Below are 49,454 nucleotides of genomic sequence, written 5' to 3' on the forward strand. Positions count from 1 at the left end.
CAGCGCGTCGCGTACCGCGCCGAGACGGCGGATCGTGCGATCGAGCTCGTCGGCCTTGCCGTCGAGCTTCGCGCGGTCGATCGCGGGCCGCCCCTCCGCGCCGACCATCGCGAGGATGTCGTCGAGCGAGAACCCGGCCTCCCGCCCGAGCGCGATCAGCGCCAGGCGCTCCAGCACCGACTCGTCGTATTGCCGCCGCAGCCCGTGCCGGCCGATCGGAACGATCAGTCCCTTTTCCTCGTAGTAGCGCAGCGTCGACGCGGGCAATCCCGTGCGCCGCGCGACGTCCGCAATGTCCAGTCGGCTCATGCTTGACCTCAAGTGAACTTGAAGTTGCAAGATAGTCGTCCGACTCCACGAAGACAAGCCCCAACCGTCATGAAACCGTTGAAACCGCGTCGTATTCCGCTGTACCGCATCGCCATCACCGCCCGCTGTAGAGGGGCGCGATGAGCACGCCCGATGCCCTCCTCAAACTGCTGTTGATCGGCGCGGGCGCCACGCTCGTGATGGATCTGTGGACGCTGTTCCGGCGGCGTGCGTTCGGCATTCCGTCGCTCGACTACGCGCTGGTCGGCCGTTGGCTCGGCCACATGACGCACGGCCGGTTCCGGCATGCGTCGATCGTCGCCGCCGCGCCCGTGCCCGGCGAACGCGTGCTCGGATGGGTCGCGCATTACGCGATCGGCATCGCGTTCGCGGCACTGCCCGTGCTGATCGCCGGCCCGGCGTGGATCGACGCGCCGACGCTGCTCCCCGCCCTCGTGGCAGGGCTCGCGAGCGTGGCCGCGCCGTTCTTCGTGATGCATCCGGCGTTCGGTTTCGGCATGGCGGCGTCGCGCACGCCGCGGCCGGGCGTCGCGCGCCGGCACAGCCTCGTCACGCATCTGTCGTACGGCGTGGGGCTCTACGTTGCGGCGTACACGCTCGCGGCGCTGGCCGGTTGACCCGCGCACCGGCGTACCGTCAGCCGCACCAGCGTATCGCGCTCGTCGGGCGTGAAGCCGCGCAGCCCGTCATCGGCGGCGGTATCGCCCACCTCCAGCATCTGCGGAAAGATCTCGCGCGTCGCGACGCTGCTGATGATCCCGCTGTTGCTGCTGATCCGCCCGCCGCAGAAAGTGGCGAGCGTCGACGTCGCGCATGCGGCGATGGATTGACGGGCCCGCCTGCGCCCGTCCCAGGCCCCGTCAGGCCTTCATCGACCCGGTGCGCACGTAGCGCTCGTGCCACGACAGCGCTTCGGCGAGCAGATGCGGCGTGTGCTTGCCGAAGCTCTCGCGCGACGCGCGCTCGAAGTAGTCCTCGAGCATCGGCCGGTAGTCCGGGTGCGCGCAGGTCGCGATGATCTTGCGCGCGCGCTGCTTCGGCGACAGGCCGCGCAGGTCGGCCAGCCCCTGTTCGGTGACGACGACCGCGACGTCGTGCTCGGTATGGTCGACGTGGCTCGCCATCGGCACGATCCGCGAGATCGCGCCGCCCTTCGCGGTACTCGCCGACATGAAGCACGACAGGTAGCCGTTGCGCGCGAAGTCGCCCGAGCCGCCGATGCCGTTCTGGATCTTCGTGCCCATCACGTGCGTGGAATTCACGTTGCCGTAGATGTCGGCCTCGATCATCCCGTTCATCGCGATGCAGCCGAGCCGGCGCACGAGTTCCGGATGGTTGCTGATCTCCTGCGGGCGCAGCACGATCTTCTCGCGGAACGTCGCGATTTCGTCGGCGAAACGCTGCACGGCGGCGGGGCTCAGCGACAGCGCGGTGGCCGACGCGAAGCTCAGCGTGCCGTCGTCGAGCAGGTCGAGCATGCCGTCCTGGATCACCTCGGTGTAGGCGGTCAGGTTCGAGAAGCCGGCCGAGCTGAGTTCCGCGAGCACCGCGTTCGTGATGTTGCCGACGCCCGACTGCAGCGGCAGCAGGTTTTCCGGCAGGCGGCCGCGCTTCACTTCGTGACGCAGGAAGTCGATCAGCTGCAGCGCGATCTGCTTGGACGTCGCATCCGGCGCGGAGAATGCATTGCTGCGATCGGGCGCGTCGGTCTCGACGATCGCGACGATCTTGTCGGCCGGGCAGCGCAGGTACGGCTCGCCGATCCGGTCGTCGCTCTTCGTCAGCGGAATCGGCTTGCGGTGCGGCGGCAGCGCGGTGCCGTAATAGATGTCGTGCATCCCGTCGAGGCCGAGCGGCTGCCGCGTATTCACTTCGAGGATCACGTGCTTCGCGCGCTCGAGCCAGGTCTTGTTGTTGCCGATCGACGCGGACGGAATCAGCAACCCGTCCTCGCGGATGCCCGCGACTTCGACGATCGCGACGTCGAGATCGCCGTACAGCCCGAACCATGCGTATTGCGCGACGTGGCTCAGGTGGACGTCCTGGTAATCGACTTCGCCGCCGTTGATCTTGTCGCGCAGCGTGGGGTCGGACTGGTACGGCAGCCGCATCGAGATGCCGTTCGTGCGGGCGAGCGCGCCGTCGAGTTCCGGTGCGGTCGATGCGCCCGTCAGCACGTTGATCCGGAAGTCCTCGCCGCGCGCGTGCGCCGCGTCGATGTGGGCGGCCAGCGCGGCCGGCACGGCCTTCGGATAGCCCGACCCGGTGAAGCCGCTCATGGCGACGGTCATGCCGGGGCGGATCAGCGCGGCGGCTTCGTCGGCGGTGCGGACGAGCGAACGCAGGGCGGGAGCGAGGATGCGTGAAGAAGACATGGCTGGTTATCTGACGCTTGGGTCTGTCGTTGACGTCGCGGGGGGTGTCTCCTGAGCGACGCGAAGCCCTTGGGGCCGCGAGGGGCGGCCCGGCACCACAGGCACGGTCGGAGTATCGCAGAGGCGATCGCCGCGAAATGTCCGCTGGATGCAAAAGATCCTTGCCGGATTTGCCGGGTATCGAACGACCGTTCTGTGACAGGCGATCCGCCCGCCCCGGACACCCACGAAAGGTGCACGAAAGCATCGGGCGAATCGCCGGTTCGCGATCGCCGGCCGTCGCGCGTCGATCGACCGGTCTGCATCGACATCGGCGACGTTCGGCTCGGTCATCGCCGCGACCCGTCCGGCGCGGCCGATTGTCGCCCGATGCGGTTTTTCCGGCGCTGACGGGGATCAAGGTCGCATGGGCTGCGCGACACCGGCCGGGCGGCGCGAAAAACACCGCCTCGCCGGCCTGCGAGGCCCGTCCGGCCTTGACAGTCGCGCGACGCGAACCACACTGGAAGACGGGTCCGGCCGCCCGGTCGGCCGCGTCGTTCGCGGGTGCGTTTTTGAACCGGCCGATGCCTGCAAGACGCGGTAACACTCCCGCATGTCAGGACATTGATCGAATAAAAAGCAACAAATTACAATTCCGTATATATTTCGCCGATGGACCAAAGAAAAACCGTCAAACGCCCCGAGCCGCCCCCGCCACGCACCTGGGATGCGCGGCTCGCGCGCTCGCTTGTCCGGCCGCTCGTCGATACGCCGGTCACGCCGAATCACCTCACCACCCTTCGTCTGCTGATCGGCCTCGCCGGCGCCTGGTGCCTCGCGCACGGCGGCTTCGTCTGGGGCAATGCAGGCGCGTTCCTGATCGTGCTGTCGAACTTCGTCGACCACACCGACGGCGAACTCGCGCGCATCAGCGGCAAGTCCAGCAAAATCGGTCATTTTTACGACCTCGCGGCCGATGCGCTCGTCACGGTCGCGCTGTTCGTCAGCATGGGCGTCGGCATCGTCGCCCAGGGCGGCCAGATGGCCGCGTCGCCGGTGCTGCTCGGCGCGGTCGCCGGCGCGGCCGTCGCGCTGATCTTCTTCCTGCGCATGCGGATCGAATCGATCGCCGGCAAGGCCGGCACCAAGCAGGCGTTCGCCGGCGGCTTCGAGACCGAAGACGTGCTGTACCTGCTGCCGATCGTGACGCTCGTCGACGGCGTCGAGCCGTTCCTGCTCGCGGCGTCGATCGGCGCCCCGCTGTTCGCCGCCTGGGTCGTGATCGACTGGTGGCGCATCGTGCGGCGCGGCAACCTCCCGCAGCCCCCGGCCGCGCAGAACCCAACCGAAATCCAGGCTTCCAAATGACTCCTAGCACGCGCGACGATTCCGTGCTGAGCCCGGCACGCCCCGCGCCCGTGCGCGCGGCCGCGGCCGATCCCGATCGCACCGTGGCCGACCGCGTCGGCCAGCTCGACCTCGACCGCCTGCGCGGCGACTACACGCGCCAGGGCTCGTTCCTCTACCTCGACACCTTCCTGCCGGCCGACGCGCACGCGAAGCTCGCGAACGCGGCCCGTGCGATGCAGGCCGGCCTGAACCGCAATTACCTGCCCGGCCACAAGCAGGGCGGCAGCGTGAGCCGCCATACGATCGACGAGCAGGCGCCGTACATCGCCGAGCTGTATCGCTCGAAGGCACTCCTCTCCTTCCTCGAGAAGATCACCGGCGACAAGCTGATGCTGTCGCCGGACGACGATCCGCACGCGTACGCGCTGTATTACTACACGAAGCCCGGCGACCACATCGGCTGGCACTACGACACGTCGTACTACGATGGCCGCCGCTACACGATGCTGATCGGCGTGATCGACGAATCGTCGTGCCGGCTCGACTACGAGCTGCATACGCGCAACCCGGACGTGCCTGATCAACCGGGCTCCGTGCAGATCGCCGACGGCGGCATCGTGCTGTTCGACGGCGACAAGCTGCGCCACCGCATCACGCCGCTCGGCCAGAACGAGATGCGCGTGTCGCTCACGTTCGAATACGTGACGAACCCCGGCATGCGGCCGTGGAAGCGCTTCATCTCGAACATGAAGGACGCGATCGCGTATTTCGGTTTCCGCCAGGTGTTCAAGCAACTGGCCACGCGACGCACGAGCGGGTCATGACACGTGCGGGCCTCATCCTGCTGTCCCTCGGGACCGCACTCTTCATCGCACTGCTGGCCTGGCAGGGCGTCGGCGCGGTAGCGTCCACGCTCCTCGCGGCCGGCTGGGGCCTCGCGCTCGTCGCGGCGTTCCACGTCGTGCCGCTCGCGATCGACGCGGTCGCGATCTCCGTGATGTTCCGCCGCGGGCAGCCCGGCGCCGAACTCGGCAACGCGCTGCGCGCGCGCTGGGTCGGCGAATCGGTAAACAGCCTGCTGCCCGCCGGGCAGATCGGCGGCCCCGTGCTGATGGTGCGCTACCTCGCGCAGCGCGGCACGCGGATGGCCGACGCGGCTGCCGCCATGACCGTCGGCACGACGATGCAGGCGCTCGCGCAGATGGCGTTCGCGCTGATCGGCATCGCCGCGTTCAGCCTGTATGCGACGCACGAGTCGGTCGCGTATCTGCGCACGCCCGCGCTGATCGCCACCGGCGTGCTCGGCGCCCTCGCCGTCGCGTTCTACGCGGCGCAGCGGCGCGGGCTGTTCGGCCGCGGCCTGCGCCTCGCGTCGAAGCTGCTCGGTCCGCGCGACTGGTCGTCGCTGGCCACGCGCGCCGACGCGATCGACGACGCGGTCGGCGCGCTGTACCGCGATCGCGCGAAAGTCGCGAAGACCTTCGCATTGAGCCTCGTCGGCTGGATCGTCGGCACCGCGGAAGTGTGGCTCGCGCTGCACTTCCTCGGGCACCCGGTCAGCTGGCTCGACGCGCTGCTGCTGGAAAGCGTCGGCCAGGCGATTCGCGGGGCGGCCTTCGCGATCCCCGGCTCGCTCGGTGCGCAGGAAGGCGGCTACCTGCTGCTCGCGCCGCTGGTCGGCTTGCCGCCCGACGCAGCGCTCGCGCTGTCTCTCGCGAAGCGCGCGCGCGAACTCGCGCTCGGCCTGCCCGGCCTGCTCTATCTGCATTTCAGTGAAAGAAACTGGCAGCGGCGTCGTGCGCCGCAGCCGCTCGCCGACTGATCGTTCAGATCGCCGGCTTTTTGGTTGGAGAACCCATGCGAGCCATCATTCTTGCGGCAGGCCTCGGCTTGCGCCTGCAACAACCGCCCGAGGCGCAGTTCCCGAAGTGCCTGCTGCGCTTCGACGACGTGTCGCTGCTCGAGCGCCATCTGCGCGTGCTCGACGCCGCGGGCGTCGATGACATCGTGCTCGGGCTCGGCTTCCAGCACGAGAAGGTCGAACAGGAGCTCAAGCGCCTCGGCCGCACCGCCGAGATCGTGATCAACGACCGCTACGACCTCGGCAGCGTGCTGACCGTGCATACCGTCGCCGATGCGATGACGCGCGGCGGCGACGTGCTGCTGATGGACGCGGACGTGCTGTACGACGAGAACATCCTGCACGCGCTGGTGGCCGATGCCGACAAGACCGTCGACCGCCTGCTGATCGACCGCGACTTCGAGGCCGGCGACGAACCCGTCAAGCTGTGCCTGAAGAACGGCGTGCCGGTCGAGCTGCGCAAGCAGCTCGCGGTCGACCTCGACTACGACACGATCGGCGAATCGGTCGGCTTCTTCCGCTTCACCGAAGGCACCGCACGCCGCCTCGCGACGATCGTCGCGGGCTACGTCGACAGCGGCCGCGCGAACATGCCGCACGAGGAAGCCGTGCGCGACCTGCTGCTCGAAGGCGGCCATTCGTTCGACGTCGCCGACGTCACCGGCTCGCCGTGGATCGAGATCGACTTCCCGAACGACGTCGCACGCGCGACACAAGACATTCTTCCCCTGATTCAACGCACCACCGCCGGAGCCGCACGATGAACGCACGCGAACCCAACTTCACCGAATCGCGCAGCGCGCGCCTGCGCCGCATGCTCGTGAGCAGCGATCTCGAATTCCTGATGGAAGCGCACAACGGCCTGTCCGCGCGGATCGTCCGCGAAGCCGGCTTCAAGGGCATCTGGGCGTCGGGCCTCGCGATCTCCGCGCAGTTCGGCGTGCGCGACAACAACGAAGCGAGCTGGACCCAGGTCGTCGACGTGCTCGAGTTCATGGCCGATGCGAGCGACCTGCCGATCCTGCTCGACGGCGACACCGGCTACGGCAACTTCAACAACGTGCGCCGCCTCGTGAAGAAGCTCGAACAGCGCGGTATCGCGGGCGTCTGCATCGAGGACAAGCAGTTCCCGAAGACCAACAGCTTCATCGGCGGCGAGCGCCAGCCGCTCGCGGAAATCGACGAATTCTGCGGCAAGATCAAGGCCGGCAAGGATTCGCAGACCGATCCCGACTTCTCGATCGTCGCGCGCGTCGAGGCGCTGATCGCAGGCTGGGGGATGGACGAGGCGCTGCGCCGCGCGAACGCGTACGCGGAAGCCGGCGCCGACGCGATCCTGATCCACAGCAAGCTGTCGCGCCCGGACGAGATCCTGCAGTTCGCGCGCGAATGGAGCGGCAAGGCGCCGCTCGTGATCGTGCCGACCAAGTACTACAGCACGCCGACCGACGTGTTCCGCCAGGCCGGCATCAGCACCGTGATCTGGGCGAATCATCTGATCCGCGCGTCGGCATCGGCGATGCAGGCGACCGCGCGCGAGATCCACGAAAGCGAAACGCTGATCAACGTCGAGGACCGGGTTGCGTCGGTCAACGAGATCTTCCGCCTGCAGGACGCCGACGAGTACTCGGCCGCCGAGCGTATCTACCTGTCGTCGTCGTCGCGCGCGTCGAACGCCGCGATCGTGCTCGCCGCGAGCCGCGGCAAGGGCCTCGAAGCCGTGACCGAAGACAAGCCGAAGGTCATGCTGCCGGTCGCCGGCAAGCCGCTGCTGCGCTGGCTCGTCGACGGCTTCAAGACGCACGGCGTGAACGACATCACCGTGGTTGGCGGCTATCGCGCCGATGCGATCGATACGTCGGGCATCAAGCTCGTCGTCAACGAGCGCCACGCGCAGACCGGCGAGCTCGCGTCGCTCGCATGCGCGGCCGAACGCCTGACCGGCGACACCGTGATCTCGTACGGCGACCTGCTGTTCCGCAGCTACATCGTGCGCGACCTCGCGGAGAGCGAGGCCGAGTTCAGCGTGGTGGTCGATTCGTCGCTCACCGAGACCAATCAGAGCGTGCGCGACTTCGCCCTCTGCTCGGCGGCCGACGATCGCGGCCTGTTCGGCCAGAAGACCTATCTGCAACGCGTGTCGAGCGACGTCGCCGCGGGCACGCCGCACGGCCGCTGGATCGGTCTGCTGAACGTGCGCGGCGCCGGCGTCGACCGCCTGAAGGCGATGCTCGCGACGCTGCAGGCACGTCCTGATTTCGACACGCTCGACATCCCGTCGCTGCTGAACGAGCTGATCGCCGCCGGCGAGAAGATCGAGGTGCAGTACGTGCACGGCCACTGGCGCGGCGTCAACGATCTGGAAGACTTCCGTCGCGCGGGCGACTTCGCGCACGGCCAGACGCCGCTGTCCGAACCGGGTACCGGCAACGGGGGCGCGCAATGATCGAAGCGGCCCAGTTCGTCGAGGCCGCGCGCGAACGCGGCTTCGACTGGTACGCGGGCGTGCCCTGCTCGTACCTGACGCCGTTCATCAATTACGTGCTGCAGGACCCGACGCTGCACTACGTGTCGGCCGCGAACGAAGGCGACGCGGTCGCGCTGATCGCGGGCGCGACGCTCGGCGGCAAGCGCGGGATCGCGATGATGCAGAACTCCGGGCTCGGCAACGCGGTGAGCCCGCTCACGTCGCTGACCTGGACGTTCCGCCTGCCGCAGTTGCTGATCGTCACGTGGCGCGGCCAGCCGGGCGTAGCCGACGAGCCGCAGCATGCGCTGATGGGCCCGATCACGCCGGCGATGCTCGACACGATGGAGATCCCGTGGGAGACGTTCCCGACCGACCCCGAACAGGTCGGCCCGGCACTCGACCGCGCGATCGCGCACATGGACGCGACGGGCCGCCCGTACGCGCTCGTGATGCAGAAAGGCAGCGTCGCGCCGTATGAACTGAAGGCGAACCCAGCCGCGAAGCCGCGCGCGCACGTCGCCGCGCAATCGTCGTCGCGCGCCGCGTCGGCCGACGCGTGGCCGACCCGTCACGACGCGCTGCAGCGCGTGATCGCGCATACGCCGGTCGATTCGACCGTCGTGCTCGCATCGACCGGTTTCTGCGGGCGCGAACTCTACGCGCTCGACGATCGCCCGAACCAGCTGTACATGGTCGGCTCGATGGGCTGCGTGACGCCGCTCGCGCTCGGCCTCGCGCTCGCGCGCCCCGACCTGCGCGTGGTGGCCGTCGACGGCGACGGCGCCGCGCTGATGCGCATGGGCGTGTTCGCGACGCTCGGCACCTACGGCCCGGCCAACCTCACGCACGTGCTGCTCGACAATGGCGCGCACGAATCGACGGGCGGCCAGGCGACGGTGTCGCAGCATGTGTCGTTCGCGGGCGTCGCGGCCGCTTGCGGTTACGCGTCGGCGGTCGAAGGCGATACGCTCGACGTGCTCGATGCGACGCTCGCCTCAACCAGCGAGGGGGGCCGGCCATCCGGTGCGCAGTTCGTTCGCGTGGCGATCCGCACGGGCGTGCCCGACGGCCTGCCCCGCCCGACCGTCACGCCGGTCGAGGTCAAGACCCGTCTGATGCGGCACATCGGCGCCGAGCAGACCGAAGCCCACGTTGAAGGAGCCCATTGATGCTGCTGCTGAACCCCGGCCCGGTCACGCTCACCGAACGCGTGCGCCGCAGCCTGCTGCAACCCGATCTGTGCCATCGCGAAGGCGAATTCTTCGACCTGCAGGATGAAGCGCGCGCGCGCCTCGTCGCCGCGTACGAACTCGATCCGGCCGAATGGGCTGCCGTGCTGATGACGGGTTCGGGCACGGCCGCCGTCGAGAGCATGATCGCGGCGCTCGTGCCGCAGGACGGCAAGCTGCTCGTGATCGAGAACGGCGTGTACGGCGAGCGGATCACGCAGATCGCCACGCAGTACGGCATCGCGCATGACGTGCTCAAGCATGAGTGGATGCAGGCGCCGGATCTCGCGCAGATCGGTGCGCGTCTTGACGCCGGCGGTTATTCGCACGTCGCGGTGATTCATCATGAAACGACGACGGGCCGGCTGAATGATCTCGATGCGATCGCCGAAGTCTGTCGTGCCCGTGGCGTGAAGATGCTTGTCGATGGCGTCAGCAGCTTCGGCGCGGAAGCAATCGATTTCGGCGGTGGCGTGATCGACGCCGTTGCCGCTACCGCGAACAAGTGCCTGCACGGCGTGCCGGGCGCGGCGTTCGTGATCGTGCGCCGCAGCGCGCTCGTGAAAGCCGCGAGCCGAACTTACTACCTCGATCTCGGGCGGCTTGCGAAGCTGCAGGATCAGCGGAATACGCCGTTTACGCCTTCCGTGCATGCGTATTACGCGCTCGTCGAGGCGCTGCGCGAGTTTGACGAGGCTGGCGGCTGGCGCGCGCGGCATGCGCATTACAAGGCGCTTGCCGACCAGGCGCAGGCCGGGCTTGCGGCGCGCGGGATGCCGCTGGTGCTGCCGGAAGGCGCGTCGTCGGTCGTGCTGCGTGCGTATCGGCTGCCGCAAGGTGTAACGTACGAAGCGCTGCACGACGGGCTGAAGGCACGCGGCTTCGTGATTTATGCCGGGCAAGGCGGGCTGTCGAAGGAACTGTTCCGGATCTCGACGATGGGCGCGATTCAGGCGGCCGATGTCGAGCGGTTGCTGGAGGGGTTTACGGCGTTGACGCGGTAAGCGGTCTCGCACCTTCGTCGTCAAGAGGCCCGCAAGGGCCTTTTTTATTCTTCGAAAATCTTTGAACGTAAAGCGCTTTGATCGATGTCTCAGTTCATCCATCCCATCACGCAACTTGTGCATAGCACGGTGCGCATTGAATGCACGGATTCACAGAATAGAATTTCGTCGGGTTCTGGCTACATCTTTATGTTCTGCGAGGCAGAGGGGACAGTACTTCCCTGCGTAGTGACGAACAAGCATGTTGTCGAGGGTGCGATCCGAGGAGTCTTTCATTTAACGTTGAAGAATAAAGACGGTACTCCAGAGCTTGGGAAGCATGAGGCCGTAGTCCTTAACGATTTGGGTAAATATTGCATACCCCACCCTACAGCCACGATAGATCTAGTTGCCTTTCCTATAGGCCCAATCTTAAATAGTGCAAGCAAGGACGGGCGGGCCTATCATTTTGTACCTCTTGGTAAAGGGGCGCTCGCAAGCAACGATCTTCTGGAGTCTTTGCCTCCGATGGAGGAGATCGTGATGATTGGTTACCCCAACGGTCTATGGGATCAGCTTCACAATCTACCAATCATCAGAAAGGGAATTACGGCAACACATCCCAAGCTGAAATTGAACGGGAAGCCTGAGTTCCTCATTGATGCGGCTTGCTTCCCTGGCTCGTCAGGATCCCCCGTATTCTTGGCGAATATTGGAAGCTATGTCAGCCCGAACGGTTCGCTTTGTGCAGGAAGTCGAGTGGCATTGCTTGGAACCCTGTACGCCGGCCCTCAACACACTACAACCGGCGAGATCGTCGTAGTTGACGTTCCAACGGATACGAAGTCGATAGCAGTTGGAAGTATCCCGAACAACCTTGGATACGTGATTCAGGCAAGTGAGCTTTTGGTGCTCGAAGAGGCCGTAAAGAAAGCTTTGCAGTCAGCGCCGGCGGTGTCCCGAAACGCGCGGTGCCCCTGCGGAAGCGGAAAGCGATACAAGGAGTGCTGTGGTGCACTTAACTAGGTTCTTGCGGTTGCCGCCTAACATCTCATTGAACAACAGCTTTCGTCAAAGCTCAACGGCAACAACGGGCCGGTAAACGACACCCACGAAAATCCATGAAGAGACATTTCCGATCGCGACAATGAGAGTCCTGCGCTTCGCCCCAATACTGGCGCTCGCCGCCTTCCCCGTCGCTCACGCCGCCGATAATCAGCCTTGCAGCGACGAAACCGTCACAGCCATCGCCCGCTGGGCCGGTATCGCGAGCGCACGCATCGCCACGCGCGACGCGGACCGGCTCGTCGTCGCGTCGTCATGCAAGGCCATGCCGAACGCGCCGCAAACGACGATCGCGGCCGTCGCGTTCGATTCGCTGCCCAAAAGCAAGAACCCGGACGAGAGCAAAAAGCTGCAGGTCGTCGCGCTCGTCGAGGGCGGCAAGGTCGTGGCGGCCGATCGGTCGGTGGTTCAGGAAGATGCAGTAACGGAGATCAACGAGAACAGCTACCGCATCGACACGGCACCCTACAGGCTGTCGCCTGATGTGCGCGCGTTCGGCGTCGTGTTTACCAGCAGCGCGCGCGGGCAAAGTTGCGTGGACGCATACCCCGAGAACGACCTGACGCTGTGGATTCGCGACGGCGCCCGCCTCCGGCCGGTGTTCGGTACAAATCTCCATGGCTGGGTAGCCACCACGGGCACCGCTTGCGGCCCCGACACGAGCGACTTGCGTAGTGAATCTGCGCACATGACGATTGCTGTCGAGAAAACGTCTCACAACGGTTTCGCGGATCTATCGATTACGGCGCACGTCACCGATATGGAAAGCGACGACGACAATGGCTCGGCCACCGGGAAACGTACCGTGCGCACGATCGTCAAATACGACGGCAAGTCGTATGGAATCGATATGTTCCGCGACTTCTGGTATTCACCCGCCTCGAAGAAGCGCTTCAAGTAAGGCCACGCGAATCACCACCCCGCCCACCTATTCCACCACCTTCGGCCCGATCGCATCGGTCGGCGCCGGCCTCCGCAACGCGTCGTCCCGCACGCGTCGCGCCTCGCGCGCCGAATAGCGATCCTTCAGCCGCAGGAACGGCTTTTCGACGAGGAAATAGCTGGCGGTCGCGGCAATCAGCGCCCATACGATGCCCAGCGGAAACCCATGCGGCACCGGCAGATCCGGATTCGCAAAAGGCTGCTGCCACAGATAAAGACTGAACGAGATCGTGCCGACGAACACCACCGGCCCGGCGCGCAACCACCGCGCGCACCAGAACTCGCTGCGGAAATTCAGCACGACGATCACGATCGCGATCAGCGCGGCTTCGAGCGTCACGCCGTACGTCGCATTCCAGAAGCCGCCGAGCCGGTGTTCGGCGAGCGGCATGCCGAGCAGCACGACGAACACGAGCGCCGTCACGATGCGCGCCTCGCCGCGCCACGAGCCGATCCACGCTTCGAGCCGTTCGCGGTTGAGCGACGCATAGCAGCCGATCAGGATCGGATCGACACCCGTGTGCAGCATCATCCCGAGCTGGCCGCGCAGCGCGGGCGCGAGGAAATACGTGGTCGCACGGACCAGCGGCACGATCAGGATCAGCGCGGCCAGCCAGCGCGTGCCGGTGCGGCGGATGCCGAACACGAACAGCAGCGGCCAGAACCAGTAGAACTGCTCCTCGAGCGCGAGCGACCAGAAATGGCCGAGGTACCACGCGCCGTCCGGATGCAGCGCGTTGTCCCCGGTCAGCCCGAACCACGCCGAGTAATTCCACAGGTGCAGCGCCGCATAAAGCCACTGCCGGCGGTCGACATCGAACCCGCCGGCGAACGCGACGATCGCCACCGCCGCGAGATACACGTAGCAAGCCGGCCAGATCCGCAGCGCCCGGCGCACGTAGAACGACGTCAGCGCGATGCCGCCCGTGCGCGCGAACTCGGCGCGCAGCACGTTGGTGATCAGGAAACCGCTCAGCACGAAGAAGATCAGCACGCCGAGCCGCCCGTCGGCGATCAGCCGCAACGGCGCGTACCAGCCGGTATAGCCGCCGGGTAGCACATGCTCGGCATGACCGACGACGACCATCGCGACCGCGACGGCGCGCAACCCGGTCAACTGCGTGACGCGATGGTTCATCGGCTGGTTTCCGTTGGCACGGTGAAGGAGCGGGAATGGGCCGGCGTCCGATCAGCCCGCCGACCTGTCGCCGGATTTTGTATGAAAAATATCGGAATGAAATTGCTTCAAAAATCCGCGTGACTCACACCGCCGGCGACGCCGCTTCCCGGCGGGTCAACGTCCGGCGCGACGAATGGGCATAATGACAAACCGTGTCCGGCGGCGGCCGGTCCGATGCCCACGCAACGACTTTTGCGGCGCAGCAATCCACGCAGTCCCGTACCCCGCCCGCACACCGGTCCGCGCCTCGTCCGCCTCCTGTCGACCCTCACCCGGAGCCTGCCTGTGTACCCACCGATCGAACCCTACGCCCACGGCCACCTCGACACCGGCGACGGCCATCGCATCTACTGGGAGCGCTGCGGCAATCCGGCCGGCAAGCCCGCCGTATTCCTGCACGGCGGCCCGGGCGCCGGCTGCGGCCCCGACCATCGCCGCCTGTTCGATCCCGAGCGCTACGACATCCTGCTGTTCGACCAGCGCGGCTGCGGGCGCTCGACGCCGCATGCGAGCCTCGAGAACAACACGACGTGGCATCTGGTCGCCGATATCGAGCGCCTGCGCGAGATGGTCGGCGCCGAGCAATGGCTGGTGTTCGGCGGCTCGTGGGGCAGCGCACTGGCGATCGCGTATGCGGAAACCCATCCGGAACGCGTGAGCGCGCTGATCGTGCGCGGCATCTTCACGATGCGTCGCGCGGAATTGCTGTGGTACTACCAGGACGGCGCGTCGTGGCTGTTCCCCGATCACTGGGAAGACTTCCTCGCGCCGATTCCGGAAGCCGAGCGCGGCGACCTGATGGCCGCCTACCATCGTCGGCTGACCGGCGACGACGAAGCCGCGAAACTCGAAGCCGCGCGCGCATGGAGCATCTGGGAGGGCCGCACGATCACGCTGCTGCCCGATCCCGCGCTCGCCGCGCACTTCGCGGACGGCCACTATGCGCTCGCGTTCGCGCGGATCGAAAACCACTACTTCGTGAACAAGGGCTTCGTCGAGGAAGGCCAGTTGCTGCGCGACGCGCATCGTCTCGCCGGCATCCCTGGCGTGATCGTGCAGGGCCGCTACGACATCGCGACGCCAGCGCGCACCGCGTGGGAGTTGTCGAAGGCGTGGCCGGACGCCACGTTCGAAATCGTGCCCGGCGCCGGGCACGCGTACAACGAGCCGGGGATTCTGGAGGCGCTGGTTGCGGCGACGGACCGGTTCGCCGCCTGAGCGACGTCACGCGACGCGGCGCGTGTTGCCGTGCCTGCCGGCACGCTCACGCGCCGCCCGATCACAGTGCGGCTTCGACGATCGTCCGGCCGCGGATCGCCCGCTCGACGAGCTGTTCGTCACCGACCTTGCGGATCGCGTCGTCGAGCAGCCCTTCCGGTTCTTCGGTCGCCACCTTCAGCAGGCCCGACAGCCCGCGTGCGTCGAGCACCACCAGTGTTTCCATCGAATCCGCACGGCTCACGAGCACACGGCGGAATGCCGGACCCGCGCCGAAGCTCGCACAAAGCTCGATCTTCTCGTTGCCGAGCGTATAGTCGAAATTCTTGATCATGTCCGCCGCCGTTGCAGGGAAATGGCGACGCGCGACGGCGCGGCGCCGTGACGTCGACGCACCCGCGCGTGCCGCCGGCGCGCCGGATGGGTCCGGACCGTTCGCCGACATCACCATGCTAGGCGTGCAGAATTAACGAAGACTTAAAGCGCGCGAGCCCCGCCTGACAGTACCCTCAGGCCGCATCGAGCGGCTCGACCGTCACGCCAACCTTCAGCTCCTGATCCGCGCCGCCGCCGCGGATCACGCCGCGCAGCGGCGTCACGTCGGCATAATCGCGGCCGACCGACAGCATCACGTAGTCGTCGCCCGGCGCTCGATCGTTGGTGGGATCGAGTTGCAGCCATCCGTTGTCCTCGGGCCACGCGGGGTCGTAAACCTCGACCCACGCATGCGAAGCGTCGGCGCCGATCAGCCGCGGCTGGCCCGGCGGCGGCTGCGTGAGCAGGTAGCCGCTGACGTAACGCGCGGCCAGCCCGAGCGAGCGCAGCGCGCCGATCATCACGTGCGCGAAATCCTGGCACACGCCCTTGCGCAACCGCAGCGCGTCGAGCGCCGACGTCGTGATGTCGGTGCTGTTCGGCGTGTACGCGAAATCGGCATGCACGCGCCGCATCAGGTCCCATGCCGCCTGCACGAGCGGCCGTTGCGGCGTGAAGCTCGCGGCCGCGTATGCGGCGAGTTCCGGGTCGCACGCCACGTGCGGCGACGCGAACACGAATTCGCTCGCCGGGTCGTAAGGCTGCCCCGCGCGGAACCGCAGGCGGTCTCGCACGGCCTCCCATGCGGTGGCATGCGCGGCGTCCGGGTTCGCGATCGCAGGCGGCGGCGCGCCGCGCGCGCCGAGCGACCACACGGGCGGCGTCACGCGCACGGTGCTGCGGCTGCGCACCAGCAACGTGTCGTGCGGCAGGTTCAGCGCGAACGACGCACGTGCATTGCCGAACGCGTCGACTTCGGTACAAACCGATTCCGGTGCAGGTTCGATGTCGAGCGAGAACGACAGCACCTGCTGGCGCGGCGTCGCGAGCGGTTGCAGGCGTGCCTGGTGCTGCGCGGATTCGACGCGCGCCGCGTAACGGTATTCGGTGTCGTGCGTGACACGCAGCAACCGGCCCGGTGCGACGGCGGCCGGCGCACCCGTCGCGGCCGGAGCCGAGGGCGGCGCCTGCCGTGCGTTGCCGGAACCGGCCGGTGTTTTCGGTGCGCCTTTCGTCGTCACCATAGCGTCCTGCCCGCCTCGCGCACGTGGCTGAAATAGCGTTCGCCGATCCGGTTCGACAGCTCCCACACCGCCTTCACCGTCGTGTCGAGCGCGGCGAGCAGCTTGTCGTGTCGGCCGTCTTCGGCGGTCTCGCACAGCTCGTGCAGCGACCACGCGGGGATGTCCGGAACCGTCTCGGCCAGTTCCGACAGCGCGTAGCCTTCGCCGCGTTCGACCTTCGTCAGCCGGCCGCGCAGCGCCTGCACGACCCAGCCGAGCGAGCGCGGGTTGTCGGTATCGAGCACGACGAGCGACAGCAGCGGCGCGACGTCGAAGCCGCGCTGGAAGCGCGAGCGGAACGTGATCGTGCTGTCGAACAGCTCGAGCACGAGCTCGAAGCCGTCCTGCCGATGCACTGCGCCTTCGTCGAACGCGAACTTCAGTACGCTGCACAGGAAGTCGAGCCGGTCGATCTGCCGGCCGATCGACAGCAATCGCCAGCCGTCGTCGCGCGTCATGTTATCGGTCTGCGCGCCGGTGATCGCGCCGAGCAGCAGGCCGAGGCGCTCGAGCAACTGCAGCGCGTCGTTGCCGACCTGCTCCTCCGCTTCCTGCTGTCCTGCGCTGTCGGCGAACAGTTGGGTCGCGTCGTCGATCAGCCGCCACTGATCGCTCGACAGCCGCTCGCGGATCGCGGCAGCCGCGCCGCGCATGCCGAACAGGCACGACGCGATCCCGGACGTGCGATCGGCGCCGCGCGTCAGCGACGTCGCCAGCTCATGCTGGAACGCGCGCGGCGCATCGACGGCGTGCGGCGCGTCGGCCGCGATCAGCCCGGTGTCCCGGCACAACGTGTCGATCAGTTCCAGATGCGCGGGACTGTCGACGTCGTCTTCGCCGCGCAGCCGTTCGAGCGCGGCGCGCGCGAGGCGCATCAGGTTGGTCGCGCGCTCGGTGTAGCGGCCGAGCCAGAACAGGTTCTCGGCCGCCCGGCTCGCGATCGCGCGCGGCCGTTCGATGAGGTCGTCGGGGCCGAGATGCGTCTGCAGCAGCGTCGTCGAATCGACGATGCCCTCGGTCATCACCCACGTGTCGACGGTGCTGCCGCCGCGCGGCATCGGCGCGTTGAACAGCGCGTCGCGCGTGCCGACCCGCGACAGCCCGCCCGGCAGAAGCCGCCAGCGCTGCGCGCCGTCGGCGAGCGCGAACACGCGCAGCAGCAGCGGCTTCGGCACGATGCGCGCGCTGTCGTTGCCGTCGGGCGCGTCGGGCCGCGGCCAGGTCGGCGCCTGCGACAGCGGCAGGTCGGCCTGCACCGTGTAGTGTTCGGGCTGCGCGAGAATCCGCGCGCGCCATTCCGCCAGTTGCGCCTGCGTGAGCCGCGCGCCGATCACCGGTTCGAATGCACCGCCTTCCTGCACGTCGGGTGGATAGGATGCCTTCACGATGCCGCGCGCGAGCTGCGGCAGCGCGTCGTCGCACGCGGCCGCCTCGCCGCACCACCACGAATGCACGGCCGGCAGCGTCAGCGTTTCGCCGAGCAGCGCTTCCGCGAGACGCGGCATGAAGCCGAGCATCGCCGGCGACTCGAGGAAGCCCGAGCCCGGCGCGTTCGCGAGCAGCACGTTGCCCGCGCGCACGGCCTGCAACAGCCCCGGCACGCCGAGCATCGAATCGGGCCGCAGTTCGAGCGGATCGAGCCACGCATCGTCGACGCGCCGCAGGATGCCGTGCACCGGTTCGAGCCCGCTCAGCGTCTTCAGGAACACGCGGTTGTCGCGCGCGGTCAGGTCGCCGCCTTCGACGAGCGTGAGGCCGAGATAGCGCGCGAGATACGCATGCTCGAAATAGGTCGCGCTGTGCGGCCCCGGCGTCAGCAGCACGATCCGCGAACTCTTCGCGGCAGGGCTGAGCGACTGCATGCTCTGCAGCAGCGCGCGGTACGCGGACGCAAGCCGCTGCACGCGCAGCCCGCGAAACCCGCGCGGAAAGAGCCGCGACACGATCAGCCGGTTCTCGAGCAGGTAGCCGAGCCCGGCCGGGCCCTGCGTGTGCTGCGCGACGATCCGCCATTGGCCGTCCGGGCCGCGCGCGAGATCGAACGCGACGACGTGCAGCCACGTATCGCCCGGCACGCGCGCGCCGCGCATCGCACGCAGATACCCGGGGTGGCCGGTCACGAGCGCGGGCGGCAGCAGCCCGCGCTGCAGGATCGTCTGCGGCCCGTACAGGTCGGCCAGCGTCGCATTGAGCAGCCGCACGCGCTGCAGCACGCCACGCTCGATCCCGACCCAGTCCTCGGGCGTGACGATCAGCGGCAGCAGGTCGAGCGACCACGGGCCGACCGCGCCGTCGCCGGCGCGCTGCTCGTGCAACTGGTAGAACAGGCCGTTCTCGCGCATGCGCCGGTGCAGCGCGTCGGCGCGGCGGTCGAGGTCGGCCACGCCGTCGCTGCCGATCGACGTGAAGAAGCTGCGCCACGCGGGCGCCAGCGCAGGCGCGTGCAGGCCGGCCGCGCTGCCGCGCAGTTCGTCGTAGCGGCCGGCGGCGGCCGGCGCCGCGAGCGCGGCGGCCAGTTCGGCGGCGTCCGGCTGCGCGCCGGTATCGAAAAGCGTGGGCATCGCGTCGAGGGCGGCGAGATGATCGAGGTCAATGGGCGGCACGATGTCGTTCCGTCGTCAGGGTGCGGCCGCGCATGCGCGCCGCCATTCAGGCGGCAAGCCGCAGTGCGGAACCGCATTCTGCCCGCATCCTAGCATTCCGGCGGGGCCGCGACCGGCCGGTGCGCCGGGCGGTCGCGAACCGCGCATCGTCGTCCGCCCTGTCATCGATCGATCACGGCCGCCGCAAGTCGAGCGTGAACGGGAATTCGCGGCTCGGCGCGGCGGCCGCGACCTCCATCCGGCCCGGCGTGTGCCCGATCTCGACGAAGCGTGCGAGCCGGCGGCTCTCCGCTTCGTACGCATTGACCGGGAACGTCGCGTAGTTGCGCCCGCCCGGATGCGCGACGTGATACCGGCAGCCGCCAAGCGAGCGTTGCAGCCACGTATCGACGATGTCGAACGTGAGCGGCGCGTGCACGCCGATGGTCGGATGCAGCGCCGACGGCGGCGACCACGCCTTGTAGCGCACGCCCGCGACGTATTCGCCGACGGTGCCGGTCGGCTGCAGCGGCAGCGCGCGGCCGTTGACGGTCACGACGTGCCGGTTGTCGTTCAGCCCCGTCACGCGCACTTCGAGCCGTTCGACCGACGAATCGACGTAGCGCACCGTGCCGCCGGGCGCGCCTTCCTCGCCCATCACGTGCCACGGTTCCAGCGCGCCGCGCAGCGACAGTTCCATCCCGTTCACCGCGATCTGCCCGAACAGCGGAAACCGGAATTCGAAGTGCGGGGCGAACCACGCCGGATCGAACGCGAAACCGGCGTCGCGCAGCTCGGCCAGCACGTCGTCGAAATCCATCTGAAGAAATTCCGGCAGCATGAACCGGTCGTGCAGCGCGGTGCCCCAGCGCGTGAGCGGCGTCGTGTACGGCGCGGCCCAGAAGCGCGCGACCAGCGCGCGCAGCAGCAGTTGCTGCACGATGCTCATCCGCGCATGCGGCGGCATCTCGAACGCGCGCAGTTCGAGCAGGCCGAGCCGGCCGGTGGACGAATCGGGCGAATACAGCTTGTCGATGCAGAACTCGCTGCGGTGCGTGTTGCCCGTCACGTCGATCAGCAGGTTGCGCAGCACGCGGTCGACGAGCCACGGCGGCATGTCCTGCCCGAACAGCAGCTTGTTGCGCTGGATCTCCGCGAACGCGATGTCGAGCTCGTAAAGCTGGTCGTTGCGCGCCTCGTCGACACGCGGCGCCTGGCTCGTCGGCCCGATGAACAGCCCCGAGAACAGGTACGACAGCGACGGATGGTTGTGCCAGTACGCGATCAGGCTCGCGAGCAGATCGGGGCGGCGCAGGAACGGGCTGTCGGCCGGCGTCGCGCCGCCGAGCACGAAGTGGTTGCCGCCGCCCGTGCCGACGTGCCGCCCGTCGACCATGAACTTCTCGCTGCACAGCCGCGATTGCCACGCGGCGTCGTACAGGAATTCGGTGTGGTCGACGAGCTCGTCGAAGCTCGCGGCCGGGTGGATGTTCACCTCGATCACGCCGGGATCCGGTGTCACCTGCAGCAGCTTCAGCCGTGCGTCGCGCGGCGGCGGATAGCCTTCGAGCACGAGCTTCACGCCGAGTGCGTGGGCGGTCAGCTCGATCGCGCCGAGCAGGTCGAGATAATCCTCGAGCGCGGCGAGCGGCGGCATGAACAGGTACAAGATGCCGTTGCGCACTTCGACGCACAGCGCGGTGCGCGTGATCCACGCGGCCGATTCGAAGCGCTCGGGCCGGCGATGCGGATCCGCGGCGTCCGGTCGGCCGCTCGCGGCCGTGCCGTCGTCGCGCCACTGCATCACGGTCTGCGCGGACGCTTCGCGATGCACGCCGGCCAGATAGCGCGGCGCGTCGGCCGGGCCGGCGTAACGGGCGCGAATGGCGGCGGCGTCCGGCAGCACGTCGCGCGGCGCGAACGGATCGCGCTCGACAAGGTACGGATAGTCGGCGCGCGCCGCCCACGGCAGCGAATCGAGCGGCAGCCGATAGCCCATCGGCGAATCGCCCGGCACGAGATACATCCGCTCGTCGCGGAAGAACCACGGGCCCGTCTGCCAGCGCGGCCCGTCGAGGCCCGGCGCGTCGTCCGTGCGCTTGACCGGCAGCACGTAGCCGACCACGCTGTCGAGCTGCTGCTCGAAAACCTTGCGCAGCCGCGCGCGTTCGAGCTCGTCGTCGAGGCGCGCATCGAACGGATCGACGTTGACGGGCAGCCGGCGCTCGCGCCACAAGTAATACCAGACGTCCTCGTAGCCAGGCTGGATGAATTCGCCGCTCAGGCTCAGCCGCGCGGCGAGTGCATCGATGAAGCGCTTCGCGTCGTCGGTGGTGTACGACGACGGTTCGCGCTCGTCGGCAAAGAGCGACGGATCGTGCCACACGGGCTGACCGTCTGCGCGCCAGAAGATCGACAGCGCCCAGCGCGGCAGTTGCTCGCCCGGGTACCACTTGCCCTGCCCGAAATGCAGGAAGCCGCCGTCGCCGTATTCGGCGCGCAGCCGCTGCACGAGTTCGGTCGCGTAGCCGCGCTTGGTCGGGCCGAGCGCGTCGGTGTTCCACTCGGCGCCGTCGCGATCGTCGATCGACACGAAGGTCGGCTCGCCGCCCTGCGTGAGCCGCACGTCGCCGGCGGCCAGCGCGCCGTCGACCTGCGTGCCGAGCGCGAGCACGGCCTCCCACTGCGATTCGGTGTACGGCTTCGTCACGCGCGGCGATTCGTACACGCGCGTCACGCTCATCTCGTGCTCGAACGACACCTCGCACTCGTCGATCAGCCCTTCGACCGGCGCGGCGCTCGTCGGCTGCGGCGTGCACGCGAGGGGAATATGCCCTTCCCCGGCGAGCAGGCCCGACGTCGGATCGAAGCCGATCCAGCCGGCGCCCGGCAGATAGACCTCGCACCATGCATGCAGGTCGGTGAAATCGACCGACGTGCCGCTCGGGCCGTCGAGCGATTTCACGTCGGGGGTCAGCTGGATCAGGTAGCCGGACACGAAGCGCGCGGCGATGCCGAGATGACGGCACAGCTGCACGAGCAGCCACGCGCTGTCGCGGCACGAGCCCGACGCGAGTTCGAGCGTCTGCACGGGCGTCTGCACGCCCGGCTCCATCCGCACCAGATAACCGATGTCGCGCTGAAGCTGCTGGTTCAGCGCGACGAGGAAGTTCACGGTGCCGGCCGGCGTGCGGTCGACGCCGTCGAGATACGCGCGAAACAGCGGCGCGGCGCTCGTCTGCGGGTCGCACGCGAGATACGGCGCGAGTTCGGTCTTCAGCGCGTCGTCATAGCTGAACGGGTATTGCTCCGCGCTCGCTTCGAGAAAGAAGTCGAACGGGTTGTACACCGACATCTCGGCGACGAGATCGATCGTGATCTCGAAGTGCTCGGTGCGCTCCGGAAACACGAGCCGCGCGAGATAGTTCGAGAACGGATCCTGCTGCCAGTTGATGAAGTGCTGCGCGGGCTCGACCGTCATCGAATACGCGAGGATCGGGGTCCGGCAATGCGGCGCGGGCCGCAGTCGCACGACCTGCGGGCCGAGGTTGACGAGCCGGTCGTAGCGATAGCGGGTGGTGTGATGCAGCGCGACGTGGATGGACATGGGAGCTCGAGTCGGGTTGGGCCGGCCGCGCACGCCGCGTCGTTTGCAACGCGGCGGCCCGGCATGGCGGATGCGGCGAAGGCGCGCCGCGGGTCAGACGAGTTCCGGCGTCTGCACGACGCTGATCTCGACGCCGACGGCCGTCGCGCCGAGCCCCGTCACCGGCTGCGCGTCGCGATGGTCGAGGCCGACCGCGATGCGCACGTAGCGTTCGTCCGGGCAACGGTTCATGAACGGGTCGAAACCGACCCAGCCGAGCCCTTCGACATAGGCCTCCGCCCACGCATGGCCGGCCGGCTGCTGCATCAGCGCCGTGGCTTGCGGCTGCGCGCCGAGCGCCGCGTGCGGCTGCCCCTGGGATTGCGACTGCGATTGCCCTTGCGATTGCGATTGCGCGGCATGCGATGCACCGAGCACCTGCTGCATCCCGTCGCCGCTCTGCAGCGCGAGCGCTTCCTCGTCCTCGACGTCGGTCCCATTCTGCTTCGCATCGGCGATGCGCTGCATCGCGCTGTCGGCCAGCACGTAGCCCGAGATGTAGCGCGCGGGGATCTTCAGCACGCGGGCGGCCGCGATGAACGCGTGCGCATGGTCGCGGCTCGTGCCCTCGCCGCTTTGCAGCGCGGTTTCCGCATCGACGGGCGCGTCGGCGGCCAGGTTCGGCGCGTACGCGATGCGGCCGTGCACTTCCGTCATCAGCCAGTGCAAAGCGTCGAGGCCGTGCGGCTCGATCGGCAGCGCGTCGGTCAGCGCGCGCACGGTGTCGCCGGCCTTCGTGAGCGCTGTTTCGCGCTCGAAGATCCACGGCGGCGCATAGCCTTCAGGATTCCCGATAATGCCCGAGCGGTCCTGCGTCTCGACGACGCCGGCCGCCACGACGACGATCTCGGCCTTCGCGCCGCGATCGTGGCGCACGAGGTCGATCCGGTTGCCGAGCCCGTCGGCGTAAGACAGCGTCGGCTCGACGCCGTCGATCGTGACCTGCCACGCGCGCACCGTCTGCCCGGGGCCCGACTGCGGGCGCAGCCGCAACCGTTGCAGCGCGTGGGTGGCCTGATCGTCGAACTGATAACGCGAAATGTGTCGGATGGCGAGTCGCATGGCAAGTCTCAGTCGAAGTTGTAAGCCTGGGCGATTTCGAGCCCGAGGCTGTTGTTGCGGCCGATGAAGTCGGTCAGGAACTCGTGCAGGCCGCTCTTGAAGATTCGCTCGACCGACGTATCGGACAGCATTTGCAGGATCTTCGTGGCCGTGTCGTGACACGGGTGTGTCACGCCGTAATCTTTCGCGAGCAGGTTCAGGCTCGATACGACGCGCCCGTAGCAATAGCGCAGCGAACGCGGCATGCGGCCGTTCAGGATCAGGTAGTCGGCAATGTTCAGGGGCTTGTACTGCACGTCGTACACCCAGCGGTACGAACGATGCGCGGCCACGCAGCGCAGGATCGTCTCCCATTGGTAGTTGTCGAGGATCGTGCCGACGTGCGATACCGACGGCAGCAGCAGGTGGTATTTCACGTCGATGATCCGCGCGGTGTTGTCCGCGCGTTCGATGAATGCGCCGATCTGCGCGAAATCGAAGATCTCGTTGCGCAGCATCGTGCTGTAGAAGCTGCCGAGAATCAGTGCGGTTTCGCGTTTCACCTGGTCGAGCACGGCCGGCAGCTCGCTTTCCGGCACCGGCTGCGCGAACGCGCGGCGCAGCGCGAGCCACGCGCCGTTCACGCTTTCCCACGCCTCGCGCGTGAGCGCCGTGCGCACCATCCGCGCATTCGAGCGCGCGGCCTCGATGCACGACAGCACGCTCGACGGGTTGTCGCGGTCGCGCAGCAGGTAGTCGGTCACGGTATCGGCCGCATACGCGTCGTATTTCTCCCGATAGCCGTCGTCCGCGCCCGAGCTGACGAGCACCGACGACCATTCGGCCGGCGCGTCGGCCGTGCGCGTGAGCGCCATCCGCAGCCCGGCATCGACGATGCGCGCGATATTCTCCGCGCGCTCGATATAGCGGTACATCCAGTAGAGACCGCTTGCAGTACGTCCCAGAAGCATCTCGTGTCCACTCCGTCTTCGTTCGGTTCGCGCGCCGGCTCCGGCGCGCGCGGTCGTGCCCGGCTCAGTCGGCCAGCACCCAGGTGTCCTTGGTGCCGCCGCCCTGGCTCGAGTTGACGACCAGAGATCCTTCCTGCAGCGCGACGCGCGTGAGCCCGCCGGGCGTGATGCGGATCCGGTCCGACACCAGCACGAACGGTCGCAGGTCGACGTGGCGCGGCGCGAGGCCGGCGTCGGTCAGGATCGGCGTCGTGGACAGCGCGAGCGTCGGTTGCGCGATGTAGTTCGCGGGACGCGCGCGCAGCTTCGCGGAAAATGCCTCGAGTTCGGCCTTCGACGCGCACGGCCCGACCAGCATCCCGTAGCCGCCCGAGCCGTGCACCTCCTTCACGACCAGTTCGTCGAGATGCGCGAGCACGTACTTCAGGCTGTCGGCCTCGCCGCAGCGCCAGGTCGGCACGTTCTCCAGCAGCGCCTTGCGGCCCGTGTAGAACTCGACGATTTCCGGCATGTACGAGTAGATCGCCTTGTCGTCGGCGATGCCGGTGCCGGGCGCATTCGCGATCGTGATGTTGCCCGCGCGGTACACGTCCATGATGCCGGCCACGCCGAGCACCGAGTCGGGGCGGAACGTCAGCGGATCGAGGAACGCGTCGTCGACGCGGCGGTACAGCACGTCGATCGGCTGGAAGCCTTCGGTCGTGCGCATCGCGACGCGGCCGTCGATCACCTGCAGGTCGCTGCCCTCGACGAGGTGCACGCCCATCTGGTCGGCGAGGAACGAATGCTCGTAGTACGCGGAATTGTGGATGCCGGGCGTGAGCACCGCGATGGTCGGGTTGTCGGCGTTGCCGCCCGGCGGGCACACGGCCGCGAGCGACTGGCGCAACATCTGCGGATAGGTTTCGACCGGGCGCACCTTCACCTGCTGGAACAGCTCGGGGAAAAGCTGCATCATCGTTTCGCGATTTTCCAGCATGTACGACACGCCGGACGGCGTGCGCGCGTTGTCTTCCAGCACGTAGAACGCGTTCTCGCCGGTGCGCACGATGTCGACGCCGATGATGTGCGTGTAAACGTTGCCGGGCGGCCGGAAGTCGATCATCTCCGGGATGAACGCCTCGTTGTGCGCGATCAGGTGCTTCGGCACGATGCCCGCGCGCACGATTTCCTGGCGGTGGTAGATGTCGTCGAGGAACGCGTTCAGCGCCATCACGCGCTGCTCGATGCCGAGCGACAGCCGGCTCCATTCCGAACCCGAGATGATGCGCGGGACGATATCGAACGGAATCAGCCGCTCGGCGGCTTCCGCGTCGCCGTAGACGGCGAACGTGATGCCTGTCTTGCGGAACACGCCTTCCGCGTCGTGGGCCTTCTGGGCGAGGCTCGCAGGATCCTGCGTGTCGAGCCATTGTTTCAGGCGCGCGTAAGGCGCCCTCACCATGTCGCCGGATTGCAGCATTTCATCGAATGGCTTCATCGATCTTCTCTCCATCGATCGTTTTCCCCGGCATTGCGCATGCCGGACCGGCGTACTGATTGCTTTGCAAGGAACGTGCCTTGCTCGATCCCTTCGATATCCCCCTGTTTTGCGCCGTGCAGGCACGCCTGCGCGGCATTGCGCACCATAACGGTGCAACGTCGGGCGCGACGGGCGCTGGCGGTGCGCCGCGAGCGCACACGGCCGATGCTGCGCCGCGTCCAACGAACATAGTTCCCCCGCGTGTCACGAATGTGCAATCTGCACTGCACCAAAAACGGCGAGCCGGGCCCCCGGAACGACCGTGAACGGGGCGGGCCGGCACGCACACGGCGCAGCCGGCCCTGGGGAAGTGCCGTCCGGGCGGCCGGGACAGTCTAACGCGGTGAACTGTCCGGTTAACCGGTCCGGCCCCTCAACGCTATGCAGCCGTAATCCCGCCGACAACGCCCATGCATATTTCGACTGACACCGATCGAAAAAAAACATCGGCCCGACCGGCGCGATGCGCGGTACGCTAGAACGTTGGTGCAGCAGACGGCGCCGCCTTTCAGGCGCCCGACTATAAAAAGCGAAGATCGAAATGGAAGCAAAGTGGCTGGAAGATTTCCTGAGCCTGGCGGATACCAAGAGTTTTTCCCGGGCCGCGCGTCACCGGCACCTGACGCAGTCGGCGTTCAGCAGACGAATCGCCGCCCTCGAAACCTGGATGGACGCGAAGCTGGTCGACCGGAGCATCAACCCGGTCGCGCTGACGCCCGCCGGCCAGATGTTCCGCGGGCTCGCCGCGGACATCCTGCGCAGCATGTATGCGGCGCGCAATCTCGTAAACGGCTACGACCAGTTCGCGGCGAGCGACCAGGTCGTGCGCTTCGCCGTCGCGCACACGCTCGTGTTCACGCTGTTTCCCGAATGGCTCAAGCAGCTCAATAGCGAGGTCGGCCACGTCACGGCCCGCGTCAATGCGGTGAACGTGCCGGAGGGCGTGCAGCAACTGGTCGAAGGCGAATGCGACCTGCTGCTCGGCTATCACCACCCGCAGTTGCCGATCGTGCTCGATCCGAACCACTTCCCGTTCGTCAGCCTCGGCGTCGAGCGGATCCTGCCGGTGTCGTCGCCCGACGCGCGCGGCAAGCCGGTGTTCCAGCTGCCCGGCACGCCCGACGCGCCGCTGCCGCTGCTCGCGTATTCGTCGGGCGCGTTTCTCGGCAACATCGTCGAGATGCTGCTGCTGAATGCGACCGAGCCGTACGTGCTGCACCGGTGTTTCGAGACGCACATGTCCGAGGCGCTGAAAGGCATGGTCGTGGCCGGGCATGGCATCGGCTGGCTGCCGGAAAGCTGTGTCGCGAAGGAGCTCGTGGACGGCACGCTCGTGTGCGCGGGCGCCGGCGACTGGATCACCGAACTCGAAATCCGCCTGTATCGATCGGCGCGCAAGCGCGGGCTCGCGGCCGAACAGCTGTGGGCCTACATCATGAACCGGCCGCGCACGGCGCTCGACGGCGCGATCGGCACCGAAGAGGCGGCCGCGCCGGCGATGCGCAGCGCGCGGCGAAGCGCGGGCGGCAGCCGCTGATCGCGCATTCGCGCCGTGAGCGCCCACGGCGCGAATGCGCGTGGTTTCAATAGCAATCGATAATCCCGTCCGACACCATAAAATCCCTTGCAGACCTGTAATCGATCTGCGGAAAACGCAAACGTTTGCGAATTCACATCGTATTTTTTACTGTTTTCGGTATTAAGTAAGAATATTCAGCCAGATTTTCCAGGCAGAAATACCTTGTTACACAAGTTTCCATTTACCTGTAACTGCCGGGATGATCAAAAACGTCGCACCCTTATTTCACAATCCGCCACCTGTACTCGGACCTTCATCGATTCGCCTTGAATACAGGTGCAATAGTTTCTTTTATCAGTCGTTATTTTTCGGCACGAAAATCGATACCTCCGACGTGATTCAAAGCGTGCTCGATCATCGCTACCGACGAGCAATTTCCATGTTCGGAATTCTCGACTTTATTCAGAATTAAGAAATCCTCACCAATCCGTCCTTATCCTGTTTAGATAGGATCTTTCCCTTCGTCCCATTCGGGCCACACGCAGTTGTTGGTTCAAAAACCATCGTGTATCAATAGCTTGTCGCAAAAAGAACGTTGGCAAATTCGACTCGGCGTCGATGCGCGTCATCGCGTCTGGACGGGAGATTGCAATGTCACCCTCGCTTCGACAACATGCTCGCCCTTTCCTGAGCGCCGTGCTTTCCACGCTCTGCATGAACGTCATGGCCCAGACACCGGCGGCTTCGTCGCCGGCGTCCGGGCCGGGGGCGAACCGGTACGTGATTTCGTATATCTGCGGTGACGCGCGGATCGACGGTACCGCGCCGCTTCCGCCTGACGGACGCCCGTACAACCTGGGCGTGTCTTTCCTGTCGGAGAGCACCGGACAGCCGCTCTCCAACGTGCAGGTGCGCCTGCGCCGGCATGGGCGCGTGCTCGTCGAATTCAATGCATCGGGATCGCGCTGCCTGTTCAGCGTGCCGGATGCGAGCTACCGGGTCGAAGGGACCTATCAGGGAGCAACCCAGTTCGCGATCGTCGAGACGGGCACGCTCACGACGCAGTTGCGATGGTGAGCGTCGCGCCGATCGCGTCATTCGTCGAACGTATCGAATCAAGGAGCCTTGAATGCCTCGTGCAGAACGACCGGACGACTCGCCCGCCCGTGAGCCGAAACCCTCGTGGGGTCCGGGAAAGAATGCGGCGCTCAGCGTCGCCGCATTTGCCGCGATCTTCGGTGCCTTCGCGTATGTCGAGCGAGACGCGAGGATCGGCCATGCGAGCGTGACGCACGATATCGCCGGCGTGATCGAAAACGCCGCCGGCAAGTACCGCGAGTTCATCGTGGCGGCAACGGGCGGCGCGTCCGGCACCGCGGCGCCCGCGGGCTCGACGGCGACGGTCGCGCGGGCCGGGCCGATTCCGCCGTCTGCCTCGGCGACGCCGGCCATGTCGGCCGCGGCCGAGCCGCCCGTACCGCCGCAAACGACGGCCCGTTCCGACGTGAAACCCATGCGCCCCGCGCATGTGCCGGCGACGAAGCTCGCGGCCGAGCCGCACGCCGCGTCGGCCGCCAGGCGCACGGCGCGCGCCGGCGACGCGCACCGGACATCCCGTTCACAGGCGCTGGCGCGCACGAGAAAACACCCCGACCCCGTGCCGAAACAGCAACCGCAATCGTATCTCGCCGGCGCGTCGCACATGGAAGCGACCAGCGTCACACACGATGAGCTGGAAGGCGCCCGCGCGCTGGCCAAGGCGCGCTGGTGCGCACAGATCGACGAATGGAGCTGTGTGGAGCAAAACGCGAGCCGTGCACTCGCCATCGATCCGAAGAACAGCGAATCGCGCGCGCTGCTTGGACAAGCGATCCGCAACCGCTTGTGAGCGGGCCGGATGTCGTCGGGCCTTGCCGCCCGGCGGCATGACGGCCGGCATCACGGCCGGCGACGCGCGCCGTCGGGCGTGCAACCGATGTGATCGTTTCAAAGTGAGGAGACACCGTGGCTAACAATCGTCAACAACAATGCACCACCGTCGTTCCGCCGACCCGGCGGATCCTCCTGCATGCGCCGCTGCTGTGCCTGCTCGTCGCGTCCGGCCCGTGCCTTGCCGGCGAAGGCGACGCGCAGCCGCAGGTCGCCCAGGGTTCCGGTACGCAGCCCCCTCAAGCGCCGACGCCGATCGCGCAGGCGTCGGATACGTCGATGCAGATCGCGCAGGGATCGAACCCGGCGATGCCGACCACGGTCGTGGTGGACCCCGATGCGGCGCAGCCGAGCGGGCCATCGTCGAATGCGCCGATGCTGCTTGCGCAGGCATTCGTCGACACCGCGCCGCCGGATACGTCGGCGCCACGCGCGCAGACGTCGGATGCACCGCAGCCGCCCGCCCAAACCGCGACCGCCGCACCGCCCGCACCGCCCGCACCACCGACTACGCCGACGCTCACCGCGCAGGCGTCCGGCACGCCGATGCCGAATTCGCCCACGCCCATGACCCAGCCCGCCGGCGCCGAGCCGCCGTCGTCCCGGCAACCGACTTCACAGTCACCCGGCGCGCAGCTCCCCGGCGAGCCGATCCAGCGATCGCAAGGACCCGACGTAGAGGCGCCCAATGCGCAGGCGCCGAATCTGCGCACCGCCGACGTCGCGACGGTCCGCAACGACGTGTTCGGCCTCGCGACGAGCGGCGGCGCGGTCAAGGCGCTCGACGAAGCGAAGGCCCGCCCCGATGCGTTCTCCGCCGTCGACATCGCACAACTCGAAGAACTGTCGATTCGCCAGCAGGTGCGCGGCGGACGCGACAAGTCGCGCTCGATGACGAGTTCGGACCGCTTCGACGGGCTCGACAACGCGCTGCGCGCGGCCGACGACCTCGACAAGCGGATGCCGGCCACACCCGAGTACACGCCGGTCCGCACGGCGCTCGCGGGCGATCGGGTCGTCGCCCTTGCGGCACGCGGCGACATGAAGCCGGCCGTCGCGACGTTCGAGACGATTCCGTCGAATGCGGAGATCTCGATCGACGCGCTGGCGGCCGTCGGCGACGCCTACCTGTACCTGAGCGAGCCGGCCAAGGCGAACGCCGTCTACGCGCGTGCGCTGCAGCAGGCGACCGCGTCGCCGACGGATCGCGCGACCCGCGGCTTCCAGTACGGCGCCCGCACGCAGCCGATCGAGCTGCGCGAAGGGCTGTTCTGGTCGTACGTCGACCAGGCGCGTGCGCCCGAAGCGAAGCAGGTGCTCGACGACATGGAGAAGTCGCTGCCGCCGGTCAAGCAGGTGACCAACGTCGGTCCCGGAGAAAGCGACTATCTGCGCTACTACCGGCTGCGCGCGCAGTACCTGATCTTCACCGGACACGTCGACCAGGGGATTGCCGCGCTCGAAGAACTCGAGAAGCAGGTGCCGTTCAACGCGGAGATCCGAGCCGCGCACGCCGACGCCGTATCGGGCCAGTCGCATCCGCGCCAGGCGATCTCGATGTATCGCGCGTCGCTGACCGATCACCCGGACAGCGTCGAGATGCTCGCGGGCCTCGGCCGCGCGTCGCTCGTGGCGGACGACTACGCGACCGCGAAGACCGTCGACCAGACGCTCGGCAACACGTTCCCGGACAGCGGCGCCGTGCGCGGCTTCAAGCGCGACTACAAAGCGTACCGCAGCCCGGTGTTCACGACCGACCTGAGCTTCGAGCACGGCAACAGCGCACTGGCCAACAACAGCTTCACGTCGGACAGCTATGTGTATTCGCAACCATTCGGCGACAACTGGCGCGTGTTTTCGCACACGTTCTACGGTTTCGCGCAGACCGACGACGGCAACCTCAGCCGCACGCGCACGGGCATCGGCGGCGACTACCGGCATGGGCCGCTCACGGTGCTGGGCGAAGTCACGCGCTCGATGGGCGGGGACGGTCGAACCGGCGGCCGCGGGACGATCGCGTACGCGCTGAACGACTACTGGACGGTCAGCGCCGGGCTCGACACCAACGACAACTCGCTGCCGTGGAAGGCGTATGCCGCGCACATCTGGGGCCGCTCCGCGAACGTCGAGGTCGTGTATCGCCAGAACGACCGACGCCAGGTCAGGCTGAGCTACGGCGTGAGCCGCTACAGCGATTCGAACTTCCACCAGGAGATCGCGGCGACCGCCACGCAGCGCGTGTACACGGCTGCGAACCAGCTCGTCAACGTCTCGCTGAACCTCGGTACCGACAGCAACACGCGCCGGGACGCGCCCTACTTCAGCCCCGGTCGCGACTACGCGGCCGCCGCGACCGTGATGCATCAGTTGACGCTGTTCAAGAAGGGGGACGTGGGGCTGCAACAGCGCGTGTCGGTGTCGGGCGGCGTGTACAACGAGCGCGGCTTCGGCACCAGCCCGCTGTGGAGCGCGCGCCTCGAGCACGCGTGGACGTTCAAGCACGACATCACGCTGAGCTACGGCGTCGAGGTCAGCAGTCACGCATACGACGGCCAGCGCGAGCGCTCCGAAACCGGCTTCCTGTCGCTCAACCTGCCGTTCTAGCAAGGAGATCGGGCAATGCTGCAATCCAGACGGACCTTCATGTGCGGATGCCTCGGCACGTTTGCCGCCTGTTCGCTGTTTCCGGGCGTGACCGGCGCCAAGATGATCGACCTGCTGCCGCCGTCCGATCCGGCCGACGGCAAGACGTTCCGCGTGATCTGCATGCACGACGTGCGCGACAACCTGATGGCGTCGTTTTCGTCGCAGACGGCCATCATCGATCCGTTCGCGGTCGACACCGGCACGCTGACCGCGATCTTCTCGTGGCTGCAGACCAACAACTACCACACGATCACGGTCAAGCAGATCGAGGCGTCGCGGCACGGCGGCAAGCCGCTGCCGCCGCGCTCGGTGTTGCTCACGTTCGACGACGGCTTCCGCAGCCACTATACGAAAGTGCTGCCGCTGCTCGAGCGCTTCAAGTATCCGGCCGTGATGGGCCTCGTCACCGCATGGATCGACACGCCGCCGGATACGCCGATCCGCATCAGCGACAAGGTTCAGGTGCCGCGCGACTACTTCCTGTCGTGGGACGAGGTGAAGAAGCTCGGGCAGTCGGAATTCGTCGAGCTCGGCTGCCACACGCACAATCTCCATCACGGCGCGATCGCCAATCCGCAAGGCAACGAGTTGCCGGCGACCACGTCGCACCTCTATCTGCAAGACCAGAAGCGCTATGAGACCGACGCCGAGTTCCACGCACGCGTGCACGACGACCTGCAGACGAGCGTGCGGCAGATCCGCGAACGCACCGGCATCGTCGCACGCTCGATGGTGTGGCCGTACGGCGCGGAAAACCAGCCCGTGCGCCAGATCTCGACGTCGCTCGGCATGGACATCCAGTTCAGCCTCGACGCCGGCCCGAATACGCCGGACGTGCCGCTCGATCGGCTGAGACGGATCCTGATGATGTACGACGTCGACATCGGCGGGTTCGAGCGCTCGATGCGCGAACCGGCGTCGAACCGCGGCGACGTCGACGTGCCCGAGCGCACCGTGCAGGTCGACCTCGACCAGGTCTACGATCCCGATCCCGCGCGACAGGAAGCGAATCTCGGCAAGCTGATCGAGCGCATCTACCGGATGCAGCCGAAATCGGTGTACCTGCAGGCGTATGCGGACCCGAAGGGCACCGGCGTGGCCGAAGCAGTGTATTTCCCGAACCGGCACCTGCCGATGCGTTCCGACCTGTTCTCGCGTGCCGCGTGGCAACTCAATACGCGCGCCAACGTGCAGGTGTATGCATGGATGCCGGTGCTCGCGTTCCGGCCGCCTGCCGACAAGCAGCGCAGCCTCGAGGCCGTCACGGCATTCGGCGGCGCGCCGGCCCGCGAGAACGGCACGCGCGTGTTCCGGCTGAGCCCGTTCGATCCTGATGCGCGGCTGATGATCCAGCAGATCTACGAGGATCTCAGCAAGCATGCGTCGTTCAGCGGCATCCTGTTCGGCGACGACGCGGCGCTCGACGATTACGAGGACGCGGGCCGGCATGCGCTGCGCATCTATTCCCAATGGGGGCTGCCGGCCGACGTCGGCAAGATCCGCGAGAACCCCGACCTGATGAAGCGCTGGACGCGCCAGAAGACGCGCCACCTGATCGACATGACCCGGCAGCTCGAGCAGATCGTGCTGGCTCACCAGAACGTCGGCGACGTGCTGACCGCGCGCAACATCTTCGCGATGCCGGTGCTCAAGCCCGAATCGGAAGCATGGTATGCGCAGAACTACGACGATTTCCTCGCCGCCTACGACTACGTCGCGCTGATGGCGATGCCGTACATGGAGCAGGCGAAGGACCCGGAAGGCTGGCTGGACGAACTCGTGAAGGCGGTGCGCACGAAGCAGCGCGGGCTGCAGCGCACCGTGTTCGAACTGCAGTCGTACGACTGGCACGCGCAGAAGGCCGTGCCCGCCAGCACGCTGCTCGCGCAGATGCGGCGGCTGCGCAGCGAGGGCGCCGTGAATTTCGGCTACTACCCCGACAACTTCCTGAACGGCCAGCCGGAGCTCGACGCGATGCGCGACGTGATGTCGCTGAAGTCGCGCCTCGACCCGACCTCGATCAACGCGCTGATGCAGATGCAGCACGCGCAGGGAACCAAGACGCCATGACCTCCCATAGCCTCATCCAGCGCCTGCAGGATTTCGTCTTCTACTATCCGTTCTTCATGTCGTATCTGTGGATGATCGGCGGCGTCGTGCACTACTTCCTGCTCGAGGAGGGCCGCGAGCTGTCGACGCGCACGATCGCGTCGAGCGGCATCCCGAAGGTCTCGATCGTCGTGCCCTGCTTCAACGAAGCCGCGAACGCGCGCAGCGTGATCGCGCATCTGAACGGGATGCAGTATCCGAACTACGACATCATCGCGGTCAACGACGGCAGCAAGGATCGCACCGGCGAGATCCTCAACGAGCTGGCCGTCGAGATTCCGCGGCTGCTCGTGATCCATCACGCGCGCAACGAAGGCAAGGCGGTCGGGCTCACGACCGCGGCGGCCGTGTCGAACGCGGAGTACCTGCTGTGCATCGACGGCGACGCGCTGCTCGCGCACGACGCGATCGGCTGGATGCTCGAGCACTTCCTGACCGACCCGGGCGTCGGCGCGGTGACCGGCAACCCGCGCATCCGCACGCGCACGTCGCTGCTCGGCCGCATGCAGGTCGGCGAGTTCTCGTCGATCGTCGGGCTGATCAAGCGCACGCAGCAGGTGTACGGCCGCATCTTCACGGTGTCGGGCGTGATCACGATGTTCCGCAAGACCGCGCTCGCCGACGTCGGCTACTGGAGCTCGGACATGCTGACCGAGGACATCGACATCAGCTGGAAGCTGCAGTGCCGCGACTGGCGCGTCGTGTACGAGCCGCACGCGCTCAGCTGGATCCTGATGCCCGAGACGATCAAGGGGCTCTACCGGCAGCGGCTGCGCTGGTCGAAGGGCGGCATCCAGGTGCTGCTCAAGTACGCGGGCACGCTGATGCGGCCGACGCAAATGATGATGTGGCCGCTGTTCGTCGAGTACCTGATCGGCATCGCATGGGCGTACTCGATGTCGTTCATCCTGCTGCTCGCGCTGATCGACGTCGTCTACCCGCTTCCGCCGAACTGGCATGTGTCCGTGGTGCCGCACTGGCACGGGATGCTGCTGGTCGCGACCTGCATCCTGCAGCTGATCATCGGCAGCATGATCGATCGTCGTTACGACGAAAAACTCCTGATGTACTTCCTTGACACCATCTGGTACCCCGTCGCGTTCTGGCTGATCAGCATGATCACCACTGTCGTCGCCCTGCCCGCCGTCGTACTGCGGGGCCGCGGCAAGCGCGCCGTTTGGGTCAGTCCCGACCGAGGCATTCAACATGAAGAACGCGCCGATTATTGACCTTTCCCTGCGCGCACCGCGCGACATGATCGCCGAACGCGGCAGCATCGTCGGGCCCGTGCTCGTCGCGTGGTTCCGCCTCGTGCGGCCCGCGCTGGTCGGGGGCGTATGGGCATCGATCTGCATCTACACGTATCGCTACCTGTTGCCGTTCAACGAGGCCGAGATGCCGATCGAACAGATCGTGTTCTACGTGACGAGCATCGCGCTGATCGCCGGCACGATCGTCATGTGGCTGATCGCGGGACGCGTCGTGCATCCATTCGCCTATCGGTTACGCGTATCGAAGATGATGCGGCGCTCGGCCAGCGTGAAGGTGCGCTCCGTGCCGCCGACCGCGTTCGCGAGCGAGCGCCGGCGCGGCGCGCGGCGCACGACGCGCATTCTCGTCGCGTCGCACGATGCGAACGGGTCGATTTCGGGCATCGAATGGGTCGCCCATGCCGGGCCGCAGCCCCGCGAATAGCCCGCCGGAGACGTGCCGCGCCGGGCGCGACGCCTGCCGCGCGACGCGGCGCCGCTTCTGACATCGCGCCGGCGCGCGTCGCGCGCCAGCCGGAAAACTTCATGGAGACGAGGTGAATCATGTGCGGAATCGTCGGAGCAAGCGGCCTGAACAATCAGGTGCCGCAACTGGTCAATGCGCTGAGCCGGCTCGAATATCGCGGCTACGATTCGTGCGGCATCGCCGTGCAGGGCGACGGCCGCCTGCGCAGCGAACGCACGCTGCGACGCGTGACGGATCTGCAGGATCGCGTGCTGACGCTCGGTCTCGAAGCACAGACCTGCATCGCGCATACGCGCTGGGCGACGCACGGCGCGCCGTCTGAAATGAACGCACACCCGATCATGTCGGGCGACACGATCGCCGTCGTGCACAACGGAATCATCGAGAACCACGACACGCTACGCGCCGAACTGAAGCAACGCGGCTACACGTTTCGCGGACAGACCGACACCGAGGTCATCGCGCACCTGATCCACAGTTTCTATCGCGACGACCTGTTCGACGCGGTGGTGCGCGCCGTCAAACGGCTGCACGGCGCGTACGCGATCGCAGTGCTCGGCGCGCGCGAGCCGCAGCGCCTCGTCGCCGCGCGCGCCGGCTCGCCGCTCGTGATCGGCATCGGCGCCGAGCAGAACTACCTCGCGTCCGACTGCGCGGCGCTCGGCGACCTGACCGACCGCTTCGTGTACCTGGAGGACGGCGACGTCGCGCTGATCACGCCGGAGCGCATCGCCGTGGTCGACGCGGGCGGGCAGGACGCGCGGCGCCCGCTGTGCGAAGTGAAGGCGCGCGCGGACGACGCCGCGCTCGGCCCGTACCAGCATTTCATGCAGAAGGAAATCTTCGAGCAGCCGAAGGCGATCGACAGCACGCTCGACGGCATCGACACGATCTCGCCGGCGCTGTTCGACGCGACGGAAGGCACGCGCGCGCTGCTGTCGCGGGTCAGAAGCGTGCTGCTGCTCGGCTGCGGCACCAGCTACTACGCGGGCCTGACCGCGAAATACTGGCTCGAAAGCATCGCGGGCGTGCCCGCCCAGGTCGAGATCGCCAGCGAATTCCGCTACCGCGATACGGTGGCCGATCCGCGCACGCTCGTCGTCGGCATCTCGCAGTCGGGCGAAACGGCCGACACCATCGGCGCGATCGAGCAGGCGCGCGCGATGGGCCAGGCACTGTCGTTGGCGATCTGCAACGTCGCGACCAGCACGATCGCGCGCAACGCGCCGCTGCGGTTCCTGACGCGGGCCGGCATCGAACTCGGCGTCGCGTCGACCAAGGCGTTCACCACGCAACTCGTCGCGCTGTTCGTGCTGACGCTGACGCTCGCGCAACTGCGCGGCCGGCTCGATGCCGCGCAAGTCGCGGCGCATCTGAAGCAGTTGCGCGCGCTACCGGACCGCATCGGCCACGCGCTCGCGCTGGAAACGCAGATCATGGGCTGGGCCGCGAAATTCGCGCGCACCGAGAATGCGCTGTTCCTCGGCCGCGGCATCCATTTCCCGATCGCGCTGGAAGGCGCGCTGAAGCTCAAGGAAGTGTCGTACATCCACGCGGAAGGCTATGCGGCCGGCGAGCTGAAGCACGGGCCGCTCGCGCTCGTCACGAGCGCGATGCCGGTCGTCACGATCGCGCCGGACGACCGCCTGTTCCAGAAGCTGAAGTCCAACATGGCCGAGGTGCGCGCGCGCGGCGGCCGGCTCTACGTGCTGGCCGGCAATCAGCTCGAGATCGACGCCGACCGCGACACGCACCTGATCCGCGTGCGCGAATCGGGCGACCTGCTGTCGCCGATCGTCAACGTGATCCCGCTGCAACTGCTCGCGTATCACGTCGGCTGCGCGCGCGGCGCCGACGTCGACAAGCCGCGCAACCTCGCGAAATCGGTGACCGTCGAATGACGCGGCGAACGCGCGCGGGACAGGCGGTCATGCGGCTGGCCGCGACCGTGCTCTGCGGCGCGGGCGGCGTCGGCGCAGGCTTGCCGGCCCTCGCCGGCGCGCCGGCCGTGCATACGGTCACCGTGTCGAGCGCCCCGTCGCCGCAGGACACCGGCGACCCGCGGCGCTTCATGCACGGCATCGGCGTGGCGGATGCGGGCGACGGCAAACGCTGGGTATTCTTCAGCAGCTCGGGCATCGTGCCGCGCGGTGCGCTGCGCAGCGGCAACTGGCCGCATGACGTGTACGTCGGCGAATGGCTGCCCGACAAGCGGCGCGCGCTGCGCGTCCGCACGTTCATCAGCCGCCCCGAGGCGCAGGAACCCGTGTCGATCGCGCAGAACGCGCGCGGCGACATCTTCGTCACGTTCGAGGACGGCTGGAACACGTCGCAGGAAGTCAGCCAGCGCTACGGCGTCTACCGCCGCGACCTGAAGCCGATCAAGCCCTATCCGAACGACGTCGAATCGGGCGGCCATTCGGGGCACGTCGCGACGGTCGGCGACCGCTTCGTCGTGTTCTATTCGGCCGACTGGGTCAACGGCGGCGGGGTCGACAACCTCGGCAGCGGCAACGGCGTCTACCTGAAAACCTACGACGCGGCCGGGCACGTGCTGAACCATGTCGCGGTCGCGCCGCACCGCCGCGAGTGGTGGCCCGTGATCGCGGGCTCGCCGCGCAACGCGCTGCTGGTGTGGCAGAAGTTCATCGAAGGCAGCACGGACGCGACGCTCGAATACGCGATGTTCGACCCGGTCGCCGCGAAGCTGGAAACGTTCGGATCGCTGAACGGCGCGATCCAGTACTACGTGTATTCGGCCGCCTATGTGCCGGACATCGACCGTTTCATCGTCGTCACGACGGCGGCGGACGATCGCGGCGTCGCGATGCTGATCGCACCGGACGGCCGCCGCACGGCGACGCTCGACTGCCTGCCCGCGTCGGTGCGCGAATCGGACATCGGCGTTTCCGGCACGCACGCGTACGTGCCAACCCGCGACGGCCGGCTGCTGACCCTCGCGCTCGCGCCGGCGGACATCGCGGTGAGCGGCGTGCAGCGCTCACCGATTCCGTGGGGCTCGACCGGCGTCGCCGGCTTCCCGGCGCGCGGCACGGTGATGCATTTCGTGTCGCTGACGCCGTCGGGAATGCGCGAAGCCGATTTCGAACCGAAGCAAGACACGCCGATGCCGAGAAACGAAGCGACGTGTTCGAATCATTGATGGCGGTCCGGTAACGCAATGTCGTCGTGAACGCGGGCAGGCCGCGTGTCGCCAGCGAGCCCTTCGTCTTCCCTCCGTCCGGACCGCGCTATGACACCACCCCGCCAACCCGGTAGTCGGGCGCGCTGTCGCGGGCCTGTCCGACCGCGACCGCCGCGCCTTTCCTCTGCCGAATTCGCCAGCGCCGCGCGTACCGGATAGACTGTCGCCCGATTCCTTCCATCGGCCGCGGCGCCCCGCCTCCTGCCGCCGCCGGAACGCCCCTTCCCGGAGAACGAATGCTGAAGCGCCAGTGGTTTTCGCTTGTGCTGCTGACGGTTTGCCTGCTCGGGCAACATGCGTCGGCCCAGTCCACGCTCGAACTCGACACCGACGGCACGGCCCGCGCCGTCACCCGCCAGACGCTGCTCGCACGCGCCGACGCGGCCGACATCCACGTGCCGCGCGACATCGCATACGGCCGCCCGATGACGTTCCGCGCGGTGCCGTTCGCCGCGCTGCTCGGCGACACGCCGCTGCCGGACGACGGTGTGCTCGAAACGCGCGCGGCCGACGGCTTCGCCGCGCAACTGCCGCTCGATCTCGTGCGCCGCCGCGCGCCGGCCGGCGCGACCCCGTGGCTCGCGATCGAGGATCCGGCCCGTCCGTGGCCGAAACTACCCGGCAAGCAGGTCAGCGCGGGGCCGTTCTATCTCGTCTGGCTCGGCCCGGACGCGTCGTCGGTGCGCGGCGAGCAGTGGCCGTACCAGATCGTGCGCATCACGATCGAATCGTCGCCGCTCGCGCGCTGGCCGTCGCTCGCGGTCGACACCGCATTGCCCGCGAACGATCCGGCCCGTGCGGGCCAGCGTCTGTTCGTCACGCAATGTCTCGCGTGCCACCGCATCGACGGCGCGGGCAGCAGCCACGCCGGCCCCGATCTGAACACGCCGATGAACCCGGTCGACTACTTCCAGCCCGCCGCGCTGCGCCGCTACATCCGCAATCCGGCGTCGGTGCGCGACTGGCCGGGCCGCAGCATGCCGGCGTTTCCGCCCGATCAGTTGAGCGACCGCGAACTCGACCAGATCGTCGCGTATCTCGCGTATAGGGCGCGGCGCAAGGCAGCGAAGTAACGCGGGCGCGCCGCTGCTCGGCCGCGCGCGTCGCGCTTATGCTTCCTGCGCGCTCTGCAACACCGCGCGCAACAGCACGTCGGCGCCGGCCGTCGCCCATTCCGGCGTAATCGCTTCGGCCTCGTTGTGGCTCAGCCCGTCGACGCACGGCACGAAGATCATCCCGGTCGGCGCGACACGCGCGACATAGCACGCGTCGTGGCCCGCGCCGGACACGATATCCATGTGCGACAGCCCGAGCGCCCGGGCCGCGTCACGCACCGCATCGATGCAGCGCAGCGCGAACGGTATCGGCGCATACGTGAAAATCTGCTCGATCTGCGCGCCGAGGCCGGTTTCCTCCGCCACGCGCGCAAGCTCCGCGCGCAGCGCCGCGTCCAGTTCGTCGAGTACCGCATCGTCGGGGTGACGGAATTCCACCGTGAAGAAGCAGCCGCCCGGCACCGTGTTGCGCGAATTCGGCCGGGCCTCGATCATCCCGACCGTTGCGCGCGCATCCGGTGCGTAACGGCGGCCGAGCACGTCGATGAACGAGATCATCCGCGCCGCGCCGACCAGCGCGTCGCGACGGAACGCCATCGGCGTCGTACCGGCGTGCGCGTCGACCCCGGTGAGCGTCACCTCGTACCAGCGCTGTCCCTGCCCGGCCGTCACGACGCCGATCGTCTTGCCGGCCCGCTCGAGAATCGCGCCCTGCTCGATGTGCAGTTCGTACGCCGCGTGCACCGGATAGCCGCCGACCGGCTCCGCGCCCGCGTAGCCGATCCGTTCGAGCTCCTCGCCGATCGTCCGGCCCGCGCCGTCGGTGCGCGACAGCCCGTAGTCGAGCGTATAGACGCCCGAGAACACGCCGGCCGACACCATCGCCGGCGCGAAGCGCGAGCCTTCCTCGTTGGTCCAGATCACGACGTCGATCGGGCGTTCGGTCTCGATCCCCGCATCGTTCAGCGCGCGCACGACTTCGAGCCCGCCGAGCACGCCGTAGATGCCGTCGTAGCGGCCGCCGGTCGGCTGCGAATCGGCGTGCGAACCCGTCATCACCGGTGCGGCGTCCGGATTGCGGCCCGCACGGCGCGCGAACACGTTGCCCATCCGATCGACGCGCACCGCGCACCCGGCATCGCGCGCCCACTGCACGAACAGGTCGCGCGACTCGCGATCGAGATCGGTCAGCGCGAGACGGCAGACGCCGCCCTTCGGCGTCGCGCCGATCTGCGCCATCCGTTCGAGCGACGCCCACAGGCGTTCGCCGTCGACGCGCGGCACGCTCGCCATATCGGTATCGTCACGCATCGCCGTTCTCCGGCGCGCGTTGCAGCGCATAGCGGAAATCGCAGCGCTTGCCGCCCTGCATGATCGTGCTCGTACGCGTGAGCGCAATGTCCGGCGCATAGCCCTGGATGAAATGGCTGTCGCGCGCGCAGCTCAGCAGGTGGCCGATCTCGCCGAGCCCCATCGCGTGATACATCTGAGCGTAACTGCAGCGATGCACGTCGTAGTCGTAGTGCGCGTCGTCCGCGCGCCGCACCTCGACGTCGAGCGCATCGTCCTTCTCCCACAGCACCTGCAGCGCGATGAACGACTTCACGCTCGTGCCGTCCGGCTCCTGCGCGGCGAACGTACGGCCCGCGTCGATGGCCGCGCCGCGCACGGCTTCCGCGATTACGGCCTGCGCGCGCTCGGTGCCGAATTCGCGCTTCATGATCTCGTAGATCGGCTTGATGATTTCCGCTTCGATGCGGCGCCGCGCGAGGATCCCGAGGCGCGTGTCCTCGGGAGCGGCGGCGGATGTCGGGTTCGCTTCTGTCATGGGAATCGTCCTGGTTATTGTCGTTTTGTCGTTACCTGGCCGCGGTGCGCGAGCCGCCGAGCACGTCGACGACGGCCCACTTGCCGCCTCGCACCTGGTAGATCGTGAAAGCCGGGTCCTTCAGGTTGCCTTCGGCGTCGAACGCGATGCGCCCGGTCACGCCCGGTCGATCTGCCGCACGAACGGCCGCGACCAGCTTCGCCGGCTGCGTCGTACCGGCCTTCTGCGCGGCCGCGATCAGCGTGGCGGCCGCGTCGTACGCGAACGGCGCATGCAATTCGATCGGCGCATGAAAGCGTGCCTGGTATTGCGTGTCGAACGCCTTGCCGCCCGGCATCCGGTCGAGTGGCAGGCCCGGTTCGAGCGCCGTCACGCCGTCGCCGTCCTTGCCCGCGAGCGACAGGAAGGTCTGACTCACGAAACCACCCGCGCCGAGCAGCGGCGCGTTCACGCCGAGCTGGCGCATCCGGCGCGCGATCGGCGCGGCCTGCGCGTCGAGGCCGCCGAAGAACACGAGATCCGCGCGCTTGCCCTTGATCGCGGTCAGCACGCCGCTGAAGTCGGTCGTCTTGTCGTTCACGTACTGGCGATCGACGATCGTGCCGCCGTTCGCCTGCACGCCCTTGATGAACTGATCGGCCAGCCCCGCGCCGAACGACGTGCGATCGTCGATCACCGCGATGCGCTTCGCCTTCAGCGTCTTCACCGCGTACGCACCGGTGAAATGGCCGCCGGCATCGTCGTGACCCATGATGCGGAACGCCGTCGCGTAGCCCTGCTGCGTGTATTGATGGCCGGTGGACGCCGGCGCGATCTGCGGGATGCCCGCATCGCGGTACACGCGCGACGCCGGCACGCTGCAGCCCGTGTTCCAGTGACCGACGACGCCGATCACGTGCTGGTCGACGAGTTGCTGCGCGACCGCGACGGCCGTGCGCGGGTCGGACTGGTCGTCGGCCGCGACGAGCTTGTAGACGACCGGCTTGCCGCCGATGGTCGGATGCTTCGCGTTCGCGTCGTCGATCGCGAGTTGCGCGCCGTTCTGCAGATCCTTGCCGATCCGCGCGGACGGGCCGGTGAGCGGCGCGGCGAGACCGATCAGGACCGTCTGCGGCGCGGACTGCGCGGACGCGGGAACGGTAGCGACCAGGGCGGCCGCCGAGAAGGCGAGGCTGACGGAGAGGAAAGCGATTTTCATGTGCGGGGATCGGTCGGTTGGATCTGAAACATGAAAAATATTAAATATTCGACATCCAAACCCCAAATACCCAATTGTTGGATGCTTATGCCATTCCCGACACATTAACGTATCACCCTGTAAATACGGGATATTTTTGTGTTGTCGCTTACCCTGATTTTTCGATAAAATTCGATACATGAAAAATATCGAACAATTGCCGCACGATCCACCGCTGCGTGCGGTGCGTGCGTTCGAAGCGTTTGCGCGTCTCGGGTCGGTCACCGCGGCGGCCAGCGAGCTCGACATCACGCCGTCGGCGGTCAGCCATCAGCTGCAACTGCTCGACGCGTTCATCCAGACGCCGCTGACGGTACGCGAAGGCCGTCTGCTCGCGCTCACCGACGAGGGACGCGACTACTACCGGTCGATCAGCGCGGCGTTCTCGGTGCTGCGCAGCGCGACGCGCTTCGTGCGCGACCGTTCGTCGCTGCGCCAGATCACCGTCAGCCTGATTCCGCTGCTCGGCATCGGCTGGTTCATCCCGCGGCTGCACGCGTTCCTGGCCGACAACACCGATGTCGACGTCACGGTGCTGTACGCGCATCACCGCAATTACCGAAGCGATGCGTCGGACCTGTCGATCCGTTTCGGCACCGGCGACTGGCCCGGCTATCGCTGCGAGCGGCTGCTGCCGGGCGCGATGGTGCCGATGTGCAGCCCGTCGTTCCTGAAGCGTCACGGGCCGTTCCGCACGCCGGCCGATCTCGCGCGCGCGCCGCTCGTGCACGACGAGGATCGCAGCACGTGGGTCAACTGGCTGCAGGGCGCCGGCGTGCGGCACGTGTCGCACGCGGTGGGGCCGATGTTCGAGGATGGGCAGCTCACGCTGAGCGCCGCCCGCGCGGATCTCGGCGCGGCGTTGCTGCGCGCGCCGCTGGTCCAGCGCGAACTGGCGAGCGGCGAACTCGTGCAACTGTTCGATCACGCGCTCGACGACGGGCGCGACTACTACCTGTGCACGCGCGAGGACGCGGACATGCCGGACGGCGCGCGGCGGCTGGCGGCGTGGTTGCGGAAGATGGCGGGGATTTGAGCGGCGCGTGTCCCGCCGACCGAACCGCGAAGCGGTATTCGCTTCGGATCGGCGGCGACCTTGCATTTGCGCAACCGCATATCGATGATGGATGCATCAAGTCATGGAGATTGCAATGCGCACGATCCCGATCGATCTGTCGGATGACCAGCATGCCGCGTTGAGCCTCATCGCAGCGGCCAGGAACCGCTCCCGCGCCGAGATCATCGGCGACGCCATCGACGCCTATATCGCGCGACACGAACACACACTTGTCAACAATGTGTTCGGTCTATGGAAGGGGCGCGAGATCGCCAGTCAGGAGGACCTGCGCTCGGAATGGTGACGACATGTACAGCCGCCCCTGCCCACCCAATGCATCCCCCGCCCGCCCCCGCCAATCAAGGGCCGGAAGCAGATAGAAAATCCCGATGCCCCGGATTGAAACAAGCAATTTCACAAGTTCAGGGTGAACCCGGATACTGGCAACACTCCACTCACCCCTGACGAAAAGGAATTGTCCAGATGCCGATCATCAACACCCAAATCAAGCCGTTCAAGGCAACCGCTTACCACAACGGCGAATTCGTGCCCGTCTCGGAAGAGAACTTCAAGGGCAAGTGGTCCGTCGTCGTGTTCTACCCGGCCGACTTCACGTTCGTCTGCCCGACCGAACTGGGCGACCTCGCCGACCGTTATGCGGAATTCCAGAAGCTGGGTGTCGAAATCTACGGCGTGTCGACCGACACGCACTTCACGCACAAGGCCTGGCACGACACGTCGGACACGATCGGCAAGATCAAATACCCGATGATCGGCGACCCGACGCTCACGCTGTCGCGCAACTTCGACGTGCTGATCGAGGAAGAAGGGATGGCGCTGCGCGGCACGTTCGTGATCAACCCGGAAGGCGAGATCAAGCTGTGCGAAATCCATGACAACGGCATTGGCCGCGACGCAGGCGAACTGCTGCGCAAGGTCCAGGCCGCGCAATACATCGCCGCTCACCCGGGTGAGGTGTGCCCGGCCAAGTGGACGCCGGGCGCGGAAACGCTGACCCCGTCGCTCGACCTGATCGGCAAGATCTAAGGGTCGCAGCGCGCCTCGCACGAGGCGCGCGACACGCGTCACCACGGGCGGCCTCGCGCGGCCCGCGCCCTCCTCCGGCACGACGTGCCCGACCAGCATCATCAATACGGAATCCGAAACGCCATGCTCGACGCCAATCTCAAGAACCAACTCAAAGCGTACCTCGAAAAGATCACGCGCCCGATCGAACTCGCCGCCTCGCTCGACGACAGCGCGAAATCGCAGGAACTGCTGGCGCTGCTGAACGAGATTGCGTCGCTGACGGATCGCGTGACCGTGGCCGAACGCCGCGACGACGCCGAGCGCAAGCCGTCGTTCTCGATCGGCGAACCCGGCAAGCCGGCCGGCATCCGCTTCGCCGGCATTCCGATGGGCCATGAATTCACGTCGCTCGTGCTCGCGCTGCTGCAGACGGGCGGTCATCCGATCAAGCTCGACGACGACGTGATCGAACAGATTCGCGCGCTCGACGGCGACTACGCATTCGAAACGTATTTCTCGCTGTCGTGCCAGAACTGCCCCGAAGTCGTGCAGGCGCTGAACGTGATGTCGCTGATCAACCCGCGCATCCGCCACGTCGCGATCGACGGCGCGCTGTTCCAGGATGAAGTCGAATCGCGCCAGATCATGGCCGTGCCGACGATGTTCCTGAACGGTGCATCGTTCGGCCAGGGCCGCAGCAGCGTGAAGGAAATCCTCGCGAAGCTCGACACGGGCACCAGCGAACGCGCGGCGAAGTCGCTCGAAAACAAGCCGGTGTTCGACACGCTTATCGTCGGCGGCGGCCCGGCAGGCGCGGCCGCGGCGATCTACTCGGCACGCAAGGGGATCGCGACGGGTGTCGTGGCCGAGCGTTTCGGCGGCCAGGTGCTGGACACGATGGCGATCGAGAATTTCGTGTCGGTGCAGGAAACCGAAGGGCCGAAGTTCGCGACCGCACTCGAACAGCACGTGAAGCAATACGACGTCGACATCATGGACGTGCAGCGCGCCGACGCGCTGATTCCCGGCGACGTGCACCAGATCCGCCTCGCGAACGGCGCGGTGCTGAAAGCGAAGACGATCGTCCTCGCGACCGGCGCACGCTGGCGCGAAATCAACGTGCCGGGCGAGCGCGAATACCGCAACCGCGGGGTCGCGTACTGCCCGCACTGCGACGGCCCGCTGTTCAAGGGCAAGCGCGTCGCGGTGGTCGGCGGCGGCAACTCGGGCGTCGAAGCCGCGATCGACCTCGCCGGCATCGTGAAGGCAGTCACGCTGATCGAATTCGGCACGCAACTGCGCGCGGACGAGGTGCTGCAGCGCAAGCTGCGCAGCCTGCCGAACGTGACGATCGTCACGCAGGCGCAGACGACGGAGCTGACCGGCGACGGCAGCAAGCTGAACGGGCTCGTGTACAAGGATCTGCGCTCGGGCGACACGCAGCGCATCGAGCTCGAAGGCGTGTTCGTGCAGATCGGCCTCGTGCCGAACACCGAATGGCTGAAAGGCACGGTCGAACTGTCGAAGCACGGCGAGATCGTCGTCGATGCGCGCGGCGCGACGTCGGTGCCGGGCGTGTTCGCGGCCGGCGACGTGACGACGGTGCCGTTCAAGCAGATCGTGATCGCGGTCGGCGAAGGCGCGAAGGCGTCGCTCGGCGCATTCGACCACCTGATCCGGCAGGACGTGGCCGCGCCCGTGACGACCGCGCAGCCGCAAGCCGAGGAAGCGGTCGCCGCCTGACGGACGTCAGCCCCGACGACATTAAAGTTTGTCTCTCTTGGCCCCGCATGCTTTGGTCGGCGTGCGGGGCGCTTTTTATGCCGAAGGCGTTCGCGGTTACTTGGTCGCGCTCGGGCCGCCGTCCGCCGGCGCAGGCGCCGTCGACTTGAAACTGCTCGACTGCCTGACCAGTTGCTCGGTCATCGCGGCCGCCACCGGATTCGCGCCGGACGACGAACCGCCCTGCCGGTACGAACCGGTGCTCGCCGGCATCGAAGAGATCGACGACATCGACGGCGGCGGCAACGACGGATCGAGCTTCGCCGATTCCCTGACGAGCGCGGCGGTCTCCGGCGTTTCGGATTTCGTCGCGGCCGGCGGCGCGGCGGTGGCGTGGCGTTCGAGGCCGTCGCGCTTGCGCGGCGCGCGTTGCGTGACCTGCGCGGGTGGCATGAACTGAGCGGATTTCGCGGCCGGGGCCGGGGCCGGTGCCGGTGGGGTCGAATCCTGCGCATCCACCGTTACGACATTGACCTTCGGCGGCGGCGCAGCGGGCTTCGTCACGAGTTGCGGCTTGTCGCTGACGACCGGGACCGCGGGGGCCGGCGCAGGCGCGGCGGCGACGCGCGCGGTCGGGGCCGGCGCGGGTGTTGGTGCGACTGGTGCTATTGGTGCCGCGACAGCCGCCTGTTTCGGTACCGTCGCAGCAGCCGGCCCCGGCGGCGCGATCGCGCCCTGCACCGCGTGATCGCTGCCCGCGGACGCCGCGGCAACGGGTGCGGCCGAATCGGCGATGCCGGCGTCTTCGATCGCACGGTGGTCCGCGCGCAGGAGCATCACGTACGCGGTGCCGGCCGCGGCGACCAGGAGCCCGCCGGCGATGATCATGGTTTTACGGGTACTCGTCATGCTTGCTCACCGACCTATCGATGTGAACAAGCCATCATACGCGGCCAATGCACGTTGATCTCGCACGAATACATTTGGTTGCATTGACGGCGGCGCAAGGCCGTCGGCCCGTGCGAGGCCGCGCGCTATCGTCAGACGGAAAGCAACCGCCCACTCTCGCCCGTCGTCAGATCCAGAAAATCGCGACCGCGATCCCGCCGAACAGCAGCCACTTGACGATGTAGTACACGGTGCGATTCCACGCCTTCAGCCGCTTGCCGGCGCGGCGAATCGCATACAGGTACCGGAACGCGCGATTGAGCCCGCCCGTGCGATCACCGGTTTCATTCGGCGACGCAGCCGCGCGCATCAGCAGTTGCCCGACCGCATCGTTGATGCGCTGCGCCCAGCGATATTTCATCGGGCGCGCGACGTCGCAGAACAGGATCACGCGATCGTGCGCGGTGCGGTTTTCGGCCCAGTGCAGGTACGTCTCGTCGAACATCACGGCGTCGCCGTCGCGCCACGCGTACGCTTCGCCGTCGACGACGATCCGGCACGCATCGTCGTTCGGCGTATCGAGCCCGAGGTGATAGCGCAGCGAGCCCGCATACGGATCGCGATGCAGGCCGAGCTTCCCGCCCGGCGGCAACTGCGCGAACATCGCCGCCTTGATCGACGGCATCCGCGCCAGGATCTCGACCGAGCGCGGACACAACGCCTGCGCGGACGGATGCGGCGCGTCGTACCACTTCAGGTAGAACCGCTTCCAGCCGCGGCGAAAGAACGAATTGAAGCCGATGTCGTTGTACTCGCCCGACGCCTTGATCCGGCTCGCGTCGCGCAACGCGAGCGCTTCGCGGCGAAACGTGCGCCATTCGCGCTGCAGCACCGCGAGCTCCGGAAAATGATAGGTGTCGAGAAACGGCGTGGTCGGCACCGACGAGAACGCGTACGAAAAGCAGTTCAGCGGTGCGGTAAAGGTCGAGTGGTCGGATAGTTGCCTGAACAACCGGTGCCGAACCTTGCCGCGCCGATGCGTGTACGCGACGCACGCATTGACGTCCTCCTCCGCCTAAAGGCGGAAGATTCCCACACCTGGCGATGCACGTCCGCATCGGAGAATGTTCAGCGCAGCGTTGATATCA

Annotated in this window: 39 protein-coding genes and 2 pseudogenes (1 of these 41 only partly in view); 26 read left to right on the top strand and 15 right to left on the bottom strand. The window is 67.3% G+C overall.

What is annotated here, in order from left to right:
• A protein-coding gene (locus tag J8I33_RS02700) for a helix-turn-helix domain-containing protein (protein WP_050010773.1) crosses the window boundary here: on the bottom strand, positions 1-309 show its 5' portion. 117 nt of this gene lie to the left of the window's left edge; 309 of the gene's 426 nt are visible here — the first part of the coding sequence; its start codon is at positions 307-309; its stop codon lies beyond the left edge, outside the window.
• A 140-nt stretch (positions 310-449) separates the two neighbouring features.
• On the opposite strand from J8I33_RS02700, the gene J8I33_RS02705 reads away from it, so the two are divergent.
• The gene (locus tag J8I33_RS02705; protein ID WP_209932902.1) at positions 450-947 is read left to right on the top strand and encodes a DUF2938 domain-containing protein; all 498 of its coding nucleotides are present in this window, start codon (positions 450-452) and stop codon (positions 945-947) included.
• Between the two features lie 108 nt (positions 948-1,055).
• Positions 1,056-1,160 (top strand): annotated as a pseudogene (locus J8I33_RS02710) (multidrug transporter); the annotation flags it as partial.
• A gap of 30 nt (positions 1,161-1,190) precedes the next feature.
• On the opposite strand, the gene J8I33_RS02715 reads toward J8I33_RS02710, so the two are convergent.
• Positions 1,191-2,705 (bottom strand): acetyl-CoA hydrolase/transferase family protein, encoded by a 1,515-nt coding sequence (locus tag J8I33_RS02715; RefSeq protein WP_124650982.1) that lies wholly within the window; start codon positions 2,703-2,705, stop codon positions 1,191-1,193.
• 654 nt (positions 2,706-3,359) lie between these two features.
• Between J8I33_RS02715 and J8I33_RS02720 the strand changes: the two genes are divergently transcribed.
• The 9 genes from J8I33_RS02720 (at position 3,360) to J8I33_RS02760 (ending at position 12,546) form a co-directional block, all read left to right on the top strand.
• Complete coding sequence (locus J8I33_RS02720) at positions 3,360-4,055, top strand: CDP-alcohol phosphatidyltransferase family protein (protein ID WP_209932905.1); 696 nt, start codon at positions 3,360-3,362, stop codon at positions 4,053-4,055.
• Entirely contained in the window at positions 4,052-4,861 is an 810-nt protein-coding gene (locus J8I33_RS02725; RefSeq protein ID WP_209932907.1) for a 2OG-Fe(II) oxygenase, read from the top strand. The genes J8I33_RS02720 and J8I33_RS02725 overlap by 4 nt, the downstream gene beginning before the upstream one ends.
• Positions 4,858-5,859, top strand: coding sequence for a TIGR00374 family protein (locus tag J8I33_RS02730; protein WP_050010763.1), 1,002 nt, complete (start codon positions 4,858-4,860; stop codon positions 5,857-5,859). Before J8I33_RS02725 ends, J8I33_RS02730 begins: the two co-directional genes overlap by 4 nt.
• Positions 5,860-5,894: 35 nt before the next feature.
• Positions 5,895-6,662 carry a phosphocholine cytidylyltransferase family protein gene (locus J8I33_RS02735; RefSeq protein ID WP_050010761.1) on the top strand — a complete coding sequence of 256 codons (768 nt, stop codon included), beginning with the start codon at positions 5,895-5,897 and terminating at the stop codon, positions 6,660-6,662.
• On the top strand, positions 6,659-8,344 hold the full coding sequence (gene aepX / locus J8I33_RS02740) for a phosphoenolpyruvate mutase (RefSeq protein ID WP_089489271.1): 1,686 nt from the start codon (positions 6,659-6,661) through the stop codon (positions 8,342-8,344). Before J8I33_RS02735 ends, aepX begins: the two co-directional genes overlap by 4 nt.
• A complete protein-coding gene (gene aepY, locus J8I33_RS02745) occupies positions 8,341-9,537 on the top strand; it encodes a phosphonopyruvate decarboxylase (RefSeq protein ID WP_089489270.1) in 1,197 nt (398 codons plus the stop codon). The genes aepX and aepY overlap by 4 nt, the downstream gene beginning before the upstream one ends.
• Positions 9,537-10,601 carry a 2-aminoethylphosphonate aminotransferase gene (locus tag J8I33_RS02750; RefSeq protein WP_124554117.1) on the top strand — a complete coding sequence of 355 codons (1,065 nt, stop codon included), beginning with the start codon at positions 9,537-9,539 and terminating at the stop codon, positions 10,599-10,601. Before aepY ends, J8I33_RS02750 begins: the two co-directional genes overlap by 1 nt.
• An 84-nt stretch (positions 10,602-10,685) precedes the next feature.
• The gene (locus tag J8I33_RS02755; protein ID WP_209925426.1) at positions 10,686-11,606 is read left to right on the top strand and encodes a serine protease; all 921 of its coding nucleotides are present in this window, start codon (positions 10,686-10,688) and stop codon (positions 11,604-11,606) included.
• A gap of 121 nt (positions 11,607-11,727) precedes the next feature.
• On the top strand, positions 11,728-12,546 hold the full coding sequence (locus J8I33_RS02760) for a multidrug ABC transporter ATPase (protein WP_209932910.1): 819 nt from the start codon (positions 11,728-11,730) through the stop codon (positions 12,544-12,546).
• 27 nt (positions 12,547-12,573) lie between these two features.
• Here the strand turns inward: J8I33_RS02760 and J8I33_RS02765 are convergent, their stop codons facing one another.
• Positions 12,574-13,725 (bottom strand): acyltransferase, encoded by a 1,152-nt coding sequence (locus tag J8I33_RS02765; RefSeq protein WP_209932912.1) that lies wholly within the window; start codon positions 13,723-13,725, stop codon positions 12,574-12,576.
• Positions 13,726-14,052: 327 nt separating this feature from the next.
• Between J8I33_RS02765 and pip the strand changes: the two genes are divergently transcribed.
• Complete coding sequence (pip, locus tag J8I33_RS02770) at positions 14,053-14,985, top strand: prolyl aminopeptidase (protein WP_209932914.1); 933 nt, start codon at positions 14,053-14,055, stop codon at positions 14,983-14,985.
• A 61-nt stretch (positions 14,986-15,046) separates the two neighbouring features.
• On the opposite strand, the gene J8I33_RS02775 is transcribed toward pip, so the two are convergent.
• From J8I33_RS02775 to J8I33_RS02805, 7 genes are all read right to left on the bottom strand, one after another.
• Positions 15,047-15,319, bottom strand: coding sequence for a hypothetical protein (locus J8I33_RS02775; protein ID WP_124638543.1), 273 nt, complete (start codon positions 15,317-15,319; stop codon positions 15,047-15,049).
• A gap of 175 nt (positions 15,320-15,494) precedes the next feature.
• Entirely contained in the window at positions 15,495-16,544 is a 1,050-nt protein-coding gene (locus tag J8I33_RS02780; RefSeq protein ID WP_209932918.1) for a transglutaminase family protein, read from the bottom strand.
• Entirely contained in the window at positions 16,538-19,144 is a 2,607-nt protein-coding gene (locus J8I33_RS02785; protein ID WP_209925463.1) for a circularly permuted type 2 ATP-grasp protein, read from the bottom strand. Before J8I33_RS02785 ends, J8I33_RS02780 begins: the two co-directional genes overlap by 7 nt.
• A gap of 214 nt (positions 19,145-19,358) precedes the next feature.
• Positions 19,359-22,772, bottom strand: a complete 3,414-nt coding sequence (locus J8I33_RS02790) for a transglutaminase family protein (protein WP_124638545.1) — start codon at positions 22,770-22,772, stop codon at positions 19,359-19,361.
• Between the two features lie 93 nt (positions 22,773-22,865).
• Complete coding sequence (locus tag J8I33_RS02795; RefSeq protein ID WP_050018029.1) at positions 22,866-23,873, bottom strand: transglutaminase family protein; 1,008 nt, start codon at positions 23,871-23,873, stop codon at positions 22,866-22,868.
• A gap of 8 nt (positions 23,874-23,881) precedes the next feature.
• Positions 23,882-24,823 carry an alpha-E domain-containing protein gene (locus J8I33_RS02800; RefSeq protein WP_050018028.1) on the bottom strand — a complete coding sequence of 314 codons (942 nt, stop codon included), beginning with the start codon at positions 24,821-24,823 and terminating at the stop codon, positions 23,882-23,884.
• 64 nt (positions 24,824-24,887) lie between these two features.
• Complete coding sequence (locus J8I33_RS02805; RefSeq protein ID WP_050018027.1) at positions 24,888-26,303, bottom strand: circularly permuted type 2 ATP-grasp protein; 1,416 nt, start codon at positions 26,301-26,303, stop codon at positions 24,888-24,890.
• Positions 26,304-26,886: 583 nt separating this feature from the next.
• Here J8I33_RS02805 and J8I33_RS02810 point away from each other — a divergent pair.
• From J8I33_RS02810 to J8I33_RS02855, 10 genes are all read left to right on the top strand, one after another.
• Positions 26,887-27,882, top strand: a complete 996-nt coding sequence (locus tag J8I33_RS02810) for a LysR substrate-binding domain-containing protein (protein WP_050018026.1) — start codon at positions 26,887-26,889, stop codon at positions 27,880-27,882.
• Positions 27,883-28,515: 633 nt separating this feature from the next.
• On the top strand, positions 28,516-28,941 hold the full coding sequence (locus J8I33_RS02815; protein ID WP_050018025.1) for a hypothetical protein: 426 nt from the start codon (positions 28,516-28,518) through the stop codon (positions 28,939-28,941).
• Positions 28,942-28,993: 52 nt separating this feature from the next.
• Entirely contained in the window at positions 28,994-29,752 is a 759-nt protein-coding gene (locus J8I33_RS02820; protein ID WP_209925437.1) for a hypothetical protein, read from the top strand.
• A gap of 116 nt (positions 29,753-29,868) precedes the next feature.
• Positions 29,869-32,397: a poly-beta-1,6 N-acetyl-D-glucosamine export porin PgaA gene (pgaA, locus tag J8I33_RS02825; protein ID WP_209925439.1), complete on the top strand. Its 2,529-nt coding sequence runs from the start codon at positions 29,869-29,871 to the stop codon at positions 32,395-32,397.
• A gap of 18 nt (positions 32,398-32,415) precedes the next feature.
• Positions 32,416-34,509, top strand: coding sequence for a poly-beta-1,6-N-acetyl-D-glucosamine N-deacetylase PgaB (gene pgaB / locus J8I33_RS02830; protein WP_209932955.1), 2,094 nt, complete (start codon positions 32,416-32,418; stop codon positions 34,507-34,509).
• Positions 34,506-35,777, top strand: a complete 1,272-nt coding sequence (gene pgaC, locus J8I33_RS02835; RefSeq protein WP_050018022.1) for a poly-beta-1,6-N-acetyl-D-glucosamine synthase — start codon at positions 34,506-34,508, stop codon at positions 35,775-35,777. Before pgaB ends, pgaC begins: the two co-directional genes overlap by 4 nt.
• Positions 35,755-36,243: a hypothetical protein gene (locus J8I33_RS02840; protein WP_050018021.1), complete on the top strand. Its 489-nt coding sequence runs from the start codon at positions 35,755-35,757 to the stop codon at positions 36,241-36,243. The genes pgaC and J8I33_RS02840 overlap by 23 nt, the downstream gene beginning before the upstream one ends.
• Before the next feature lie 119 nt (positions 36,244-36,362).
• Positions 36,363-38,186, top strand: coding sequence for a glutamine--fructose-6-phosphate transaminase (isomerizing) (gene glmS, locus J8I33_RS02845; protein ID WP_050018020.1), 1,824 nt, complete (start codon positions 36,363-36,365; stop codon positions 38,184-38,186).
• Positions 38,183-39,448: a hypothetical protein gene (locus J8I33_RS02850; protein WP_209932921.1), complete on the top strand. Its 1,266-nt coding sequence runs from the start codon at positions 38,183-38,185 to the stop codon at positions 39,446-39,448. Before glmS ends, J8I33_RS02850 begins: the two co-directional genes overlap by 4 nt.
• Before the next feature lie 278 nt (positions 39,449-39,726).
• Positions 39,727-40,563, top strand: a complete 837-nt coding sequence (locus J8I33_RS02855; RefSeq protein WP_124651006.1) for a cytochrome c — start codon at positions 39,727-39,729, stop codon at positions 40,561-40,563.
• A gap of 36 nt (positions 40,564-40,599) precedes the next feature.
• Here the strand turns inward: J8I33_RS02855 and J8I33_RS02860 are convergent, their stop codons facing one another.
• The 3 genes from J8I33_RS02860 to J8I33_RS02870 are packed head-to-tail and all read right to left on the bottom strand — an operon-like array spanning position 40,600 to position 43,571.
• Entirely contained in the window at positions 40,600-41,856 is a 1,257-nt protein-coding gene (locus J8I33_RS02860) for a Zn-dependent hydrolase (protein WP_209932923.1), read from the bottom strand.
• Positions 41,849-42,373: an L-2-amino-thiazoline-4-carboxylic acid hydrolase gene (locus J8I33_RS02865; protein WP_209925447.1), complete on the bottom strand. Its 525-nt coding sequence runs from the start codon at positions 42,371-42,373 to the stop codon at positions 41,849-41,851. Before J8I33_RS02865 ends, J8I33_RS02860 begins: the two co-directional genes overlap by 8 nt.
• A gap of 31 nt (positions 42,374-42,404) precedes the next feature.
• A complete protein-coding gene (locus J8I33_RS02870) occupies positions 42,405-43,571 on the bottom strand; it encodes a branched-chain amino acid ABC transporter substrate-binding protein (RefSeq protein ID WP_176015364.1) in 1,167 nt (388 codons plus the stop codon).
• 178 nt (positions 43,572-43,749) lie between these two features.
• On the opposite strand from J8I33_RS02870, the gene J8I33_RS02875 reads away from it, so the two are divergent.
• From J8I33_RS02875 to ahpF, 4 genes are all read left to right on the top strand, one after another.
• A complete protein-coding gene (locus J8I33_RS02875) occupies positions 43,750-44,646 on the top strand; it encodes a LysR substrate-binding domain-containing protein (RefSeq protein ID WP_209932925.1) in 897 nt (298 codons plus the stop codon).
• Positions 44,647-44,761: 115 nt separating this feature from the next.
• The gene (locus tag J8I33_RS02880; protein WP_124593766.1) at positions 44,762-44,971 is read left to right on the top strand and encodes a ribbon-helix-helix protein, CopG family; all 210 of its coding nucleotides are present in this window, start codon (positions 44,762-44,764) and stop codon (positions 44,969-44,971) included.
• Between the two features lie 179 nt (positions 44,972-45,150).
• Complete coding sequence (ahpC, locus tag J8I33_RS02885; protein ID WP_034179823.1) at positions 45,151-45,714, top strand: alkyl hydroperoxide reductase subunit C; 564 nt, start codon at positions 45,151-45,153, stop codon at positions 45,712-45,714.
• Positions 45,715-45,837: 123 nt separating this feature from the next.
• Positions 45,838-47,439: an alkyl hydroperoxide reductase subunit F gene (ahpF, locus tag J8I33_RS02890; RefSeq protein ID WP_209925448.1), complete on the top strand. Its 1,602-nt coding sequence runs from the start codon at positions 45,838-45,840 to the stop codon at positions 47,437-47,439.
• Between the two features lie 96 nt (positions 47,440-47,535).
• Here the strand turns inward: ahpF and J8I33_RS02895 are convergent, their stop codons facing one another.
• Both J8I33_RS02895 and lpxO read right to left on the bottom strand, forming a co-directional pair.
• Positions 47,536-48,327 (bottom strand): extensin, encoded by a 792-nt coding sequence (locus J8I33_RS02895; protein ID WP_209925449.1) that lies wholly within the window; start codon positions 48,325-48,327, stop codon positions 47,536-47,538.
• Between the two features lie 166 nt (positions 48,328-48,493).
• A pseudogene (lpxO, locus tag J8I33_RS02900) lies at positions 48,494-49,363 on the bottom strand (lipid A hydroxylase LpxO); the annotation flags it as partial.
• Positions 49,364-49,454: the final 91 nt, after the last annotated feature.

This window comes from Burkholderia sp. AcTa6-5 (assembly GCF_017815075.1).
Classification (GTDB): Bacteria; Pseudomonadota; Gammaproteobacteria; order Burkholderiales; family Burkholderiaceae; genus Burkholderia; species Burkholderia sola.

What these genes read in the sequence shown, in the direction of transcription:
- J8I33_RS02705 (WP_209932902.1), top strand. Translation starts at nt 450, where the DNA reads ATGAGCACGCCCGATGCCCTCCTCAAACTGCTGTTGATCGGCGCGGGC.
- J8I33_RS02715 (WP_124650982.1), bottom strand. Translation starts at nt 2,705, where the DNA reads ATGTCTTCTTCACGCATCCTCGCTCCCGCCCTGCGTTCGCTCGTCCGC.
- J8I33_RS02720 (WP_209932905.1), top strand. Translation starts at nt 3,360, where the DNA reads ATGGACCAAAGAAAAACCGTCAAACGCCCCGAGCCGCCCCCGCCACGC.
- J8I33_RS02725 (WP_209932907.1), top strand. Translation starts at nt 4,052, where the DNA reads ATGACTCCTAGCACGCGCGACGATTCCGTGCTGAGCCCGGCACGCCCC.
- J8I33_RS02730 (WP_050010763.1), top strand. Translation starts at nt 4,858, where the DNA reads ATGACACGTGCGGGCCTCATCCTGCTGTCCCTCGGGACCGCACTCTTC.
- J8I33_RS02735 (WP_050010761.1), top strand. Translation starts at nt 5,895, where the DNA reads ATGCGAGCCATCATTCTTGCGGCAGGCCTCGGCTTGCGCCTGCAACAA.
- aepX (WP_089489271.1), top strand. Translation starts at nt 6,659, where the DNA reads ATGAACGCACGCGAACCCAACTTCACCGAATCGCGCAGCGCGCGCCTG.
- aepY (WP_089489270.1), top strand. Translation starts at nt 8,341, where the DNA reads ATGATCGAAGCGGCCCAGTTCGTCGAGGCCGCGCGCGAACGCGGCTTC.
- J8I33_RS02750 (WP_124554117.1), top strand. Translation starts at nt 9,537, where the DNA reads ATGCTGCTGCTGAACCCCGGCCCGGTCACGCTCACCGAACGCGTGCGC.
- J8I33_RS02755 (WP_209925426.1), top strand. Translation starts at nt 10,686, where the DNA reads ATGTCTCAGTTCATCCATCCCATCACGCAACTTGTGCATAGCACGGTG.
- J8I33_RS02760 (WP_209932910.1), top strand. Translation starts at nt 11,728, where the DNA reads ATGAGAGTCCTGCGCTTCGCCCCAATACTGGCGCTCGCCGCCTTCCCC.
- J8I33_RS02765 (WP_209932912.1), bottom strand. Translation starts at nt 13,725, where the DNA reads ATGAACCATCGCGTCACGCAGTTGACCGGGTTGCGCGCCGTCGCGGTC.
- J8I33_RS02775 (WP_124638543.1), bottom strand. Translation starts at nt 15,319, where the DNA reads ATGATCAAGAATTTCGACTATACGCTCGGCAACGAGAAGATCGAGCTT.
- J8I33_RS02780 (WP_209932918.1), bottom strand. Translation starts at nt 16,544, where the DNA reads ATGGTGACGACGAAAGGCGCACCGAAAACACCGGCCGGTTCCGGCAAC.
- J8I33_RS02785 (WP_209925463.1), bottom strand. Translation starts at nt 19,144, where the DNA reads ATGCCCACGCTTTTCGATACCGGCGCGCAGCCGGACGCCGCCGAACTG.
- J8I33_RS02790 (WP_124638545.1), bottom strand. Translation starts at nt 22,772, where the DNA reads ATGTCCATCCACGTCGCGCTGCATCACACCACCCGCTATCGCTACGAC.
- J8I33_RS02795 (WP_050018029.1), bottom strand. Translation starts at nt 23,873, where the DNA reads ATGCGACTCGCCATCCGACACATTTCGCGTTATCAGTTCGACGATCAG.
- J8I33_RS02800 (WP_050018028.1), bottom strand. Translation starts at nt 24,823, where the DNA reads ATGCTTCTGGGACGTACTGCAAGCGGTCTCTACTGGATGTACCGCTAT.
- J8I33_RS02805 (WP_050018027.1), bottom strand. Translation starts at nt 26,303, where the DNA reads ATGAAGCCATTCGATGAAATGCTGCAATCCGGCGACATGGTGAGGGCG.
- J8I33_RS02810 (WP_050018026.1), top strand. Translation starts at nt 26,887, where the DNA reads ATGGAAGCAAAGTGGCTGGAAGATTTCCTGAGCCTGGCGGATACCAAG.
- J8I33_RS02815 (WP_050018025.1), top strand. Translation starts at nt 28,516, where the DNA reads ATGTCACCCTCGCTTCGACAACATGCTCGCCCTTTCCTGAGCGCCGTG.
- J8I33_RS02820 (WP_209925437.1), top strand. Translation starts at nt 28,994, where the DNA reads ATGCCTCGTGCAGAACGACCGGACGACTCGCCCGCCCGTGAGCCGAAA.
- pgaC (WP_050018022.1), top strand. Translation starts at nt 34,506, where the DNA reads ATGACCTCCCATAGCCTCATCCAGCGCCTGCAGGATTTCGTCTTCTAC.
- J8I33_RS02840 (WP_050018021.1), top strand. Translation starts at nt 35,755, where the DNA reads ATGAAGAACGCGCCGATTATTGACCTTTCCCTGCGCGCACCGCGCGAC.
- glmS (WP_050018020.1), top strand. Translation starts at nt 36,363, where the DNA reads ATGTGCGGAATCGTCGGAGCAAGCGGCCTGAACAATCAGGTGCCGCAA.
- J8I33_RS02850 (WP_209932921.1), top strand. Translation starts at nt 38,183, where the DNA reads ATGACGCGGCGAACGCGCGCGGGACAGGCGGTCATGCGGCTGGCCGCG.
- J8I33_RS02855 (WP_124651006.1), top strand. Translation starts at nt 39,727, where the DNA reads ATGCTGAAGCGCCAGTGGTTTTCGCTTGTGCTGCTGACGGTTTGCCTG.
- J8I33_RS02860 (WP_209932923.1), bottom strand. Translation starts at nt 41,856, where the DNA reads ATGCGTGACGATACCGATATGGCGAGCGTGCCGCGCGTCGACGGCGAA.
- J8I33_RS02865 (WP_209925447.1), bottom strand. Translation starts at nt 42,373, where the DNA reads ATGACAGAAGCGAACCCGACATCCGCCGCCGCTCCCGAGGACACGCGC.
- J8I33_RS02870 (WP_176015364.1), bottom strand. Translation starts at nt 43,571, where the DNA reads ATGAAAATCGCTTTCCTCTCCGTCAGCCTCGCCTTCTCGGCGGCCGCC.
- J8I33_RS02875 (WP_209932925.1), top strand. Translation starts at nt 43,750, where the DNA reads ATGAAAAATATCGAACAATTGCCGCACGATCCACCGCTGCGTGCGGTG.
- J8I33_RS02880 (WP_124593766.1), top strand. Translation starts at nt 44,762, where the DNA reads ATGCGCACGATCCCGATCGATCTGTCGGATGACCAGCATGCCGCGTTG.
- ahpC (WP_034179823.1), top strand. Translation starts at nt 45,151, where the DNA reads ATGCCGATCATCAACACCCAAATCAAGCCGTTCAAGGCAACCGCTTAC.
- ahpF (WP_209925448.1), top strand. Translation starts at nt 45,838, where the DNA reads ATGCTCGACGCCAATCTCAAGAACCAACTCAAAGCGTACCTCGAAAAG.
- J8I33_RS02895 (WP_209925449.1), bottom strand. Translation starts at nt 48,327, where the DNA reads ATGACGAGTACCCGTAAAACCATGATCATCGCCGGCGGGCTCCTGGTC.